The 55,928-nt window shown below is 67.3% G+C and carries 54 protein-coding genes and 1 pseudogene (1 of these 55 running past the window's edge); 35 read left to right on the forward strand and 20 right to left on the reverse strand.

Annotated elements, in window-relative coordinates; translation table 11 throughout:
• Positions 1–178, reverse strand: a pseudogene (locus JC881_RS23160) (phosphonoacetate hydrolase); the annotation flags it as partial.
• Between the two features lies 1 nt (position 179).
• Positions 180–908 carry a phosphonate utilization associated transcriptional regulator gene (locus JC881_RS23165; RefSeq protein ID WP_198788043.1) on the reverse strand — a complete coding sequence of 243 codons (729 nt, stop codon included), beginning with the start codon at positions 906–908 and terminating at the stop codon, positions 180–182.
• Positions 909–1,063: 155 nt separating this feature from the next.
• Between JC881_RS23165 and JC881_RS23170 the strand changes: the two genes are divergently transcribed.
• The 4 genes from JC881_RS23170 (at position 1,064) to JC881_RS23185 (ending at position 6,329) form a co-directional block, all read left to right on the forward strand.
• On the forward strand, positions 1,064–2,101 hold the full coding sequence (locus tag JC881_RS23170) for a putative 2-aminoethylphosphonate ABC transporter substrate-binding protein (protein WP_443083371.1): 1,038 nt from the start codon (positions 1,064–1,066) through the stop codon (positions 2,099–2,101).
• 179 nt (positions 2,102–2,280) lie between these two features.
• Positions 2,281–3,420 (forward strand): putative 2-aminoethylphosphonate ABC transporter ATP-binding protein, encoded by a 1,140-nt coding sequence (locus JC881_RS23175; protein WP_198788045.1) that lies wholly within the window; start codon positions 2,281–2,283, stop codon positions 3,418–3,420.
• Complete coding sequence (locus tag JC881_RS23180) at positions 3,417–5,150, forward strand: putative 2-aminoethylphosphonate ABC transporter permease subunit (protein ID WP_198788047.1); 1,734 nt, start codon at positions 3,417–3,419, stop codon at positions 5,148–5,150. Before JC881_RS23175 ends, JC881_RS23180 begins: the two co-directional genes overlap by 4 nt.
• Before the next feature lie 48 nt (positions 5,151–5,198).
• Entirely contained in the window at positions 5,199–6,329 is a 1,131-nt protein-coding gene (locus tag JC881_RS23185; RefSeq protein ID WP_198788048.1) for a 2-aminoethylphosphonate--pyruvate transaminase, read from the forward strand.
• 37 nt (positions 6,330–6,366) lie between these two features.
• Here JC881_RS23185 and JC881_RS23190 read toward each other — a convergent pair whose 3' ends face one another.
• A complete protein-coding gene (locus tag JC881_RS23190) occupies positions 6,367–7,665 on the reverse strand; it encodes an SUMF1/EgtB/PvdO family nonheme iron enzyme (RefSeq protein ID WP_198788050.1) in 1,299 nt (432 codons plus the stop codon).
• A gap of 164 nt (positions 7,666–7,829) precedes the next feature.
• Between JC881_RS23190 and JC881_RS23195 the strand changes: the two genes are divergently transcribed.
• Both JC881_RS23195 and JC881_RS23200 read left to right on the forward strand, forming a co-directional pair.
• Positions 7,830–8,480 (forward strand): TRAP transporter small permease subunit, encoded by a 651-nt coding sequence (locus JC881_RS23195; protein WP_198788051.1) that lies wholly within the window; start codon positions 7,830–7,832, stop codon positions 8,478–8,480.
• A 25-nt stretch (positions 8,481–8,505) separates the two neighbouring features.
• Positions 8,506–10,356, forward strand: coding sequence for a TRAP transporter large permease (locus JC881_RS23200; protein ID WP_198788052.1), 1,851 nt, complete (start codon positions 8,506–8,508; stop codon positions 10,354–10,356).
• Positions 10,357–10,471: 115 nt separating this feature from the next.
• On the opposite strand, the gene JC881_RS23205 is transcribed toward JC881_RS23200, so the two are convergent.
• From JC881_RS23205 to xseB, 4 genes are all read right to left on the reverse strand, one after another.
• On the reverse strand, positions 10,472–11,554 hold the full coding sequence (locus JC881_RS23205) for a TRAP transporter substrate-binding protein (protein ID WP_198788053.1): 1,083 nt from the start codon (positions 11,552–11,554) through the stop codon (positions 10,472–10,474).
• A gap of 113 nt (positions 11,555–11,667) precedes the next feature.
• Complete coding sequence (gene dxs, locus JC881_RS23210) at positions 11,668–13,524, reverse strand: 1-deoxy-D-xylulose-5-phosphate synthase (protein WP_198788054.1); 1,857 nt, start codon at positions 13,522–13,524, stop codon at positions 11,668–11,670.
• Positions 13,525–13,542: 18 nt separating this feature from the next.
• Positions 13,543–14,457 carry a polyprenyl synthetase family protein gene (locus JC881_RS23215; protein WP_198788055.1) on the reverse strand — a complete coding sequence of 305 codons (915 nt, stop codon included), beginning with the start codon at positions 14,455–14,457 and terminating at the stop codon, positions 13,543–13,545.
• Complete coding sequence (gene xseB / locus JC881_RS23220) at positions 14,454–14,720, reverse strand: exodeoxyribonuclease VII small subunit (protein WP_093434602.1); 267 nt, start codon at positions 14,718–14,720, stop codon at positions 14,454–14,456. Before xseB ends, JC881_RS23215 begins: the two co-directional genes overlap by 4 nt.
• A gap of 179 nt (positions 14,721–14,899) precedes the next feature.
• Between xseB and JC881_RS23225 the strand changes: the two genes are divergently transcribed.
• The 12 genes from JC881_RS23225 to JC881_RS23280 all read left to right on the forward strand — a co-directional run bounded on the left by JC881_RS23225 (position 14,900) and on the right by JC881_RS23280 (position 26,698).
• Positions 14,900–16,045 carry an aromatic ring-hydroxylating oxygenase subunit alpha gene (locus JC881_RS23225; RefSeq protein ID WP_198788057.1) on the forward strand — a complete coding sequence of 382 codons (1,146 nt, stop codon included), beginning with the start codon at positions 14,900–14,902 and terminating at the stop codon, positions 16,043–16,045.
• A 58-nt stretch (positions 16,046–16,103) separates the two neighbouring features.
• Positions 16,104–17,036 (forward strand): DMT family transporter, encoded by a 933-nt coding sequence (locus JC881_RS23230; protein ID WP_233101989.1) that lies wholly within the window; start codon positions 16,104–16,106, stop codon positions 17,034–17,036.
• A 29-nt stretch (positions 17,037–17,065) separates the two neighbouring features.
• Complete coding sequence (locus tag JC881_RS23235; RefSeq protein WP_198788059.1) at positions 17,066–17,974, forward strand: sulfurtransferase; 909 nt, start codon at positions 17,066–17,068, stop codon at positions 17,972–17,974.
• Positions 17,971–18,564, forward strand: a complete 594-nt coding sequence (locus JC881_RS23240) for a DUF2796 domain-containing protein (RefSeq protein WP_198788061.1) — start codon at positions 17,971–17,973, stop codon at positions 18,562–18,564. The genes JC881_RS23235 and JC881_RS23240 overlap by 4 nt, the downstream gene beginning before the upstream one ends.
• 4 nt (positions 18,565–18,568) lie before the next feature.
• The gene (locus JC881_RS23245) at positions 18,569–19,315 is read left to right on the forward strand and encodes an ABC transporter ATP-binding protein (protein ID WP_198788062.1); all 747 of its coding nucleotides are present in this window, start codon (positions 18,569–18,571) and stop codon (positions 19,313–19,315) included.
• Positions 19,312–20,574, forward strand: a complete 1,263-nt coding sequence (locus tag JC881_RS23250) for an ABC transporter permease (RefSeq protein ID WP_198788064.1) — start codon at positions 19,312–19,314, stop codon at positions 20,572–20,574. The genes JC881_RS23245 and JC881_RS23250 overlap by 4 nt, the downstream gene beginning before the upstream one ends.
• Before the next feature lie 3 nt (positions 20,575–20,577).
• Positions 20,578–21,225: a DUF3299 domain-containing protein gene (locus JC881_RS23255; protein ID WP_198788065.1), complete on the forward strand. Its 648-nt coding sequence runs from the start codon at positions 20,578–20,580 to the stop codon at positions 21,223–21,225.
• Between the two features lie 170 nt (positions 21,226–21,395).
• A complete protein-coding gene (locus JC881_RS23260; protein ID WP_198788067.1) occupies positions 21,396–22,583 on the forward strand; it encodes a hypothetical protein in 1,188 nt (395 codons plus the stop codon).
• A gap of 16 nt (positions 22,584–22,599) precedes the next feature.
• Positions 22,600–23,268, forward strand: a complete 669-nt coding sequence (locus tag JC881_RS23265; RefSeq protein WP_198788069.1) for a hypothetical protein — start codon at positions 22,600–22,602, stop codon at positions 23,266–23,268.
• On the forward strand, positions 23,265–23,786 hold the full coding sequence (locus JC881_RS23270) for a CHAP domain-containing protein (RefSeq protein WP_198788070.1): 522 nt from the start codon (positions 23,265–23,267) through the stop codon (positions 23,784–23,786). The genes JC881_RS23265 and JC881_RS23270 overlap by 4 nt, the downstream gene beginning before the upstream one ends.
• A gap of 156 nt (positions 23,787–23,942) precedes the next feature.
• The gene (locus JC881_RS23275) at positions 23,943–26,018 is read left to right on the forward strand and encodes a DUF3300 domain-containing protein (protein ID WP_198788071.1); all 2,076 of its coding nucleotides are present in this window, start codon (positions 23,943–23,945) and stop codon (positions 26,016–26,018) included.
• 329 nt (positions 26,019–26,347) lie between these two features.
• Complete coding sequence (locus JC881_RS23280) at positions 26,348–26,698, forward strand: hypothetical protein (RefSeq protein WP_198788073.1); 351 nt, start codon at positions 26,348–26,350, stop codon at positions 26,696–26,698.
• Positions 26,699–26,896: 198 nt separating this feature from the next.
• Here JC881_RS23280 and tuf read toward each other — a convergent pair whose 3' ends face one another.
• Positions 26,897–28,090 carry an elongation factor Tu gene (tuf, locus tag JC881_RS23285; protein ID WP_198788219.1) on the reverse strand — a complete coding sequence of 398 codons (1,194 nt, stop codon included), beginning with the start codon at positions 28,088–28,090 and terminating at the stop codon, positions 26,897–26,899.
• Between the two features lie 708 nt (positions 28,091–28,798).
• Between tuf and JC881_RS23290 the strand changes: the two genes are divergently transcribed.
• The 7 genes from JC881_RS23290 (at position 28,799) to JC881_RS23320 (ending at position 33,449) form a co-directional block, all read left to right on the forward strand.
• Entirely contained in the window at positions 28,799–29,254 is a 456-nt protein-coding gene (locus tag JC881_RS23290) for an immunity 70 family protein (protein WP_233101990.1), read from the forward strand.
• A gap of 121 nt (positions 29,255–29,375) precedes the next feature.
• Positions 29,376–30,104 (forward strand): hypothetical protein, encoded by a 729-nt coding sequence (locus tag JC881_RS23295; protein WP_198788075.1) that lies wholly within the window; start codon positions 29,376–29,378, stop codon positions 30,102–30,104.
• A gap of 58 nt (positions 30,105–30,162) precedes the next feature.
• Positions 30,163–30,462: a hypothetical protein gene (locus JC881_RS23300; protein WP_198788077.1), complete on the forward strand. Its 300-nt coding sequence runs from the start codon at positions 30,163–30,165 to the stop codon at positions 30,460–30,462.
• A gap of 70 nt (positions 30,463–30,532) precedes the next feature.
• Positions 30,533–30,862, forward strand: a complete 330-nt coding sequence (locus tag JC881_RS23305; protein WP_198788078.1) for a hypothetical protein — start codon at positions 30,533–30,535, stop codon at positions 30,860–30,862.
• A 24-nt stretch (positions 30,863–30,886) separates the two neighbouring features.
• Positions 30,887–31,645, forward strand: a complete 759-nt coding sequence (locus JC881_RS23310) for a hypothetical protein (protein ID WP_198788080.1) — start codon at positions 30,887–30,889, stop codon at positions 31,643–31,645.
• Positions 31,646–31,743: 98 nt separating this feature from the next.
• Positions 31,744–32,169, forward strand: coding sequence for an SgcJ/EcaC family oxidoreductase (locus tag JC881_RS23315; RefSeq protein WP_233101991.1), 426 nt, complete (start codon positions 31,744–31,746; stop codon positions 32,167–32,169).
• 152 nt (positions 32,170–32,321) lie between these two features.
• Positions 32,322–33,449 carry a sensor histidine kinase gene (locus tag JC881_RS23320; protein WP_198788083.1) on the forward strand — a complete coding sequence of 376 codons (1,128 nt, stop codon included), beginning with the start codon at positions 32,322–32,324 and terminating at the stop codon, positions 33,447–33,449.
• 78 nt (positions 33,450–33,527) lie between these two features.
• Here the strand turns inward: JC881_RS23320 and JC881_RS23325 are convergent, their stop codons facing one another.
• Positions 33,528–34,673, reverse strand: coding sequence for an MFS transporter (locus JC881_RS23325; RefSeq protein WP_233101992.1), 1,146 nt, complete (start codon positions 34,671–34,673; stop codon positions 33,528–33,530).
• A 269-nt stretch (positions 34,674–34,942) separates the two neighbouring features.
• Complete coding sequence (locus JC881_RS23330) at positions 34,943–35,653, reverse strand: helix-turn-helix domain-containing protein (RefSeq protein ID WP_198788087.1); 711 nt, start codon at positions 35,651–35,653, stop codon at positions 34,943–34,945.
• A 204-nt stretch (positions 35,654–35,857) separates the two neighbouring features.
• Between JC881_RS23330 and JC881_RS23335 the strand changes: the two genes are divergently transcribed.
• The 8 genes from JC881_RS23335 to JC881_RS23370 are packed head-to-tail and all read left to right on the forward strand — an operon-like array spanning position 35,858 to position 45,627.
• Positions 35,858–37,018 carry an NAD(P)/FAD-dependent oxidoreductase gene (locus tag JC881_RS23335; RefSeq protein WP_198788088.1) on the forward strand — a complete coding sequence of 387 codons (1,161 nt, stop codon included), beginning with the start codon at positions 35,858–35,860 and terminating at the stop codon, positions 37,016–37,018.
• A gap of 36 nt (positions 37,019–37,054) precedes the next feature.
• Complete coding sequence (locus tag JC881_RS23340) at positions 37,055–38,506, forward strand: M81 family metallopeptidase (RefSeq protein WP_198788090.1); 1,452 nt, start codon at positions 37,055–37,057, stop codon at positions 38,504–38,506.
• A gap of 46 nt (positions 38,507–38,552) precedes the next feature.
• Entirely contained in the window at positions 38,553–40,133 is a 1,581-nt protein-coding gene (locus JC881_RS23345; RefSeq protein WP_198788091.1) for an ABC transporter substrate-binding protein, read from the forward strand.
• 24 nt (positions 40,134–40,157) lie between these two features.
• A complete protein-coding gene (locus JC881_RS23350) occupies positions 40,158–41,093 on the forward strand; it encodes an ABC transporter permease (protein WP_198788093.1) in 936 nt (311 codons plus the stop codon).
• Positions 41,094–41,102: 9 nt separating this feature from the next.
• Positions 41,103–42,092 (forward strand): ABC transporter permease, encoded by a 990-nt coding sequence (locus tag JC881_RS23355; RefSeq protein WP_233101993.1) that lies wholly within the window; start codon positions 41,103–41,105, stop codon positions 42,090–42,092.
• 16 nt (positions 42,093–42,108) lie between these two features.
• Positions 42,109–43,146: an ABC transporter ATP-binding protein gene (locus JC881_RS23360; protein ID WP_198788094.1), complete on the forward strand. Its 1,038-nt coding sequence runs from the start codon at positions 42,109–42,111 to the stop codon at positions 43,144–43,146.
• Positions 43,143–44,138 carry an ABC transporter ATP-binding protein gene (locus tag JC881_RS23365; RefSeq protein WP_198788096.1) on the forward strand — a complete coding sequence of 332 codons (996 nt, stop codon included), beginning with the start codon at positions 43,143–43,145 and terminating at the stop codon, positions 44,136–44,138. Before JC881_RS23360 ends, JC881_RS23365 begins: the two co-directional genes overlap by 4 nt.
• Before the next feature lie 37 nt (positions 44,139–44,175).
• Positions 44,176–45,627: an N-acyl-D-amino-acid deacylase family protein gene (locus JC881_RS23370; RefSeq protein ID WP_198788098.1), complete on the forward strand. Its 1,452-nt coding sequence runs from the start codon at positions 44,176–44,178 to the stop codon at positions 45,625–45,627.
• A gap of 285 nt (positions 45,628–45,912) precedes the next feature.
• On the opposite strand, the gene JC881_RS23375 is transcribed toward JC881_RS23370, so the two are convergent.
• The 5 genes from JC881_RS23375 to JC881_RS23395 all read right to left on the reverse strand — a co-directional run bounded on the left by JC881_RS23375 (position 45,913) and on the right by JC881_RS23395 (position 50,050).
• On the reverse strand, positions 45,913–46,125 hold the full coding sequence (locus JC881_RS23375; protein ID WP_198788100.1) for a hypothetical protein: 213 nt from the start codon (positions 46,123–46,125) through the stop codon (positions 45,913–45,915).
• Positions 46,126–46,264: 139 nt separating this feature from the next.
• Entirely contained in the window at positions 46,265–47,161 is an 897-nt protein-coding gene (locus JC881_RS23380; RefSeq protein WP_198788102.1) for a ZIP family metal transporter, read from the reverse strand.
• A gap of 107 nt (positions 47,162–47,268) precedes the next feature.
• Positions 47,269–48,168, reverse strand: coding sequence for a dienelactone hydrolase family protein (locus tag JC881_RS23385; protein ID WP_198788104.1), 900 nt, complete (start codon positions 48,166–48,168; stop codon positions 47,269–47,271).
• A 100-nt stretch (positions 48,169–48,268) separates the two neighbouring features.
• Positions 48,269–49,048, reverse strand: coding sequence for an aspartate/glutamate racemase family protein (locus JC881_RS23390; protein ID WP_198788105.1), 780 nt, complete (start codon positions 49,046–49,048; stop codon positions 48,269–48,271).
• 111 nt (positions 49,049–49,159) lie between these two features.
• Positions 49,160–50,050 carry a transporter substrate-binding domain-containing protein gene (locus JC881_RS23395; protein WP_198788107.1) on the reverse strand — a complete coding sequence of 297 codons (891 nt, stop codon included), beginning with the start codon at positions 50,048–50,050 and terminating at the stop codon, positions 49,160–49,162.
• 204 nt (positions 50,051–50,254) lie between these two features.
• Between JC881_RS23395 and JC881_RS23400 the strand changes: the two genes are divergently transcribed.
• Positions 50,255–51,466 (forward strand): D-amino acid dehydrogenase, encoded by a 1,212-nt coding sequence (locus JC881_RS23400; RefSeq protein ID WP_198788109.1) that lies wholly within the window; start codon positions 50,255–50,257, stop codon positions 51,464–51,466.
• Between the two features lie 10 nt (positions 51,467–51,476).
• On the opposite strand, the gene JC881_RS23405 is transcribed toward JC881_RS23400, so the two are convergent.
• From JC881_RS23405 to pdxR, 3 genes are all read right to left on the reverse strand, one after another.
• Positions 51,477–51,797 carry a DMT family transporter gene (locus JC881_RS23405; RefSeq protein ID WP_093434648.1) on the reverse strand — a complete coding sequence of 107 codons (321 nt, stop codon included), beginning with the start codon at positions 51,795–51,797 and terminating at the stop codon, positions 51,477–51,479.
• 3 nt (positions 51,798–51,800) lie between these two features.
• On the reverse strand, positions 51,801–52,268 hold the full coding sequence (locus tag JC881_RS23410; RefSeq protein WP_198788111.1) for a carboxymuconolactone decarboxylase family protein: 468 nt from the start codon (positions 52,266–52,268) through the stop codon (positions 51,801–51,803).
• Between the two features lie 107 nt (positions 52,269–52,375).
• Entirely contained in the window at positions 52,376–53,800 is a 1,425-nt protein-coding gene (pdxR, locus tag JC881_RS23415) for a MocR-like pyridoxine biosynthesis transcription factor PdxR (protein ID WP_198788113.1), read from the reverse strand.
• Between the two features lie 100 nt (positions 53,801–53,900).
• Here pdxR and JC881_RS23420 point away from each other — a divergent pair, with 100 nt between their 5' ends.
• On the forward strand, positions 53,901–54,512 hold the full coding sequence (locus JC881_RS23420) for an FMN-dependent NADH-azoreductase (protein WP_233101994.1): 612 nt from the start codon (positions 53,901–53,903) through the stop codon (positions 54,510–54,512).
• A gap of 6 nt (positions 54,513–54,518) precedes the next feature.
• Here JC881_RS23420 and JC881_RS23425 read toward each other — a convergent pair whose 3' ends face one another.
• Together JC881_RS23425 and JC881_RS23430 are read right to left on the reverse strand one after the other, a co-directional pair.
• Entirely contained in the window at positions 54,519–55,421 is a 903-nt protein-coding gene (locus JC881_RS23425) for a LysR family transcriptional regulator (protein WP_198788117.1), read from the reverse strand.
• 16 nt (positions 55,422–55,437) lie between these two features.
• Positions 55,438–55,928, reverse strand: partial view of a M20/M25/M40 family metallo-hydrolase gene (locus JC881_RS23430; protein ID WP_198788118.1) — the final stretch only. It continues 793 nt past the right edge of the window; 491 of the gene's 1,284 nt are visible here — the last part of the coding sequence; its start codon lies beyond the right edge, outside the window; the stop codon is at positions 55,438–55,440.

Below are 55,928 nucleotides of genomic sequence, written 5' to 3' on the forward strand. Positions count from 1 at the left end.
CGCAATCGCCCAGCAGGTTGGCGCCCGACTTGATCATGCGATCGAAGTACGGGGCGACGCCGGCCGCGATGGCCGCGTCGAGGTAGGCTGGCTCGCTGCCGTCCACGCACACGACCACGACGGGGCGTGCCATCCAGCGATAGCTTCGGGCATTGACTTCGAGTGTCTCCGGTGTCATTTCAGACTTCCTTCTGGGGTGGGTTGTTCGATGCGGGGGCCGCGTCGGAATCGGCGCGGCCGAAGGCCTTGTGCATGCGCGCGCGGCTGCCCGCGACGTGCTCGCGCAGCGCGCGTCCTGCCGTCTCGGGGTCGCCGCTCGCGATGGCGTCGACGATGTGGCTGTGCTCGTCGGCCGAGACCCTGAGGCCCCCGCCGCTGTCGAGCGCGCGCATTCTGAAGAGGTGCAGCTCCTTCACGAGGCGCTTGTAGGTTTCGGTGAGCTTCCTGCTGCCGGCGGTGTCCAGCAGGATCTCGTGGAACTGCAGGTTGAGTTGCGCGTACTGCTCCACGTCCTGTGCCTGGCCGGCCGAGCGCATCGCATCGACCATGGCGCGCAGCCGCTCGATCGCGTCGGGTGCGATGGCCAGCGCCACGCGGCGGCCGATGATTTCCTCGAGCGCCTCGCGCAGCTCGTAGATCTCGTCGGCTTCCTCGAACGCGATCTCGCGCACGAAGACGCCGCGGTTCTTTTCGTTGCGCACGAGGCCGGCCTCTTCGAGGGCGCGCAGCGCCTCGCGGATCGGGCCTCGGCTGGTGTTGAAGCGCTGCGAGAGCTCGCTCTCGTTGATGCGGCTGCCCACTGGGAGCTCGCCGGTCATGATCAAACGCTCGATTTCTTCCTGCATCAGCATCGGCAGCGAGCTGGACTGGAGAAACGCGAGGGCGGCGGAGTGATTGCTGGTGACCATGGGGCGTATTTTCCCGAAGGATTGAAAATTGTCAACAATCTTTTATTGACAGTCATCAATCGTCAATCTACATTGCGTTCACCGACCTTGGCGCGCCATTGCCGGAGCCCGCCACTCACCCCTTCAGTGACAGCAAGCCCTCTCAGGAGAAACAGATGACGATGAAACAAAGCACGCGCCGTCTCACGGCGGCCCTGTGTGTCGCGGCCCTCGGCCTCGTGGCCGGTACGGCGTGGGCGCAGAAGACCCCGCTGCTGGTCTACACGGCGCTGGAGACCGACGCCATGAAGCTCTACAAGGACGCCTTCGAGAAGGCCAACCCCGACATCGAGGTGAAGTGGGTGCGCGACTCCACCGGCATCGTCACCGCCAAGCTGCTGGCCGAAAAAGCCAATCCGCAGGCCGACGTGGTGGCCGGCCTGGCCGCCAGCAGCCTCGCGCTGCTGCAGCAGGAAGGCATGCTCCTTCCCTATGAGCCCAAGGGCTTCAAGGACCTGAACCCCGCCTACTCCGATGCCGCACGCCCACCGGCGTGGGTCGGCATGGACGTGTGGGCCGCGACCATCTGCTTCAACCGCATCGAAGCCCAGAAGCTCGGCCTGCCGAAGCCCGAAACCTGGAAGGACCTGGCCAAGCCCGTCTACAAGGGCACCATCTCGATGCCGCACCCGGCCTCCAGCGGCACCGGCTACCTGGACGTGTCGTCGTGGCTGCAGAACATGGGCGATGCCGAAGGCTGGAAGTACATGGACGCGCTGCACCAGAACATCGCGCAGTACGTGCACTCGGGCTCCAAGCCCTGCAAGCAGGCGGGCGCGGGCGAGTTCCCGATCGGCATCTCGTTCGAGTTCCGCGCGCACCAGGTCAAGAAGTCGGGCGCGCCGGTCGACCTGATCTTTCCGAAGGAGGGCTTGGGCTGGGACATCGAGGCCACCAGCATCATGAAGACCAGCGCGAAGCTGCCGCAGGCCAAGCGCTTCGCCGACTGGATGGCCAGCAAGGAAGCCAACCAGATCACCTCCACCTGGTGGGCCGTGGTCGCCTACCCCGGTGTGGCCTCCAAGCTCGAAGGCATTCCCGAGAACTACGAAAAGCTGCTGGCCAAGAACGACATCAACTGGGCTGCGAAGAACCGCGAACGCATCCTGGCCGAGTGGAGCAAGCGCTACGAAGGCAAGGCCGAACCGAAATAAGGCTCGCCCCCAGGCTGCGCGCACTTCGTGTCGCTTCGCCAACCCCCTACCGGGGGCGACACCAGCGGCCCGGCAAAGCCGGTTCCGCGGTGTCTCGCGAAGAAGCCCGATCCGGCCGCCGTCCTTCTTCAACCCGCGACGCCGATCCTTGCGGCGCCCGCCAACGACGAGTGCGAAAAATGGACATGACCGACACCCGATTCATTGCCAGCCCGGTACCGACGAACGCTCCCGCAGCGCTGGAGATCGTCGGCGTGCGCAAGGACTTCGAGACCTTCAGCGCGCTGCGCGACGTGCACCTGCGCGTGAACCCGGGCGAGATGCTGTGCTTTCTCGGCCCCTCGGGCTGCGGCAAGACCACGCTCCTGCGCATCATCGCGGGACTGGAGACGCAGACCGCCGGACAGATCCTGCAGAACGGCAAGGACGTCTCTTGGCTCTCGCCGGACAAGCGCGACTACGGCATCGTGTTCCAGTCGTATGCGCTCTTTCCCAACCTCTCGATCGCCGAGAACATCGGCTACGGCCTGGTCAACAGCCGCGCGAAAAGGGGCGAGATCAAGGCGCGCGTCGAAGAACTCTTGAAGCTCGTCGGCCTGCCGACCTCGGGCAACAAGTACCCGAGCCAGCTCTCCGGCGGCCAGCAGCAGCGCGTGGCCCTGGCCCGCGCGCTCGCCACGCGCCCCGGCCTCCTCCTGCTCGACGAGCCGCTCTCGGCGCTCGACGCGCTGGAGCGCATTCGCCTGCGCGGCGAGATCCGCCGGCTGCAAAAGCAGGTCGGCATCACCACCATCATGGTCACGCACGACCAGGAAGAAGCGCTCTCGATGGCCGACCGCATCGTGGTCATGAACCACGGCGTGATCGAGCAGGTGGGCACGCCCATGGAGGTCTACGAGCAGCCGGCCACGCCCTTCGTGGCGGACTTCGTGGGCAAGGTCAACGTGCTGCGTTCGGTGGCGCTGGGCAACCACCGCTTCCAGGTCGGCGACATGGAGCTCGAATGCGATGCCTGCGATGGTGCCTTCGAGCCCGGCGAGGCCGTCAACCTTTATCTCCGGCCCGAAGACCGCGCGGTCGAGCACCTGGGCGACGACACGCCCAACCGGCTGCAGGCGAAGGTGACGAAGGTCGAGTTTCTCGGTGGCCTCTGCATCGCCGAGGTGACCGCCGATGCGCTGCACGGGCAGGTGCTGGGCCTGCACTTCTCGCTCAACCAACTGCACGACCTGGACATCCGCGAAGGCAACACCATCGACATCGCGCTGCGCGCCAACCGCATCCGCGCCTTCTCCGCCGCACGCACGCCCAAGCCATGAACACGCTGGCCCACCCCACCGCCATGAAGGCGTCGTTCGGCGCGCGGCCCGCGATGCGCTGGAGCCGCGACGAGACCATCGCGCGCTGCATCCTGTTCGTCGTGATGGCGATGCTGTTCGTGTTTCTCGTCGCGCCGCTTTTCACCATCCTCGCGCACGCGGTGCAGGACAAGGACGGCCGCTTCGTCGGCCTGGCGCACTTCATCACCTACTTCCAGACGCCGAGCCTGCTGCGCGCGGCCTGGAACTCGATCTGGGTGTCGGCGGCGGTGGTGACGATCTCGGTGCCCACGGCGTTCGTCTTCGCCTATGCGCTCACGCGCAGCCGCATGCCGGTGGCGCTGAAGGCCGTGTTCCGGCTCATCGCGCTCATTCCGCTGCTCGCGCCCTCGCTGCTGTCGGCCATCTCGTTCGTGCAGTGGTTCGGCAACCAGGGCGCGCTCAAGTTTCTCCTGGGCGGCATGTCGATCTACGGCGCGCCGGGGATCATCATGGCCGAGGTCTACAACACCTTTCCGCATGCGCTGATGATCCTGGTCACCGCGCTGTCGCTGGCCGACGGCCGGCTGTACGAGGCGGCCACCGCGCTGCGCACGCGGCCGCTGCGCCAGTTCATGACCATCACGCTGCCCTCGTGCAAGTACGGCCTCATCAGCGCGGCCACGGTGGTCTTCACCTACGTGGTGAGCGACTTCGGCGCGCCCAAGGTGATCGGCGGCAACTTCAACGTGCTGTCGGTCGATGTGTTCAAGCAGGTGGTGGGGCAGCACAACTTCTCCATCGGCGCGGTGGTGGGCATGCTGCTCCTCTTGCCCTCGATCGTCTCGTTCGTGATCGACTACGTGGTGCGGCGCAAGCTGAAGGCGCAGCTCACCGCGCGCTCGGTGCCCTACAGCCCCAAGCGCCGCAAGGTGGCCGATGCACTGCTCACGCTTTTTTGCACCGTGGTGTGCGGCCTCTTGCTGGCCACCATCGGCATGGCGATCTACACCTCGCTGATTTCGCTCTGGCCCTACGACCTGTCGCTCACGCTCAAGCACTACCACTTCGTGCTGGTGGAAAGCGACATGGCCGCGGCCTACGGCAACAGCCTGCTGGTGGCGATGGTCACTGCCGTGGCCGGTTCGCTGATCGTCTTCGTGGGCGCCTACCTGATCGAGAAGACGCGCAACCTGGGCCTCATGCGCAAGGGCATGCACCTGATGGCCGTGCTCTCGATGGCGGTGCCGGGCCTGGTGCTCGGCCTGGGCTACGTGATGTTCTTCAACCATCCGGCCAACCCGCTGAATTTTCTCTACCAGACGATGGCGATCCTGGTCATCTCGATGGTGGTGCACTACTACACCTCCAGCCACCTCACGGCGGTGACGGCGCTCAAGCAGATCGACAACGAGTTCGAGGCCGTGTCGGCCTCGCTCAAGGTGCCGTTCTTCAAGACCTTCCTGCGCGTGACGGTGCCGGTGTGCCTGCCGGCCATCCTGGACATCGGGCGCTACTTCTTCGTGGTGTCGATGGCGAGCCTGTCGTGCGCCATCTTTCTCTACACGCCCGAGACCGTCCTCGCGTCGGTCGCGATCATGCACCTGGACGACGCCGGCGACATCGGCCCCGCCGCGGCGCTCGCGAGCCTGATCGTGGTCACCTCGACGCTCGTGTGCATCGCCTATTCGCTGCTCACGCGCGTGCTGCTCGCGCGCACGCAGGCCTGGCGCAACCTGGGCCGCGGCTGACGCAGCCTCGCTTTTCTTTCCTCATTTCCTTCCCCGCCTGGAGACACCATGAGTCAAGCCCCCCACCCCATCCTGCTCACACCCGGCCCCCTCACCACCTCGGACCGCACGCGCCAGGCGATGCTGCGCGACTGGGGATCGTGGGACGCCGACTTCAACCAGATCACCGCGCGCATCCGCAAGAACGTGCTGGACATCGTGCACGGCACGGGCACGCACGAATGCGTTCCGCTGCAGGGCAGCGGCACCTTCTCGGTGGAAGCGGCCATCGGCACCCTCGTTCCGCGCAGCGGCCATGTGCTGGTGCCGAGCAACGGCGCGTACTGCCAGCGCCTGGCGAAAATCTGCAAGGTGCTGGGCCGCAAGCTCACCACCATCGACTACACCGAAGACAAGCAGGTGTCGCCCGCCGACGTCGACCGCGCGCTGGCCGCCGACCCGGGCATCACGCACGTGGCACTGGTGCATTGCGAAACCGGCGCGGGCGTGCTCAACCCGCTGCACGAGATCGCACTGGTCGTCGCGAAGCACGGCCGGGGATTGATCATCGACGCGATGAGTTCCTTCGGCGCGCTGGAGATCGATGCGCGCAAGACGCCCTTCGACGCGGTCGTCGCGGCTTCGGGCAAGTGCCTCGAAGGCGTGCCGGGCATGGGCTTCGTCGTCGTCAAGCGCAGCACGCTCGAGAAGTGCGAAGGCAACTGCCACTCGCTGAGCATGGACCTGTACGACCAGTGGGTCTACATGGAGAAGACCACGCAGTGGCGCTTCACGCCGCCCACGCACGTGGTCGCCGCGCTCGACACGGCCATCGCGCAGTACATCGAGGAAGGGGGCCTGGCCGCGCGCGGCGGGCGCTATGCGCGCAACTGCAAGGCGCTCATCGACGGGCTGGCCACGCTGGGCTTTCGCAGCTTTCTCGATCCGGCGATCCAGGCGCCGATCATCGTCACCTTCCATGCGCCCGACGATGCGAACTACGACTTCAAGACCTTCTACCAGGAGGTGAAGAAGCGCGGCTACATCCTCTACCCGGGCAAGCTCACGCAGGTCGAGACCTTCCGCGTGGGCTGCATGGGGCACTTCGGCGATGCGGGCATTCCGGGCGCGGTCGCGGCCATTGCGGACACGCTCAAGGCCATGGGCATCCGGCAGGTGTCGGCAACCGCCACGGCCTGAACCGCCTGAACCGCCTGCGCGGCGGACGCAGACCGCCCTACAGCGCGCAGGTCCTGAAACCGAAGAAACCGTCGTCGCGCTCGGGCAGCGCGAAGCCCCGGCGGCGCGGCGAGCGAAGCCGCGCACGCGTGGCGAACGACGCGCCGCGCAGCACGCGCGCCCGGCCGAAGGCGGCCACCGGATCGAACTCGCCGCCCGCGCTCCACGGGTCGGCGCGGAACCCGGGCCAGGGCTGCAGCGTGCCCGCGGTCCACTCGTGCACGTCGGCCCAGCGAAAGCCGCGCCGCGCGGCGGTGTGGGCCGCGATTTCCCACTCGACCTCGGTCGCGATGCGGCGTCCGGCCCAGCGCGCCCAGGCGTCGGCCTCCCACCAGCTCAGGTGCACGGCGCTGTGGTGGCCCGCCGCGCGCACGGTGACGCCGAAGCGTTGCTGCAGCACCGAGCCGCCGGTGCCGTTGCGCGCCACGCCGATCTGCTCGACATGGCGCGGCCCGCGCCGCCCCTCGACCTGCGCGGCCAGCCAGCGCCAGCCGTCGGCGTGCCACAGCGCCTCACGGTCGTAGCCGCCGTCGTCGACGAATTCGATGTACTGGTTCCAGGTGACGGGTTGCGCATCGATCTCGAACTCGGGCACGTCTACCTGGTGCGCAGCGCGCTCCTGCGCGAAGGCGAAGCCGCGCTCGGCGAGGCCCAGCTCCCAGCGCGTGGCAGGCACCAGGAGCGGCTCGCGCGTGACGGCGATGGGCGCCTGCTCGATGCCCAGCGGCAGCCCGAGCGTCTGCGCCATCACCACGAACTGCTCGCCGCGCAGGTCTTCGTGGAACAGCGCGAGGCGATAGAAGTACAGGCCCGCATCGGTCTCTGCCGCGTGCTCGAGCAATTCCAGCGTGCTCTCCAGCGTCTCGAGCAGGTAGGCCTTGGTCTGGCCGAGGTAAGGAAGGTCGGCCGACCAGCGGCGGCCGGGCGAACTCTGCGCCGGGTTCCACCAGTCGTCGGCACTCGGCTCGATGGCAGCCAGGCGCGTGGGCCGCACCGGGCAGTCGATGCCGAAGGCGCGCTGCGTGTTGCGCCCGATCCACCACTCGGCGAACCAGCCGATGTGCCCGGCCAGCCACACGGGGGGCACCACGCCTTCGTCTTCGGGAACGGGCGGCACGGCGAGGGCTTCGGAGCCCAGCGCTTCTTCGTAGAGGGTCAGCAGGTGCAGCGTGTGGTTGCGCGCGTCGATCAGGGCCAGCGAGAGCAGGTCGCGGCCAGCGCGGCACATGTCGGGCGAATCGATGGAGTGCGGCGCCGCCCCGGCGGCAGACGAGGTGTGTCTCGGTGTCTGGGCCATGGCGGCATTATGACCAGCCGCAGCCCCTGGGTAGGCCCTCAAGGAACTTTTCCACTACACCGATAGAATTCGCACCGCCTCACGCACCCGACCCGCTGGCATACAAGGCCAGAGCGTCGGGTGCGGTCGTATCTGGGGGCATCCAATACAAAAATGGAGATGTAATGCAAGGCTTGCTCAAGCTGTCCCGGGCCATCGACTGGCTCAATGCCCAGGTGGGCAAATACGCCATCTGGCTCATCCTGGCCGCCACGGTGATCAGCGCCCTCAACGCGATCGTGCGCAAGGTCTTCAACACCAGTTCCAACGCCTTCCTCGAAGTGCAGTGGTACCTCTTCGCGTGGTCGTTCCTGATCGCCGCGGGCTACACGCTGCTGCACCGCGAGCACGTGCGCATCGACGTGCTCAACAGCCGCCTGTCCAAGAGGAAGCAGGTGTGGATCGACATCATCGGCTTCTCATGTTTCCTCACGCCGCTGTGCATCGCGGTGCTCTATCTGTCGATGCCCGTGGTGATGCAGATGTACCGGTCCGGCGAGATGTCGGGCAACTCGGGCGGCCTCATTCGCTGGCCCGTGTGGGCGGCGCTGCCGTTCGGCTTCACGCTGCTGCTGCTGCAGGGCTGGTCGGAGCTGATCAAGCGCATCGCCTTCCTGCGCGGCGAGGGCCCCGACCCGATGGGCCGGCTGACCGACAAGACGGCCGAGGCCGAACTCATCGAGGCGCTGCGCCTGCAGGCCGAGGCAGACGCCGCCAAGGCCGCCGCTGCCGCAGCAGCCACGGGCACGGGCGCCGCGCCCAAGCCGCAACACTGAACCGCCAGGCGCCAGAAAAAACACCATGGAATTCATCGTTGCCAATTTCGCCCCGATCATGTTCGCGGGGCTCATCTGCTTCCTGCTGCTGGGTTTCCCGGTGGCCTTCAGCCTCGGGGCCTGCGGCCTGTTCTTCGGTTTCGTGGGCATCGAGCTGGGCGTGTTCCAGTCGTCGGTGATGGCGTGGCTGCCCCAGCGGCTGATCGGCATCATGGCCAACGACACGCTGCTGGCCGTGCCCTTCTTCACGCTCATGGGCCTCATCCTGGAGCGAAGCGGCATGGCCGAGGACCTGCTGGACACGGTCGGCCAGGTCTTCGGTCCGATGCGCGGCGGCCTCGCGCTGGCGGTGATCTTCGTCGGCGCGCTGCTGGCCGCCACCACCGGCGTGGTCGCGGCCTCGGTCATCTCGATGGGCCTGATCTCGTTGCCGATCATGCTGCGCTACGGCTACGACCGGCGCCTGTCCAGCGGCGTGATCGCGGCCTCGGGCACGCTGGCCCAGATCATTCCGCCCTCGCTGGTGCTGATCATCATGGCCGACCAGCTGGGCAAGAGCGTGGGCGACATGTACAAGGGCGCGTTCCTGCCCGGCTTCATGCTGATGGGCCTGTACGTGCTGTACGTGGTGTTCCTCGCGATCTTCAAGCCCACGCAGGTGCCCGCGCTGCCGGCCGAGGCACGCACCTTCCGCGAACCGAACGGCAGCGGCGGCTACACCTCGCTGGTGGGCATCACGGCGCTGTCGGCGGTGGTGGCGGTGATCCTCGCGCGCAACATGGAAGCGGTGCACACCTGGTTCCAGGGCCATGAAGTGACCTCCGTGGCAACCGACGAGAAGGTCGTGGTCGCCATGTGCGGCGGCGTGTTCGTGGCGCTGGTGATCGCGCTCATCAACAAGGGCCTGAAGCTCAACCTGCTGTCGCGCCTGGCCGAGCGGGTCACCTTCGTGCTGATCCCGCCGCTGCTGCTCATCTTCCTGGTGCTGGGCACCATCTTCCTGGGCGTGGCCACGCCCACCGAAGGCGGCGCGATGGGCGCCATGGGCGCGCTCATCATGGCCTGGGTCCGCCGTCGCATGAGCTTCTCGCTGTTGAAGCAAGCGCTCGGCTCGACCACGCGGCTCTCCAGCTTCGTGATGTTCATCCTGATCGGCGCCACGGTGTTCAGCCTGGTGTTCCAGGCCGCGGACGGCCCGATCTGGGTGGAGCACCTGCTGACGTCGCTGCCGGGCGGCCCGGTGGGCTTCCTCATAGCGGTGAACGTGCTGGTGTTCTTCCTGGCGTTCTTCCTGGATTACTTCGAGTTGTCGTTCATCGTGGTGCCGCTTCTCGCGCCGGTGGCGCACAAGATGGGCATCGACCTCATCTGGTTCGGCGTGCTGCTGGCGGTGAACATGCAGACCTCGTTCATGCACCCGCCCTTCGGCTTCGCGCTCTTCTTCCTGCGCTCGGTCGCGCCCGAGAAGCAGTACGTGGACCGCGTGACGCAGAAGGTCATGGAGCCCGTGACGACGATGCAGATCTACAAGGGCGCGATCCCGTTCGTGCTGATCCAGCTGACCATGGTGGCCATCCTCATCGCGTTCCCGCAGATCGTGACGGGCGCCCTGGACAAGGAAGTGAAGGTCAACCTGGACGACATCGGCGCGCAGATGCGCGACAGCCTGAAGTCCGACGAGGGCGCGACGCCGACCGACCCCTACGGCGGCCCCGAGGAGGCCGCGCCGGGCGCCGAGCCCAAGACCGAACCTGCCTCGCCGGGGGCCGCGCCAAGTGCCGCCCCCGCTGCGCCGGAACCCTCGGCGGAAAGCACCGAGAGCGATCCGATGAAGGCGATGCAGGACGCGCTCAAGGCGCAGAACCCCAAGCCCTGAGCGACAAACTCACCCGCCTCTTCTCCAAGAGGCGGCCCATGAAAAAAGGCCGGCCCGCGAAAGCGGCCGGCCTTTTTGCTGCGCGCCGCCGGCGAACCGGCGGCAGCGCGAGGCGTCAGATCTTGATCGAGTTCATGTACTGGTTGAACGGGTACTCCGAGAAGCGGTTCCACAGGATCTGGTCGCGCTGGAAGGCGCGCATGTCCTGATGGATCTTCTTGAAGTCGGGCGACTTGGCTTCGTGCTCGGCGAACACTTCCATCGAGGCCTTGAAGCCCGCATCCATCACGGCCTTGGGGAACGGCTTGAGCTGCGTCTTGGCGGCCACGAGGCGCTTGATCGCGAGCGGGTTGAAGGCGTCGTACTTGGCGATCATGTCGCGCGCGGCGACCTTGGTGGCCGCATCCAGGATGGCCTTGTTCTCGTCCGACAGCTTGGCGTAGGCCTTGTTGTTGATGAAGAACTCCAGGTCGGCGCCGCCTTCCCACCAGCCGGGGTAGTAGTAGTACGGGGCGACCTTGTTGAAGCCCAGCTTCTCGTCGTCGTACGGGCCGACGAATTCGGCGGCGTCCAGCGTGCCCTTCTCCAGGGCCTGGTACACATCGCCCGCGGGCATGTTCTGCGACACCACGCCCAGCTTGGCCATGGCCTCGCCGAACACGCCGCCGCCCATGCGCATCTTCAGGCCCTTCAGGTCCTCGACGGTCTTGATTTCCTTGCGGTACCAGCCGCCCATCTGCGTGCCGGTGTTGCCGGCGCTGGCGGTGCGGAAGTTGTATTGCGCGAAGAAGGCGTCCAGGAGCTTGCGGCCGTTGCCGTAGTCTTTCCACGAATCGGTCTGGCGTGCGGTCAGGCCGAAGGGCACGGCGCAGCTGAACGCGAAGATCGGGTCCTTGCCGGTGAAGTAGTAGGCGGCGGTCTGCGCCATCTCGAGCGTGTCGCCCTGCAGCGCATCGACCACGCCGAACGCGGGCATCAACTCGCCGGCGGGGTGGGCCGAGATTTCGAACTTGCCGCCGGACAGCGCCTTGACGGTCTTGGAGAGCATTTCAGCGCTTCCGAAAATCGTGTCGAGCGAACGGGGGAAGCTCGAGGCGAGGCGCCAGCGCACGGCCGTCTGCGCGTGCACGGCGGGCGCGATGCCGGCGGCCAGAACGCCGGCGATGCCGGCGTTTTTGATGAGGGAACGACGATCCATTGATTCACTCCGGGTTCTTTTGAAAAAACGAAACGCGGCTTGTGACCGCGTTGGGGACTTTTGTATAAGTCTTCTTGATTGTAAAAACCGGCTTACAGGCGCCCGGCGGGGGTTTACCCTGCGACGGTGCCGAAGCGTTGCGCGATCGACGCAGTAATGCCTGCTGCATCCAGGCCGATCGATGCCAGCAGCTTGGCCGGATCGCCGTGTTCGATGAAGCGGTCGGGCAGGCCCAGCTGCAACACCGGCTTCTGGACGTTCGCGGCCTGCAATGCTTCCAGCACCGCGCTGCCCGCGCCGCCCATGGTGGCGCCCTCTTCGAGCGTGACGATGGCATCGTGCGTGCCCGCCACCTGCAGCAGCAGTTCGACATCGAGCGGCTTGGCCCAGCGCATGTTGACCACCGTCGCGTCGAGCGAGTCGGCGGCGGTGAGCGCGGGATACAGCAGCGAGCCGAACGCGAGGATCGCGATGCGCTTGCCTTCGCGACGCACCTCGCCCTTGCCCAGCGGCAGCGCGTCGAGCGTGAGGTGCGGCGCAACGCCGGCGCCCGCGCCGCGCGGGTAGCGCACGGCCACAGGATGGTTCTGTTCGTAGGCGCTCGTGAGCAGCTGGCGCAGCTCGCGCTCGTCCGCGGGGCAGGCGATGCTCATGTTGGGAATGCAGCGCAGGAACGGGATGTCGTAGGCGCCCGCATGCGTGGCGCCATCGGCGCCGACGAGGCCCGCGCGGTCGAGCGCGAACACCACCGGCAGGTTCTGGATCGCCACGTCGTGGATCAGCTGGTCGTAGGCGCGCTGCAGGAAGGTCGAGTAGATCGCGACCACGGGTTTCAGGCCCTCGCACGCGAGGCCCGCCGCGAAGGTGACCGCGTGCTGCTCGGCGATGCCGACGTCGTAATAGCGATCAGGGAAACGCTGCTCGAACTCCACGAGCCCCGAGCCTTCGCGCATCGCGGGCGTGATGCCCACGAGACGGCCGTCGTGCGCGGCCGTGTCGCACAGCCACTGGCCGAACACCTGCGTGAAGGTCTGCTTGGCCACCGCGGCGGACTTGACGAGGCCCACCTGCGGATCGAACTTGCCCGGCCCGTGGTAGGCCACCGGATCGGCCTCGGCCAGCTTGTAGCCCTGCCCCTTCTTCGTGACCACGTGCAGGAACTGCGGGCCGCTCAGGTGCTTCAGGTTCTCCAGCGTCGGCACCAGCGAATCGAGGTCGTGGCCGTCGATCGGGCCGACGTAGTTGAAGCCGAACTGCTCGAACAAGGTGGCCGGCACCACCATGCCCTTGGCGTGCTGCTCGAAGCGCTTGGCCAGCTCGAAGAGCGGCGGCGCGGCGCGCAGCACGCTCTTGCCGACGTTCTTGGCGGCGGCGTAGAAATTGCCGCTCATCAGCTGCGCAAGGTAGCGGTTGAGCGCGCCGACGGGCGGGCTGATCGACATGTCGTTGTCGTTCAGGATCACCAGCAGCTTGCAGTCGCACACGCCCGCGTTGTTGAGCGCCTCGAAGGCCATGCCGGCCGTCAATGCGCCGTCGCCGATGATGGCCACGGTGTAGCGGTCTTCGCCCTTCTGCTTGGCGGCCATCGCCATGCCGAGCGCGGCCGAGATGCTGGTGGACGAGTGCGCGGTGCCGAAGGTGTCGTACTCGCTCTCGCTTCGCTGCGGAAAGCCCGAGATGCCGCCGATTTGCCGCAGCGTGGGCATGCGCTCGCGCCGGCCGGTGAGGATCTTGTGCGGATAGGTCTGGTGGCCCACGTCCCACACCAGCCGGTCGTGCGGCGTGTTGAACACGTGATGCAACGCGACCGTGAGCTCGACCGTGCCGAGGTTGGAACTCAGGTGGCCGCCGGTGCGCGAGACGTTGTCGAGCACGCAGGCGCGCACCTCGTCGGACAGCTGACGCAGCTGTGCGCGGTCGTACTGGCGGATCGGCGAGGGGTCGTGGAGTGTGGGAAGCAGCGGAGCCATGTGGGGTTTGTTCTTTTCTCAGCGGTCGCGGTCGACCACCATGTGGGCGAGAGCGCGCAAGGCGGCGGTGTCGGCCAGGCCGCTGCGCGCCAGGGCGGCGAGCGCATCGGACAGCAACTGGCGCGCCTGCGTGCGCGCGCCATCGAGGCCGAGCAGCGACACGTAGGTGGGCTTGTCGGCGGCAGCGTCCTTGCCGGCGGTCTTGCCGAGGGTTTGCGAATCGGCGGTGACGTCCAGGATGTCGTCCACCACCTGGAACGCGAGGCCGATGGCCGCGCCGTACTCGCACAGCGCCTTCAGTGCCGCGGACGAAACGTTGCCGCAGGCGGCGCCCATCTCGACGCTGCCCTGCAGCAGCGCGCCGGTCTTCAGGCGGTGCATTTCGCGCAGTTGCGCTTCGTTCAGTGCGATGCCGACGCTGGCCAGATCGATCGCCTGCCCGCCCGCCATGCCCTGGCTGCCCGCGGCGCGCGCGAGCAGGCGGCACAGCGTGGCCTGCGTGGCCGCGGGAATCTCGTCGCCCTCTGGCGTGAGCAGCTCGAAGGCCAGCGCCTGCAGCGCGTCGCCCGCGAGCAGCGCGTCGGCCTCGCCGAACTTCACATGCACCGTGGGCTTGCCGCGGCGCAGCACGTCGTTGTCCATGCAGGGCAGGTCGTCGTGCACGAGCGAATAGGCGTGGATCAGTTCAGTGGCGCAGGCCGCGCGCAGCGCCGCGGCTTCATTGCCGCCGACCGCTTCGCTCGCCGCGAGCACCAGCAAGGGCCGCAGCCGCTTGCCGCCGTCGAGCACCGCATAGCGCATCGCATCGCCCAGGAGCACCGGCGAATCGACGCCGACCCAGCGCGAGAGCGCCGCCTCGACGCGCGCCAGGTGCGGCTCGCTCCAGCCGGCGAGCCGGGCGGCATTCCATTCGGTCATGGCGGCCGCGCTCATTCCGCCGTCCAGACCTTCAGGCTGCCCGCGTCGAGCACCTTGATCTGGTCTTCGACCGCCTGCAGCTTGTCGCGGCAGAAGGCGAGCAATGCGGCGCCGCGCTGGTAGCTGCCCAGCAGTTGGTCCAGGGGCAACTGGCCCGATTCGAGCTCTGCAACCAGTTGCTCCAGTTCCTGAAGCCCGGCTTCGTAACTGGCGGGCAACGGCCCCGTATCGGGCGTGGCCGCCGGGCTGGATGAGGAAGGGGAAGGCACCTTGGGCATGCAACGGAACGTGGGTGAAACAGGGCATTTTAGGACGGGGGGACAAATGGGGGCCCGCAGGTACAATGCGAACTCTTCTTGTTGGCAAACCAACACACCTCTCGGGCCGTTGCACCTTCAGACGGCGCCTTCCGTTATTTCCTTTTTTTCTCCCTGTGGGGAGCTTGGTCAGGTCCTCCATGTCTGATTTAAGTCTTCAACTGCAGCAGGCCGCGAGCCAACTTCCAGTTTCCGCGTATTTCGACGAGGCCCTGTACGCCCGCGAAATGCAAAACCTTTTCTCGCGAGGGCCCCGCTACGTCGGCCATCGCCTCGCCGTGCCCGAAATGGGCAACTTCCACACCCTGCCGCAGGAGCACCAGGGCCGCGCGCTGGTTCACACGCCCAAGGGCGTGGAGCTGATCTCCAACGTGTGCCGCCACCGCCAGGCGCTGATCCTGCAGGGCCGCGGCCAGCTGGACAACCAGGCCGGCGGCAACATCGTCTGCCCGCTGCACCGCTGGACCTATGCCGCGAGCGACGCGCGCACCACCGGCACGCTGATCGGCGCCCCGCATTTCGACCAGGACCCGTGCCTGAACCTGCACAACTACCCGCTCACCGAGTGGAACGGCCTGCTGTTCGAGAAGAACTCGGATGGCACCGGCCGCGACGTGGCCGCCGACATGCGCGGCCTCGGCCCGCAGGCGGACCTCGACTTCTCGGGCTACGCGCTGGACCGCGTCGAGCTGCACGAGTGCAACTACAACTGGAAGACCTTCATCGAGGTCTATCTGGAGGACTACCACGTCGGCCCGTTCCACCCGGGCCTGGGGAGCTTCGTCACCTGCGACGACCTGCGCTGGGAGTTCAACCAGAACTATTCGGTGCAGACCGTGGGCGTGGCCAACCGCCTGGGCCGCGCGGGCAGCCCGGTCTACCAGAAGTGGCAGGAGCAGTTGCTCAAGTACCGCGACGGCAAGCCGCCCAAGTACGGCGCGATCTGGCTGACCTACTACCCGCACGTGATGGTCGAGTGGTATCCGCACGTGCTCACCGTCTCCACGCTGCACCCGGTGAGCCCGACCAAGACGCTCAACATGGTCGAGTTCTTCTATCCCGAGGAAATCGTCGCCTTCGAGCGCGAGTTCGTCGAAGCCCAGCAGGCCGCCTACATGGAAACCTGCGTGGAAGACGACGAGATCGCCGAGCGCATGGACGCCGGCCGCCGCGCGCTGATGCTGCGCGGCGACAACGAGACCGGCCCCTACCAGAGCCCGATGGAAGACGGCATGCAGCAGTTCCACGAGTGGTACAAGGCCGCGATGCAGCAGCAACCCGCGTGACGCCGGTCTCGCCCCGGGGCCTCCGGGGCATTCTTTTCCCTTACATGAAGTAGAGACGATGCAAGCGCTCTGGATGGTGCTCGGCGCCTTTTTGTTTGCCACGATGAGCGTCGTGGTGAAGATCGCGTCCCAGTGGTTCAACAGCGGCGAGATGGTGCTGGGACGCGGCCTCATCGGCATCGTCTTTCTCTGGCTGCTCGCGCGCAGGATGCGCATCTCGCTCGCCACCAAGTACCCCGGCATGCACGCCTGGCGCAGCACCATCGGCGTGATCTCGCTGGGCGCTTGGTTCTATGCCATCGCCCACATGCCGCTGGCCACCGCCGTCACGCTCAACTACATGAGCAGCGTGTGGGTCGCGGCCTTCCTCATCGGCGGCGCGCTGCTCGCGTGGGTGCCGGTGCCCGGGCGCGACGGCCGCGTGGCGCGCCCGCCGCTGCAGGGCGCGCTCGCGATGACCGTGCTCGCGGGCTTCATCGGCGTGGTGCTCATGCTCAAGCCCACGGTCAGCGGCAACGAAGGTTTTGCGGGCATGCTGGGCCTGCTGTCGGGTCTCACGGCCGCCTTCGCCTACATGCAGGTGGTGGCGCTTTCGCGCATCGGCGAGCCCGAGCTGCGCACGGTGTTCTATTTCGCGGTCGGCTCGGCCGTGGCGGGCGCCTTCGCGACCGCCGCCACCGGGTTCTCGGGCAGCAGTTCGTGGACCTGGCAGCATGCGCTGTGGCTGCTGCCGATCGGCCTCCTGGCCGCCCTCGGACAACTCTGCATGACCCGCGCCTACGCCACCGCCAAGACCGAGGCCGGTACGCTCGTGGTGGCCAACCTGCAGTACTCGGGCATCATCTTTGCTGCGTTCTACAGCGTGGTGGTGTTCGACGACCGCATCGACGCCGCCGGCTGGGGCGGCATGGCGCTCATCGTGGTGAGCGGCATCGCGGCCACCGTGCTGCGCCAGCGGGCGGTGCCCAAGGCGCCGGCCGAAGAACACTGAAGCATCTCACCCCCCAAGGAGAACACGCCATGTACACCACCCTCGTCAGCGTCGAACAACTCCAGCAACTGCACAACAGCGAGACGCCCCACATGGTGTTCGACTGCAGCTTCGAACTCATGAAACCCGAGGCCGGCCCGCAGCTCTACGCGGCGGCCCACATTCCCGGCGCGCTGTACGCCAACCTGGACACCGACCTGAGCGCCAGACACGGCGTGCCCGGCGCCCACGGCGACGTGGTGGTGGCGCAGGAAGACGGCGTGCCCGCCTCGGGCGGCCGCCATCCGCTGCCCAGCCGAGAGAAGTTCGCGGCGTGGCTCTCGGGCATCGGCTTCTCCAACGACATGCAGGCCGTGGTGTACGACCGCAACGGCGCCAACTACTGCGGGCGCCTGTGGTGGATGCTCAAGTGGATGGGCCACGATGCGGTCGCCGTGCTCGACGGCGGCCTGCAGGCCTGGCAGGCCGCGGGCGGCGAGGTGTCCGACCGCGAGGAGCCCGCGCGCTTCCAGTCGAATTTCGTACAGGGCGAGCCGTTGGCCAGGCTTGTCACTACCGACACCGTGTTGCATCGGCTCGGCCAAGCTGACCAGCAGCTGATCGACGCACGGGCAGGTGCACGGTATCGCGGCGAGGTGGAACCTCTGGACCCGATTGCCGGTCACATCCCCGGGGCCCTGAACCGGCCCTTCGCCGACAACCTCGGCCCCGACGGCAAGTTCAAGCCGGCATCGCAATTGCGTGCCGAGTTCGAAGCGCTGCTCGCGGGACGCGACGCGGCGACGGTCGTCCACCAATGCGGCAGCGGCGTGAGCGCGGTGCCCAACCTGCTTGCGATGCAGATCGCCGGGCTCGGGACGACCGCGCTCTATGCCGGCAGCTGGAGCGAATGGAGCAACACGCCGGGGCTGCCGACCCGGCAAGGCGCAGAACCATGAAACACCACATCCGACTCCGACGCATCTCCGGTCTCGCACTCCCCTCCTTATTCGCCGCAGCACTGTTCGCTGCAGCCCCCTTCGTTTCCGCGCAAGCCCAGCAGCAGCACGCCCACGTGCACGGCCAGATGAAGCTGGACGTGGCCATCGACGGCCCCACCGTGGTGATCGACATGGAATCGCCCCTGGACAACATCGTCGGCTTCGAACGCGCCCCGAAGACCGATGCCGAGAAAGCCACCGTCGAAGCCGCCGTCGCCCAGCTGCGCGCGGCCGACAAGCTCTTTGCCATCGACCCTGCGGCCAACTGCAAGCTCGGCCCGGTCGACCTGCGCTCCGGCGCGCTGGGCCTGGGCAACCCCGACCCGAGCGAGCCCGTGGGCCACGCGGACCTGGACGCCACCTTCTCCTTCAACTGCACCAACGCGGCCGCCGCGAAGTTCATCGACCTGAACCTGTTCAGCGTGTTCAAGGGCCTGCGCCAGATCGATTCGCAAATCGCCTCGGCGCAAGGCCAGTTCAAGCGCCAGCTCAAGCGCCCCACCGGCGCACAGGCGGCCCAGCCCGCACGCCTTGGCTGGGGCAAGTGAAACCGTGAGCACCGCTTCGCAGGCCGATGCGACGCCCTTGCGCGTCGTGCTCGCGGCCGAGTCCCTGCGCTTCGCATGGCCCGGCGTGAAGGCGCCTTGCATCGACATCGAGGCCTTCCGCATCAGCGCCGGCGAATCGGTGTTCCTGCACGGCCCGAGCGGCTGCGGCAAGAGCACGCTGCTGTCGCTGCTGGCCGGCGTGCTGGTGGCCGACGAAGGCCGCGTCATGCTGCTGGGGCACGACTGGTCGCAGCTCTCGGGCGCCGCGCGCGACCGCAGCCGCGTGGCCCACGTGGGCTACATCTTCCAGCAGTTCAACCTTCTGCCTTACCTGAGCGTGCTGGACAACGTGCTCCTGCCCTGCCGCTTCTCGGCCCGGCGCGAGGCGCAGGCCGCGCGCAACGGCAGTTCGCGTGACGAGGCCGAGCACCTGCTCGACCAGATGGGCCTCGACCGCAACCTCTGGAAGCGCCAGGCGCTGCAGCTCTCGGTGGGCCAGCAGCAGCGCGTGGCCGCGGCGCGCGCGCTCATCGGCCAGCCCGAGGTGGTGATCGCCGACGAGCCCACTTCCGCGCTCGACGAAGACCGGCGCGAGGCCTTTCTCGACGTGCTGCTGACGGCCTGCGCCGTGAACCGCAGCGCGCTCGTGTTCGTGAGCCATGACCAGCGCATCGCGCAGCGCTTTGCGCGGCATGTGCTGCTGCCCGAGATCAATCGCGCGGCATCGAACGCGATGGCGGTGGACGCATGAACGCACTTTTCTCGATCGCCTGGCGCAGCGCCTGGAACCGCCGCTTCACGCTCGCGCTCACGGTCTTCTCGATCGCGCTCTCGACCTTCCTCCTGCTCGGCGTCGAACGCATCCGCACCGAGCTGCGCGAGAACTTCGCCTCGTCCGTCTCGGGCACCGACCTCATCGTCGGCGCGCGCACCGGCTCCACGCAGCTCTTGCTGTACTCGGTGTTCCGCATCGGCGCGGCCACCAACAACATCTCGTGGAAGAGCGTGCAGGCATTGGCCGCGCACCAGGGCGTCGACTGGGTCGTGCCGCTGTCGCTGGGCGATTCGCACCGCGGCTTCGCGGTGCTGGCCACGTCGCCCGAGTACTTCGCGCACTTTCGCTATGGCGACAAGCAACTGCTGAAGCTGCGCGAGGGCAAGCCCTTCAGCGAACTGTTCGATGCAGTGGTGGGCGCCGAAGTGGCCGACAAGCTGGGCTACCACGTGGGCCAGAAGATCACGCTCGCGCACGGCAGCGGCGAGCTCAATGTGGCCGAGCATGCCGACAAGCCCTTCACCGTGGTCGGCGTGCTCGCGCGCACCGGCACGCCGGTGGACCGCACGGTGCACATCGGCCTCGCGGCCATGGAAGCCATCCACCTCGAATGGGTGGGCGGCGCGCCGATGCCGGGCGTGAAGATTCCCGCCGATCAGGTGCGCAAGTTCGACCTCACGCCCAAGAACGTGACGGCCGCGCTCGTGGGCCTGAAGAACCGCGCCGCGGTGTTCGGCGTGCAGCGCTGGATTTCCACCTACAACGGCGAGCCGCTGATGGCCATCCTCCCCGGCGTGGCGCTGGACGAGTTGTGGAGCGTGATCGGCATCGGCGAGAACGCGCTCCTGCTGATGTCGGCGCTGGTCGCGCTCGTGAGCCTCGCGGGCCTGGTGTCCGTGGTGATGGCCGGCCTGAACGAACGCCGCCGCGAACTGGCCGTGCTGCGCGCCGTGGGCGCCGGCTTGCGCCATGTGCTGGCGCTGCTCGCGCTCGAAGGCGCGATGGTCACCGTGCTGGGCGTGGCCCTGGGCGTGGTCATGGCAGTGCTGGGCATCGCCCTCCTCTCGCCGTGGCTGCAGTCGCAGTTCGGGCTGACACTGAGCCTCTCGGAACCTACACTCAACGAATGGCTGCTGATGGCGAGCCTGCTGGTGGCGGGTTGGCTGGCCAGCCTTTTGCCCGGCATTCGCGCCTACCGACTTTCGTTGGCCGACGGCCTCTCACCGAGGATTTGAACCATGCGCATCGCAAAGAAGACTTTCCCGACCGACGCTTTCACTCGCCTATCCTTGCTGCTGGCCGGTGCCGGCCTCGCAGCGCTGACGTGGGCCGCCGAGCCCGCCCCCAAGGACACCACCGCATCGAACCCGCTCGGCGGCAAGGCCGCTGCACCTGTTGCACCCGCCGTGGCCAAGGGCACGCCCGGCCAGCCGCGCCAGATCACCTGGGAAGAACTGGTGCCCAAGGACTGGGACCCGGCCAAGGACTTCAAGGGCATGGACCTGAGCGCGCTGGACGACGGGGACCCGCGCGCCAACGAGATGCTCATGAAGATGCAGGAGGTGTCGAACAACGCACCGACCAACCCCGCGATGAACGGCGCCGAGATCAAGATCCCCGGCTTCATCGTGCCGCTCGAAGAGGCCAAGGGCGAAGTCACCGAGTTCCTGCTGGTGCCCTACTTCGGCGCCTGCATCCACACGCCGCCGCCGCCGGCCAACCAAATCCTGCACGTCATTCCGCAGAAGGGCGCCAAGTTCCGCGCGATGGACACCGTGTGGGTCACCGGCAAACTGCAAACGCAGCGCAACGATTCGATGATGGGCGTGAGCGGCTACCACGTGAGCGCCAGCAGCGTCACCAAGTACTCGGGCGGCGCGAAGTAACGCTCTCCTGTAGGCCGTAGGGCCTCATCCACGCCGCCGGCACAGGCCGGATGGCTTAGCCGCCGGCCGTGCCTACAACGCACGGCGGCGCTGCATCCCGCGTTCGATGGATGCGCGGCGGGCCCGCCGCGCCTAGATTGGCCAGCGTCGTCCCAGATGGAGAAGGCGCCATGCGGGTCCTGCCGGTCTTTCCTGTCCTCGTGCTTGTGCCGCTGCTCGCCGTGAGCCTGGGCGATTCGCTCGCGCAGCCCGCCCCGCGCATGGCGCGCAGCGACCGCGCCGCCACCGCCATTCCGCTGGAGCGCAGCCCCGACCGCGCACCGCCCGCCGCGCAATGGTCCGCAGCCCAGCGTCAACCCCAACGCCATCAGCCCGCGGCCTCGGCGCTGCGCCCGCCACCCGACACCGGCATCGTCCGCCAGGTCGAGATCGTGCCGCGCCAGCAGACGGTCAACCAGTACCTGGAGCGCCGCGGCGTGGTGGCCGACCGGCCCACCGTCGAGGCCTTCCGCGCGATGAACCCGCAGGTCACCGCCACCAACCGCATCCCGGCGCAGACGCGCGTCTCGGCCTTCGTGCCCGAGGCCGCCGCCACACGGCCCGCGACGACGTTGCAGCCCCGCGCGCGCGTCGACATGGCGCAGGCCGCGCGCTACACGGCGGCCGTCGAAGTCGACCGCACGAGCCTCATCCAGGCCAAGGCGCTGCAGCTGCCGTCGAGCGCCTACCGCCGGCCCGTGGACATCGACCAGCACCGCAACCTGCTCGCGAGCGTCGACAGCACCGCGCGGCTGGTCGCGCAGCGTGCGCCCGCGTTGCCCTCGCGCGAGCTCGCGCTCTCGCGCTACTACCTGCGCAATGCCAACGGCGTGGCGCAGCAGATCAACGCGCAGGCCGCCACGCGCCCCATCGGCGAGCCCGAGCTGCAAAAACTCGCGGACGCCTCCCGCCCGGTGCAGGCCATGCAGGCGCGCATGGTCAATGGTGAGAAGCCGCTGGAGTTCCGCCAGGTCACGGTGAAGGTGCGCGGCGAAGACGGCAAGGACCTGCGCGAACCCCTGCGCGTGTACGTGCTGCCCGCGGGCCTGGTGGACCAGCCCGACGACCCGGAGCTGATCCTCGAACTGCTCACGCTGCTGAGCTTCGAGCGCCCGACCTCGCCCTCCACCGGCGAGGTGCAGCGCGGCGAGATGCGGCTGTGGGTCGGGCCCGATTTCAAGTACCGCGAGATGGCCGACCTCGTCATGGCCCGCGGCCTCACGCGCTTCATGCCGGTCCACGGGCACCTGCTCGATACGGCCAGCCCCGACCTGCTGTTCATGGCGCCCGCGAGCATCACGGTGCCGCCCGCGCGTTGATCCGCGCTTGATCACCATGGCCACCGAAGCACGCCCCGCCGGACCGTTCGACAGCCTCGTGGCCATCGTCGCTTCGGCGGCCGCGTCGGTGGTCGCCACGCTTGCGCTGTTCAACTCCTTCCTCTCGGAGCTCGTGCCGCCCATCGAGGGCGCGCAGCTGTCCATCGGCATGGTGTCGTTCGGCACCACCATCGTGCTGCTGGCGCTGAGCCTGTTGATCCGCAAGCGGCTCTCGTCGGCCAACCAACGCTGGCTCGCGGTGCTCGCGCTGGTGTTGCTGGCCGCGGCGTTCTGGGCTTTCTTCACCTACCGCGACGTGGTGCGCACCTATGTCTACGCGTACCCCGCCGAGCGCCCTGCGAGCGAGCAGACGCGCCATATCCGCGGCGAGCTGCACGAGATGGGCGCAAAGCGCAGCAAGGGCATGCGCATCGCCGAGGCCGTGAAGATGTTCGGCGGCCCGCAGCTCGTGGAGAGCCGCGAGCTGCTGTGGGAAGAAAGCGCGCAGCACGCCATGACCGGGCGCCTGGAGCGCTGGTACATGTTTCTCTCGATGCTGCTGACGACCGCGCTCTACGTCGTCGCGATCACCGTGTGGCGCGCGCTGCCGGGCAAGCCGCGCGCCGCACCCGCGAAGAAACCTGCGGCTGCAACGCCGCCATCACCTCCGGAGGAACAGCCATGAAGGAACTCATCGACCAGATGCTCGAGATCGCGCGCACCGAAGTCGGCACGCGCGAAGCGGCCGTCAACAACACCGGCGCGCGCATCGTCGAATACCAGGGCGCCACCTGGCTCGCACCGGGCGCGTGGCCGTGGTGCGCGGCCTACACCGCGTGGGTCATGCGCGAGTGGCTGGAGAACGAAGCCGTGCGCGAGGCGCTGCACCTGGATTCGTTCTCGCTCGCCGACAAGTGGCGCTGCCGCGATGCCAGCGCCTTCGGCTGGGAGAAATGGGCGCGCCAGCGCAAGCTCCAGGTGCTCGACGAAACGCAGAAGGCGCGCGCCGGCGATTTCGTGGTGTTCGACTTCTCGCACATCGGCATCGTCACCGACGACCAGCCGCTCGCCAGCCGCAAGCTCTCCACCATCGAGGGCAACACCAACGGCAAGGGCGAGCGCGACAGCGTGACCGGCGATGGCGTGTGGGTGAAGGAACGCGTGCCGAGCCTTGCGAAGAGCTACATCCGCATCTTCAACTGATCTGCCAATCGCACCCCTTGTGGGCCACGCCCGACACGGGCAACAGCGCGCGGACGACACAGACGGTTGCATCACCGGCGCAGGGTAGGTCATCGCAGACCGTCAGGGACCGTTGAGAGAGTCAGGCGTGACGTCGGCGCCTTGATGGAACTCCAGATGAACCTCCAACGTCCCTCCCACCCCCTGCCCCATCCGCTGCCCAGATTGCTTGCGGTCTCGCTGTGCATCGGCGCCCTCGCCCTCGCAGGCTGCGACAAGGCCGCAACGCCGAGCCCCGCCGCGGACCCTGCCATCTCGATACCAGCGCCCACGGTGCCGCAAGCACCCGCCGCCGCGCCCGCAGCACCGGTGCCCGTCGCGTACACGCCGCCCTCGGCCGAGCAGCTCTACCAGCTGGTCGCGCCCATCGCGCTCTACCCCGACAAGCTGGTCGCGCAGATCCTCGCCGGCGCCACCTACCCCGAGCAGGTCACCGCCGCGCACGATTGGCTCGACCAGAACAAGACGCTCAAGGCCGGCCCACTCGCCGATGCGGCCAACCAGCAGCCGTGGGACCCGAGCGTGAAGTCGCTCACCGCGTTTCGCCCCGTGCTCGACCAGCTCGCGGGCAACATCGCGTGGACCGAATCGCTCGGCAAGGCCTACTACAACGACCCGGCCGACGTGATGAACGCGATCCAGGTCATGCGCCAGCGCGCATCGGCCGCGGGCCGCCTGAAGAACAACAACAGGCTGCGCGTCGCGAGCGCCGCCGCGCCGCGCGACTACGTGCCCGCGCCGGACATGCAGCCCGTGTACGGCGGCCCCGCCATTATCGATCCGCCGCAGCAGCTGATCACCATCGAGCCCGTGCAGCCCGACGTGGTGTATGTGCCCAGCTATGACCCGCAGGTGATCTACGGCGAGCCCCTGCCCGTGTACCCCGGCTATGCCTACGCACCACCGCCCGTGGAGGTCGCGCCCGGCTACAGCCGCGGGCAGATTGCAGCGGCCGGTGCGCTCGCGTTCGGCACGGGTGTGATCGTGGGTGCCGCGCTGGAGCGCCACGGCTGGGGCTGGAATTCATGGAACATGAACTGGGGCGCGCCGCGCGACCGCAGGCAGGGCCGCGGGCCCGACCGCGACCGCGTGGCACAGCCGGCCTTCGCGCGACCGGCGGTGGTCTACAACAACAGCACCTACATCTCGCGCTCGACCACGGTGGTCAACAACAACGTGCGCAACGTCTACAACAACGACCGTGGCGAGCGCAACGGCGCGCCGCGTGGCATGCCGCCCGGCGCGCCGCCGCCCAACTTTGCGCAACAGCAGCAAGCGCAGTTCGCGCAGCAGCAGCAGCAGCAGCAGCAACAGCAGGCGCGACAGCAGCAGGCCTTGGCGCAACAACAGCAGCAGTCGCAGCAGCAAGCCCAGCAACGGGCGCAGCAACAGGCTCAACAACAACAGGCGCAGCAGTTGCAAGCCCAGCAAGCCCAACAGCAACAGCAAGCTCGGCAGACGCAACAGCAGCAACGCCAGCAGGACCAGGTAGGGCGCCAGCAAGCGCAGCAGGCACAGCAACAGGCCCAGCAGCAAGCGCGCGCCGCCAACCAGCCACCGCAGCAACAACAAGCCCGTCTCCAGCAGCAACAACAGCAGGAGCAACTGCGGCGCCAGCAGATGGAACAGCAACAGCAGGCACGCACCGCGAGCCAGCAGGCCCAGCAACAGCAGCAGCGCGCGCTGCAGGACCGGCAGCGCCAGCAGCAGCAATCGCAACAGACCCAACAGGCGCAGCAAGCCCAGCAGGACCAGTCACGGCGCCAGCAGATGCAGCAGCAACAGCAGGCGCAACAACAGGCCCGCGCGGCCCAGCAGCAACAGGCCCAACAGCAGCAGATACAGCGGCAGCAGGCGCAGCAACAACAACGCCAGCAGCAGGCCCAGAACGAGGGCCGGCAGCAGCAGGAGCAGGCGCGCCGCCAGCAACAGCAACAGATGCAGCAACAGGCACAGGCCGCACGCGCGCAGCAGCAACAGGCGATGCAACAACAGCAGCAGCAACGCCAGCAGCAGATGCAGCAACAGCAGCAGGCCCATCAAGCGCAACAGGCTCAGATGCGCCAACAGCAACAGGCACAACAGGCGCAGGCGCGACAGCAGCAACAGCAACAGGCCCAGCAGCAAGCCGCTGCGGCCGCGGCCCGTCGTCAGCCGGGCGGCCGCCCCGGCGATCCGCGCCAGCAGCCTTGAGCGTGCTGCGCGCGACGGAATCGACATTGCTGCGGACAGCGTTGCTGTCGCAAGCTTGACTGGCGTCGCCGAGAACGCGTACATTGCCTTCGCCTCGTGATGAGCGAGGCCGGGATTGGCGTCCCGACGACATCTGCGACGAAAGCCGCAGTTACCGCAACAGGTCTGCGGCTTTTTCGTTCCTGCTTCCTTTTTTAGGCGGCTCGAGCGGGAGGGCTCACGCCCTGCCGGTTTTCGCAAGATGTCCCGGTACGCCAACCCGTTCGAGCTGCCGCCCCCGATTGGCGTCGGGTGCGTCGGTTTTTGCAAATCGACATCTTGGGAGGCCCATGGCCACAACTACAAATGCGAGCACCGACGCTGGCTGCTCTTGCGCGTCTTCTTCTTTTTCCGTCGCCCAGTTCAAACCCTTCGAATGGGTCCAGATCGAAGGGCTCGACATTGACCGTCAACGCCGCGCCTCGTTTCTGAACGATGCACGCGACGTGGTGCAAGGCACGCAGACGCTGGCCCAACTGCTCAGCTGGGATGAAGACCGGCGCGACGCCGCGTCATCCGATGCAGGCCCGCCCCCGCTGCTGGACGCCTGCCAGCGCGAGGCGCTGCAGCGGCTGCTTGCGGTATCGCTGGGGCTGCTGCACGCGCGGATCGAAGCGCAGTGCGATGCGCTGACACCGTAGTTCATTCATCCGGATTCACTTTCACACGCCAACGGCCGTCAGGTTCGGCCCGAGGATGCGCCGGTGAACACGCCGACGATGGTGCCCTCGGGCCATGGATATTGGCGAGCCGGCAGGACGTCCCGTACTGCGTCTGGTCAAAAAAAAGCCCCTGCCGCCTGACAAACAGACGGCAGGGGCAAGGGCTGCATCAGCCTTTCAGCCGAACACCTCGGTCACGATGCCGGCGCCGACGGTCTTGCCGCCTTCGCGCATGGCGAACCGCATGCCGTTCTCGATGGCCACAGGCTTCTTCAGCTCGAAGCTGATCTGCGCCTGCGCGCCCGGCTCGACCATGCCGGTCTCGGTGTCGACGCGAATGACGCCCGTCACGTCGGTCGTGCCGAAGAAGAACTGCGGCTGGTAGCCGGAGCCGAACGGGGTATGGCGACCACCTTCGTCCTTGCTGAGCACGAAGATCTGTGCACGCCCCGTCCGGTACGGCTTCAGCGCACCGGGCTTCACGACCACCTGGCCTCGCACGACATCGTCGCGCTTGACCCCGCGCAGCAGCAGGCCGACGTTCATGCCGGCACGTCCCTCGGCGACGTCCTTGTGAAAGGACTGCACGCCGGTGACGACCACCTTCTCGTCGCCGACCGAGCTGAGCCCGACGATCTCCAGGTTGTCGCCGACACGGATCACGCCGCGCTCGACACGGCCACTGATCACGGTGCCGCGGCCCGTGATGGTGTGCACGCCTTCGACGGGCATCATGAACGGCGCGTCGTAATCGCGCACCGGATCGGGAATGCGCGAATCCAATGCGTTCACGAGCTCGACGATGCATTGCACGTCGGGCCCTTCGAGGTCGCCGCGTTCGGCGGCGGCCAGGGCCTTCAGCGCGCTGCCGAAAACGAAGCGGGCATCGTGGTATCCGTGCGCCGCCAGCAGCGCGCCGATTTCCATTTCGATCAGCTCTTCGATCTCCGCGCGATCGCTGTCGGCCACGAGGTCCATCTTGTTCACGAACACCACCATATGGCCGACGTTCACCTGGCGCGCCAGCAGCACATGCTCGATGGTCTGCCGCGCGGCGCCTTCGGTGCCGTCCACCAGCAGGATCGCGCCGTCCATCTGCGAGGCGCCGGTGATCATGTTCTTGATGTAGTCGGCATGCCCCGGGCAATCGATGTGCGCGTAGTGACGGCCGTCCGATTCGTACTCGACGTGCGAGGTATTGATCGTGATGCCGCGCTCGCGCTCTTCCTTCGCGTTGTCGATCTGCCCATAGGACAGCGCACGGCCGCCAATGCGCGCGGCCTGCACGAAGGTCAGTGCAGCCGTCAGCGTCGTCTTGCCATGGTCGACATGACCGATGGTTCCGACATTCACATGAACTTTGTTCATCATGGTTTTCTCCAGTTTGAGAGTGAAAAACCGGCTCGGTCCGCTGGCCAGGCGAAAGAGTCGGCGGGTTGTCGGCGCGCGCGCGCCAAACTCGCGGTGCCCGCCATGCGGGCAAAAAAAAAGCCTGCGGGGTGGACCACCCGACAGGCTTTTTTTCTTGCCTGAAGGATGGACCTCCAGGCGCACAAGGGCCTGGAGGCTCTACACGAACCACTCCACGGAAGCGACGCACAACACCGCGCTGGAAGCGCGCGCGGCAAAAACAAGTTCTCGTTCGGGGCTCATGTCCAAATCTCCGGTTGAGCAGGCAGAAAACAAAAAACCCGGTGGCTTGAGGCCTACCGGGTCTTGTGGAACTCAGGAGGCCGAGCCTCCGGGTGCAAAGGCTCTATGAAAACAATTCGGCGCCAAAAGAGCGCAGCGAAGTCGCCGCGGCTGTGCGGGTCGTCGATGCGTCTTGCGTGGTCTGGAATTGCTTCATGGGGCTCGTGCGGCTGGCCGCAGCGTGATGGTTGATCTTTGGGGGTCGGAGGCTAACACCGCTCCAACGATCCGACAACAGGAGCGTTGCACGCGAGCACCACCAGGTGTGCCCCGCGCTTCGTCGCAAATGTCGGCAAGCCGCGTTCGTGACGCCGTGGCACAGATCGCTTCAGAACGCGGCCAGGAGCGGCCATCCAGCTTCAAGGCAGAATCCGCCCGATAGCAGTCATGCAAGGCGACGCATCGGGCGCCGCCAGTTCACGAGGAGCACTGATGGCAGTGGGAGTGACGGTAGGGTCAATCACGAACGAACTCGGTGCGCCGTCGTTCGTTCACTCGTTCTTCTCGACCATCAGCGCGCACTGCGAACCCGACGGTTGGGGTAGCCAGTTCCCACATCTGATGAACGCGTTTTACCAAGGACGTCTGCCTCATGAGAACGCCTTGCTCGCGCTCGGTGAGCTGCGTTTGGCAAAAGCCACGCTGAGCAAGCTGCCTCCCTCGGCTGTGGTGTGGGACATCGAGAACCGCCCGGCCAAGCCTCCGTGGGGAGACAACATCGCATCGCACATCACGAGCCTGGGCAACTACTTCGTGACAAGCGCCGGACGCGACGTGTTCGATGTGCTCGAACAAGCGCTTGCGGCTTCTGCCCAAGAGCGGCGGGATGCCGCTCTCCAGTGACAGTTCTCCGCCGGCTGGATGCGAACTTTCCTCGCGCATGCGGAGGCTCTTCAAAGTTTTGCAATGAACCCTTCTCGAACGGTTGCTGGATTCGTGAGTGCCCGATATTGCGGGAGCCAACATGAGCGTTAAGCCCCTCTCCTTTGCCTGTTGCGCTTGCCTCGCCGCGTTGATTTTTGCCCGCAGCGCCCATGCGGAACCCACGCAAGCATTCATCGAGAAGCCGGTAGGTGCGGGTCTCGTGAAGATGCCGGTGCTACCGAATTTCGCCAAGGCGTGCGATGAGAGTCAACAGTTGGCCGAGCGTGCTGCCGCGTTGACGCCAAAGACATCGGAATTCATCACATGTTTCGTGCCGGCAAGCAAATGGCGCGACTTCCAGGCCGGCAGGGCAACCGACCTCTACCCCTTGATAGGCGTGGCGGTCGCTCGCCCTCCGGCGTCTGGCGTCACCCCGGACGAGTTCAAGAAGATCGTGGAAGCTGCCCGAAAGCAACTCGGAGACTTGTTGGCGAATGGAGGCGCCGCAAAGCGCCTTGCTGAACAAGATGCCGCGCTTGCCCGAGGCGGGCATGACTTTCAGCGCCGCAACTTCAAGCAAGCCTACGGCGGACTCTTCCCCACTCCGCAGGACATCCCGAACTTTGCGTATCTCACAGCGCGCACTGCCGACCTTGCCGAAAACGGCGTCGCATCGCAAGTCAAGGAAGTGGTGGCAACGGGCGTGGTTTTGCACGGCGGTCGATTGATCAGTTTGTCCGTGGTGGACGGCGCCTCGCCCGACGCGGAACTCTCCCCCGTACAGAACATCACGCGCGAATGGATTCGCGCTTTCGCCAGCCTGAATTGATCGTACTTTTACACAGCCAAACACGAAGAAGCGAATGATCCACAAAGCGCATCCATCCATGAAGTTCATTCATTGGTCCGCGGCACTCGCGTTGTTGACGCTAGCCGGCTGTTTCGCCTCCAACCCCGTCGAGGTCCGCATCACCCCGACCGCCTATCGCGTCGGCGAGATCGAATCCGAACTCGCCACACCCGTCGTGGATGAAGTGATGCGGATCAAGCCGGACAAGGTTCTGATCGTGGCTTGCAGGGTGACGAAGCCGCCCAAGATCATGCAGTTCGAACGTGAGTTGCGCGCTCGCCATCAAGAAGTGAAGCTCACGATGACACTGGTCGACGAAGGATGCCCGTCTGCCTGACGGACAACGATCAGGTGCACTTGCGATGACCGGTGCCGGCAAGCACAACATGCAGTCGAAGGAGGCGTGAGTGGACGAAGTTGTTCGCGGCATAGAGGCCATCTGGAAAATCCAGAGCCTGCGGCCCTGGCTCCTGGCCGGCATCGCAATGGCATTGGCGATCGGCGGCCTGGTGGCCGCAATGCATTCGTGGGCGCGCCGCAAGGGCGTGGACGATGCAATCGAGCGGCGGGCACATCCAGCCCTGCGCTTTGCGATATCGCTGCTGCTCGGATTGGGGTGCGCCGCCGTACTGGCACGCAACGATGTGCAGTGGCCGGTCCCTGTGGCGGGCATTGCGCTCTCCATCTTCTTCATGGCGTTCTTCGGAATCCAGGTCTTGCGCGGTGCGCGAGAGTAGAAGCGATCGAACGGAGATAGCGAAATGCATGGCACTCTTCATCGCTGCTGCATCGCATTGATCGCCGGCTGCATGGTGGCGGGAAGCGCCTTGGGTGCAAGCAAGGCAAGAAGGGGCGACACGCTCACCGCACCATGCAAAGAGCTTCCCATCGGAAAGAGCCTTGCCGTGCAATACCACCCGACGGACGGTTCGACATACCTCGTCGCCCAGGTGTGGGTGTCGGTTGCAGACGCAGAGCGCGGACTGCGCGCTTCGGCAAAGAAGCGGATGTACGGTGGTCCCTATGCCGTCGGCAATGTCCTGATCCCGCAGCGCGGTCAGTTCTCGATGGAGGACCAGATCGCGATCAAGGAGCGCGGCGCCACGCGTCGTGGTGACGGCTTCGGGGCGTCGGCTTATCGCGAACTGATGCAGCGCCCGCTCGATCCGGGGGAGCGCCAGTACATGCTGGCGCCCGATACGACAACGAATGCGGGCGATGGCACTCTGGCGTACTGGCAAACCGCCTCGTACACGGTGAACGGCAAGCCGGCGACGATCTCATCGAACTTCGTCGTGTCCTTGCGAGCCCTTGGCCCATCGAAGACGGAACTCAGCGTGTACCAGCCCCGTGTGAAGATTTTCGTCGGCCGGAGAATCACGATGAATGCCCACACCTTCACGCCCTACGTCGACTGCCGCGAACAGTCCGACGACCGAACGGTTCCCGAGGATCTCGACGTGGTGATGCAGTGGGCACGCGATGCCATCCATGCAGCGCCGCCCCTTGGTGCAAATTGAGAGGCTTCGTTGAAGCGCCCGGCATCGAGCCCTACGCGGCCGGGGGCTTTCTGCCCATGATCTCCATGCAACGGCTTGCAAGAACCCATATGACACCGATGAAGCAACCCGAAGACGCGCCCCTCGCATTCCAGACCGCCTGGAACAGCCACGACATGGCCGCCCTCGGCGCGCTGTTCCATGAGGACGCGACGTTCGTGAACAGGTTCGGCCACTATGTTCGCGGCGCCGAGAAGATCGTCGAACTGCACACGCCCATCCACGCCACCATCTACAGCGACTCCACGCTCCAGAACGAGTTGATCGACATGGCCGAGATCGGCGACGGCGTGGCGGTCACGCATTTCTGGAGCCGCCTCACCGCTGGTGCGGCGCACCCGGCGGGCCCGCACGCCGTCGACACGCTGATCCTTGCCGTGCTGACGCGGCAGGCCGGCGAGTGGCGGATCAAGGCGCTGGAGAACGTCACGCTGACGAACCCTCGCACAGGGGAAATCGTGTTGAGGGACGACCGGCGCTCCTGATCGCGCGGCGGCGCTTCTTCGACCTGCCCGTTCCGATATTGAACCCGGGCACCGAAGGACGCCTTTGGCAACGGGCTCGGTACATCTCGTCGCGATGACCCCGTGGCGTACGATGGGTCGCGGTCCACCCCGGACATGCAAGGACCATTTCCATGCGCCTGGCGGACTTCATCGACGCGAACGTCGAACCCATTCTTTCGTCCGCCGAGGCATTTGCCGCGACCATGCTGCCCGCCTCCTCGCACCTCGATGCGGAGGCCCTGCGCGATCACATGCCCATGATCCTGGCCGCGGTGGCGAAGGACCTGCGCTCGGCCCAGACAAGCCACGAGCAACTGGCCAAATCGCTCGGCCAGCAGCCGCACATCCACGGCGCGCCTGAAACCGCCGCGCAGACCCACGCGCTGCTGCGGGCCAAGGCCGGCTTCGACATTGCCCAGCTCGTGGCCGAGTACCGGGCGCTGCGGGCTTCCGTGCTGAGCCTGTGGTTCGAGAGCGGCAAGATGGGCGACGCACAGACGCAGGACGACCTGATCCGCTTCAACGAGGCCATCGACCAGGCGGTCGCGGAGTCGGTGACCTACTTCACCGCCGAGATGGACCGGTGGCGCCACGTCTTCCTCGGCGTGCTCGGACACGATCTGCGCGGCCCGCTCAACGCCATCCTTCTCACGGCCGAGGTGCTTTCGAAGATGACCACCGAGGCGCCATTGGAGCGGCACACGGTGCGCCTGATCCAGAGCGGCAAGCGCATGAAGACGCTGCTGGACGACCTGCTCGACTTCAGCCGCGCCTCGCTCGGCCTGGGCTTGAGCCTGCACCTCACGCCGGTCGATCTTGCGAGCGTCTGCGCCGAAGAGGTCGAACTGCTTCGCGCCGCCCTGCCCAACGCCGAGATCAGTTTCCGCTCGGCGGGAGAAACCGCCGGCAGCTTCGACGGATCGCGCGTGCGCGAGGTCCTGGGCAACCTGGTCAGCAACGCCGCGCGCTACGGCACGCAAAAGGCGGTGATCGACGTGGCGCTGGTCGGCGACGAACGCGACGTGCGGCTTTCGGTGACGAACACCGGGGAGCCGATCCCCGAGGAACAGGTCCAGGCGCTGTTCGAGCCGTTGCGAAGAGGTCGCCCGTCGGACGAACTTGCCGAGTCCGCCAACCTCGGGCTCGGGCTGTTCATCGTGAGGGAGATCGCCAAGGCGCACGGCGGAGAAATCACGGTGACCTCCGCGGGCGGCACCACGGTCTTCACGCTGATGCTGCCGCGCTCGGCGGCCCAGTAACCGCAGCGGCCGGGCACAACGAACGCCGGGCAATGGAAGGAACGCGGACACGTTCCCCGAGCGCGGGAGACCACGGCGCTATTCGCTGCGGTCCAGCCGCAGCGACGGCAGCAGGCACAGCGCCACGCAGGTCGCACCGGCACCCACGAGAAATGCCGCGGTGATGCCGAACCACTGGATCGCGAACCCGACCACGGGCCCGGTCACGCCCATCGCGATATCGGCGAAGGCGATGAAGTTGCCCACCGCGCGGCCGCGCTGCTCTGGCGGCACGGACTGCGTCGCGAGCACGCCCATCGCGGGGAACACGAGCGAGAAGCCCAGGCCCGTGAGCGTCGCGCCCAGGAGGGCCATGCCCGGCGCATGCGCGCCCCAGACGAGCAGTTGCCCGATGGCCTCGAAGATCAAGGAGCCGATGGCCACGCGCGTGGCACCGAAGCGGTCCGGCAGGCCCGAGCCGACCAGCCGCACGAGCACGTAGGCCGCGCCGAAACCGATGAGCGCCGTGCCCGCATGCGGCCAGCCGTGCGCGGCGTAGTCGAGCGTGAGGAACGCGGCCATCGCGGCATAAGGCACGGTGGCCAGCGCGAGCACGAGGCCCGGCCGCCAGATCAACCCGAGCACGCGGTGAAACGCCACGCGCTGCCCGCCAGAGCCAGGTACCGCGGGCAGACGCAGCGCGATGAGCCAGGCGAGCATCGGCGTGAGCACCGTCAACGCGCCGACGCCGACGAAGCCATAGGCCGCCTGCACGGCCAGCCCGAGCGATGCGCCGAGCCCGAGCGCGGCGTAGATCGCAATGCCCGTCCAGGACATGACCTTGCCGGTGCGCGCGGGGCCCACGCGCGCGATGCCCCAGCTCATCAAGCCGGTGAGGAACAGGCTCTCGCCCAGGCCGGCAATGAGTCGGCCGAGCACCAGCACGGCGAGCTTTGCAGAAGGGTCGATGGACAGCACGCTCGCCAGGCCATAGGCCAGCCCCGAGCACGCGGTGAGCGGAAGCCCGAGCAGCACGGCGGCGCGCGGCCCGCGCTGGTCGCACAGCGTGCCGGCCCGATGGCGTGTGAGCAATGTGGCGAGCGATTGCAGGCCGATGGTCCAGCCCACGGCGGCCGCGCCGAAGCCCAGGTGGTCGCGCACATGGAGCGCGAGCGCCGCCAGGGGAACGCTGATTGCAAGGAATCCGAGGAAGACCGCCAGCACCACGGGCGCAAGCCCCGTCAAAGCTGAGGGGGTCCCGAACGGGCGAACGGATGCAGGGGAAAAAATTGATGTCATGCCAAGGCGCGTCTTTATGGATCGAGATATTCCCTACTGGGATCCTCTCGACAAAGGACGCGTTGGATGACGGTAACGCTTACGACAGTGCCGTGGAGGCGCTGCGGCGGCGACTATAACTTCGTCGCTTCGATGCGGTCAATAACCTTTGTGCGGGCCGGTTGTTCGTTCGCTCGTGACGCGTTGCGCCTCGCGAGGATCGGCGAGTCGCCTTGTCAGCCCTTGCCGCCGCGTCCAGATTTTTTCGCCGCCGCCTTGCGCACCGGCTTGAACACAGGCGCCTCACGCGCCGACTTCATGTGCCCGCTCTCCCCCGAAGTCACCCCGACGATCTTCGCGAGCTGCCGGCTCACGCTCACGTACGCATGGCCGATGCTGCTGTCGTAGTACAGCGAATCGCCGCGCGCCAGGTGCACCACTTCGCCCGTGTCGAAGTGCACATCGATCTCGCCCGAGAGCACATAGGCGAACTCTTCGCCCGGATGCCGCGCGAAGTCTTCCGGGCCGTTGATGCGGCGCGCGTGCACCGTGCCGACGACGGGGCTCATCTGCTTGCCGGCGGCCGAGGTGCCGAGGAACTCGTAGGCGAACGAGAGGCCGCGGTAGACCACGCCCTTGCCCGCGCGCGTGACCACCGGCCCATCGAACTGCGCGGGCTTGATGCCGGCGCCCGCGAACATCGCGTTCATGTCCATCTCGAGCGCGCGGCCCAGCGCGGCGAAGTTCTCGTAACCCAGCGCGAGCTGGCCGCGCTCGGCGCGCGAGATGGTGGTGATCGACACGCCCGATCGTTCGGCCAGCTGCGCCAGCGTCCAGCCGAAGCGCTTGCGCGCGGTGCGCAGGCGGTGACCGAAAGTGGTGCGGTCCAGCGTGGGCGCCTCGTCTTTTTGCTTCGTCCCCGGCTTGGTCGCTGTGTGTGGATTCACGCTTGGCTTTCTCTTTGTGGTGCATGGCGATTCTGCCAGCGGGGCCGCCCGCCATCCATGCCAACCCGGATGACGCAGGCGCGGAAGTTGCGTATACGCAAATTGCATTGACGCAAATTTCCCCGATGCGGTGCACCATGGTTTCCCCTTGGTGCGCTGTAAATAATTTGCGTATCCGCAAATTTCTTCCTACACTTTTCGGCAATGACCTTCAGTACAACAGCGCCCACGGTGGCCGACTACCTCGTGATCGGCGGCGGCATTGCCGGGGCTTCGGTGGCCCACTGGCTCGCCCCGCATGCCCGCGTGATCCTGCTCGAACGCGAAGCCCAGCCGGGCTACCACTCGACCGGCCGCTCGGCCGCGCTCTTCATGGAGAGCTACGGCACGCCGCAGGTGCGCGCCCTCACCATGGCGAGCCGCGCGTTTCTCCAACACCCGCCCGAAGGCTTCTCCGAACATCCGCTGCTCACGCCGCGCGGTGCGCTGATGGTCGGCGGCTCGGCGCAGCTCGCGGAACTCGACGCGCATTGGGACGTGCTGCGCGCCATGGACACAGGTGCCAAACGCCTGAGCAGCGAGGAAGCCCTCGCGATGGTGCCCGCCCTGCGCCCCGAGCAAGTGGCCGGCGCCGTGTACGAGCCCGATGCGGCCGACATGGACGTGCACGCCATCCACCAGGGGTACCTGCGCGGCATGCGCCGTGCCGGCGGCAAGCTCGTGTGCGATGCGGGCGTCACGTCCATGGAGCGCATCGGCGACGTGTGGCGCGTCGTGGCCGGCGGCAACGTCTACGAAGCGCCGGTTGTGCTCAACGCCGCGGGCGCCTGGGTCGACACGGTCGCCAAGCTCGCGGGCGTGCGGCCGCTGGGCATCGAGCCGCGCCGCCGCTCGGCGTTCATCTTCGCGCCGCCCGAGGGCCAGAGCGTCGCGCACTGGCCCATGGTCTTCAATGCCGACGAGGGCTGGTACATCAAGCCCGACGCCGGCATGCTGCTCGGCTCGCCGGCCAATGCCGACCCGGTCGATCCGCAGGACGTGCAGCCCGAGGAGATGGACATCGCCATCGCGATCCACCGCATCGAGGAGGCGACCACGCTCGCCATCCGACGACCCACGCGCACCTGGGCGGGCCTGCGCTCCTTCGTGGCCGATGGCGATCTCGTGGGCGGCTTCGAGCCCGATGCGCCCGGCTTCTTCTGGGTCGCGGCGCAGGGCGGTTACGGCATCCAGACCTCGGCCGCCATGGGCGAAGCCTGCGCGGCGCTCGCACGCGGACTGCCGCTGCCCGAGCGCATCGCGGGCTTCGGGCTCACGGCCGAGATGCTCGGACCGCAGCGGCTGCGCGCCACGGCCGCCGCCTGACAAGAACACCCCACAACCCTCACAGAGTCCATCCCCATGCGTGTCTTCAGTGCCTCCCTCGCCACCGAAACCAACACCTTCGGTCCGATGCCCACCGGCCTCTCCTCCTTCAAGGACCGCGGCCACTTCCCCGCCGGCAAGCACCCCGATGCGATGACGCTGTTCTCGGGCCCGCTGTGGGCCGCGCGCATGCGCGGTGCGGACAGGGGCTGGCAGCTGTTCGAAGGCATGGTGGCCGGCGCGCAGCCCAGCGGCACGACCACGCGCCACGCCTACGAAACCCTGCGCGACGAGTTGCTCGACGACCTGCGCGCCGTGCTGCCGGTGGACATGGTGCTGCTCGGCCTGCACGGCGCGATGGTGGCCGACGGCTACGACGACTGCGAAGGCGACCTGCTGGCGCGCGTGCGGCAGATCGTCGGGCCGAAGGTGGTGATCGGCGCCGAGCTCGATCCGCACAACCACCTCACGCCCGAGATGGTCGCCAACTCGGACCTGATGATCTCCTTCAAGGAGTACCCGCACACCGACGTTCTGGAGCGCGGGCTGGAGCTGGTGGACATCTGCGCCGCGATGGTCGAAGGCAAGGTCAAGCCCACGGCCGCGGTCGTCGACTGCGACATGATTGTCACGGTGCACACCTCGCGCGAACCTGCGCTCGGCTTCGTCAAGCGCATGCAATCGCTCGAAGGCAAGGACGGCGTGCTCTCGGTTTCGCTCACGCACGGCTTCTCGTGGGGCGACGTGCCGGAGATGGGCACCAAGGTGCTGGTCTACACCGATGGCGACCAGGCCAAGGCCGATGCGCTCGCGCGGCAACTCGCCGACGAAGTCATCGCGATGCGCGACGGCCTCACCGTGAACTACCCGAGCATCGACGCCTCGCTCGACGAAGCGCTGGCCTTCGACGGCGGCCCCGTGGTGTTGTCCGATGGCGCCGACAACCCCGGCGGCGGCGCGGCGAGCGATTCGACCTTCATCCTGCGCCGCATGGTCGAGCGCGGCATCGCCAATGCGGCGCTCGGCCCGCTGTGGGACCCGATCGCGGTGCGCATCGCCTTCGATGCGGGCGTGGGCGCGAAGCTGGCGATGCGCATCGGCGGCAAGATCAGCCCGCTCTCGGGCGATCCGCTCGATGTGGAATGCACCGTGAAGGCACTCAAGCACGACCTGGTGATGACGGGTCTCGCGGGCACGCCCACACCGATGGGCGACTGCGCGCTCATCGAGACCAACGGCATCCAGATCGTGCTGATCACGCTGCGCAACCAGGCGATGGGCACCGACCTGTTCACGCAGTTGGGCTGCGACCTGGCCGCGAAAAAGATCATCGTCGTGAAGTCGTCGCAGCACTTCTATGCGTCGTACTCGAAGGTCGCGAAGCACGTGATCTACGCGGGCGCGCCGGGCGCCGTGACGCTGGACCTCAACACCCTGCCCTACAAAAAAGCACGCCTGCCCAAGTGGCCCATCGGCGTCGCCGCCTGATTTCCTTTTCTCTTCCTTTTTCTTTCGCCCCACCGGAGTACCGACGATGAAACGACGAACGCTTGCCGCCTTTGCCGCCCTGGCGCTTTGCGCCGTGAGCCTCCCGGCCCTCGCCCAGACACCCGCGCCCAAGACGCTCAAGGTGGTGGCGCATGCGGACCTGAAGATCCTCGACCCGACCTTCACCACCGCCTACATCTCGCGCAACTTCGGCTACATGGTCTACGACACGCTGTTCGCGCAGGATTCGAGCGGCAAGCCGCAGCCGCAGATGGTCGAGAAGTACACGTCGTCCAAAGACGGCAAGCAGTGGAGCTTCACGCTGCGCCCGGGCCTGAAGTTCTCCGACGGCAGCGCCGTGACCTCGGCCGACGCGGTCGCCTCGCTGCAGCGCTGGGCCGCGCGCGACAGCCTGGGCCGCGCGATGACCGCGAGCGGCGGCGAGTGGAAGCAGGTCGATGCGCGCACCTTCACGCTCACGCTCACCGAGCCCTTCGGCATGGTGCTCGACGCGCTGGCCAAGCCCTCGGGCTTTCCGCCGGTGGTGCTGCCCGAGCGCCTGGCCAAGCTGCCGGCCACCGCGCCGCTCACCGAGGTGCTGGGCTCGGGCCCCTTCATCTTCAAGCGCGACGAATGGGTGCCGGGCAACAAGGCGGTGTTCGTGCGCAACCCCAACTACGTGGCGCGCAGCGAGCCGCCCAACGGCCTCGCGGGCAGCAAGAAGAGCAACTTCGATCGCGTCGAGTGGCTGTACCTGCCTGATTCGAACAGCGCCATCGCGGCGCTCAAGCGCGGCGAGGTCGACCTGGTCGAGCAACTGCAGCCCGACTACATCGCGCCGCTGCGCACCGACAGCACGGTGAAGATCGGCTCGGGCGGTGCGTACCAGGGCTTCCTGGTGATGAACCAGTTGCACCCGCCCTTCAACAACCCGAAGGTGCGCCAGGCGCTGCTGCAGGCAGTGAACCAGGAGCGCTTCGTCGCGGCCATGGGCTATCCGCTGGACATGCGGATGGCCTACTGCCCGACCTTCTTCATCTGCGGCAGCCCCAACGAAACCTCGGCTGGCGCCGAGCCCTACCGCAAGGCCGACGTGGCCAAGGCCAAGAAGATGCTGGCCGATGCGGGCTACAAGGGCGAGAAGGTGGTGCTGCTGGTGCCGAGCGACGTGCCCTACCTGAACGCCGAGGCGCTGATGGCCGCGCAGACGATGAAGAGCATCGGCATCAACGTCGATGCGCAGAACCTGGACTGGGCCTCCATCGGCGCGCGCCGCGCCAAGCGCGATGCGCCCGAGGCCGGCGGCTGGAACATGTACGTGACGGTGGCGGGCGAGTTCGATGCCAACTCGCCAATCAGCAATGCCTACCTGGGCGCGGCCTGCGGCAACACGCTGCCGGGCTGGCCCTGCGACAAGCAGCTGGACGACCTGCGCACCGCGTGGCTGAAGGAGACCGTGCCCGCCAAGCGCCGCGAGCTGCTCGATGCCTTCCAGGCCCGCGCCTACGAGGCAGTGCCGTACATCAACGCGGGCCAGTACTCGGCCGCCTTCGCCGCGCGTGCCAACCTCAAGGGGCTGGACAAGCTCTGGGCCGGCATGCCGATGTTCTGGGCGCTGGACCGCTAACGGCTTCGCGACGCGCGCACTGCCATGGGCTACATCGTTCGACGCTTTCTCTCGACGCTTCCCGTCATGGCGGTGGTGGCCGTGGTGGTGTTCCTCCTGATCCACCTGTCGCCGGGCGATCCGGCCGCGCTCATCGCCGGCGACCTCGCGAGCGTGGAAGACATCGAGAAGCTGCGCGCCGCGCTCGGGCTGAACCTGCCACTGTGGCAGCAGTTCGCGGTGTGGCTGGGCAAGCTCTTCACCGGCGATCTGGGCACCTCGATCTTCACGCAGGTGCCGGTGTCGCAACTGCTGGGGCAGCGGCTGGAGCCCACGGTGTCGATCGCCGCGCTCACCATGCTCATCACGCTGGTGGTCGCGGTGCCGCTGGGCACGCTCGCGGCCTACCGCGCGGGCAGCTGGGTCGACCGGCTGGTGATGGTGTTCGCGGTGCTCGCGTTCTCGGTGCCGGTGTTCCTCGTGGGCTATCTGCTGATCTACGCGTTCGCGATCCAGCTGCCGTGGTTTCCGGTGCAGGGCTATGTGCGCTTTGCCGACGGGCCGGGCGAATGGCTGCGCTCGCTGGTGCTGCCGTGCGTGAACCTGGCGCTGGTGTACATCGCGCTCGTGACGCGCATGACGCGCGCCACGGTGCTCGAGGTGCTGCACGAGGACTACATCCGCACCGCGCGTGCCAAGGGCCTGGGCGTGCTGCCGGTGCTGGGGCATGCGCTGCGCAATGCGGCCATTCCGATCGCGACGACCATCGGCGTGGGCATTGCGCTCTTGATCGGCGGCGTGGTGGTCACCGAGACGGTGTTCGCCATTCCGGGCGTAGGGCGCCTGGTGATCGATTCAGTGCAGCGCCACGACTACCCGGTGATCCAGAGCGTGCTGCTGCTGTCGGCGGGTGTGTACGTGCTGATCAACCTGCTGATCGATTTGAGCTACCGCCTCTTCGATCCGCGCATCCAGTACTGAGCCTTCGCCATGTCCATCGCCCCGCCTTTGATGAAGCACAAACCCGGTCAAGCTGACAGAGCCGTTCACGCTGACAGAGCCGTTCACGCTGAGCTTGTCGAAGCGCCGCGCAAGGCTTCGACAGGCTCAGCCCGAACGGCTCTGCCACTCGACGAAGCCCCCTTCGTCCCGCCGCGCTGGCGCTGGGTGCGCAAGCACCCGACGCTGATCATCGGCGCGCTGCTGCTGATCGCCGTGGCCGCGCTCTCCATCGCCGCGCCCTGGATTGCCACGCACGACCCGCAGGACATCGACCCGCTCGCGCGCATGCAGGTGCCATCGGCCGAGCACTGGTTCGGCACCGATGCGCTGGGCCGCGACGTGTTCAGCCGCGCGGTGTGGGGCGGGCAGGTGTCGATGATCGTCGGCGCCTCGGTCGCGGTGCTGGCGACGGTGTTCGGCGTGTTGATCGGCCTGTTCGCCGGCTTCGTTCGCTGGGCCGACGGGCCGGTGATGCGGGTGATGGACGGGCTCATGGCCATTCCCGGCATCCTGCTGGCCATCGCGCTCATGGCGGTAACGCGCGCGAGCCTCACGACGGTGATCGTGGCCATCACCGTGCCCGAGATTCCGCGCGTGGTGCGGCTGGTGCGCTCGCTGGCGCTCACGCTGCGGGAGCAGCTGTACGTGGAGGCCGCGCATGCCGTGGGCACGCGGCTGCCGGTCATCCTGTTTCGCCACGTGCTGCCCAACATGGTGGCGCCGCTGATAGTGCAATCCACCTTCGTCGCGGCCGCCGCGGTGCTCACCGAAGCCGCCCTCTCCTTCCTCGGCGTGGGCGTGCCCGCGCAGACGCCCAGCTGGGGCAACATGATGGCCGAGGGCCGCAACTTCGTGGCGGTGGCGTTCCACATCATCCTGTACCCGGGGCTGCTGCTGGCGGCGACGGTGCTGGCGATCAACCTGCTGGGCGACGGCTTGCGCGATGCGCTCGATCCGCGTCTCGCGCGGCAACTGTGAGCAAGCCATGAAGCCCATGTCTCACATGTCCCACGTCGCCCTCGCCCCCGGCGAGCCCCTGCTCGAAGTCGACAACCTGCGCACGCACTTCCACACGTTGAACGGCGTGGTGCGCTCGGTCGATGGCGTCTCGTACACGGTGCGCGCGGGCCGCACGCTCGGCGTGGTGGGCGAGTCGGGCTGCGGCAAGAGCGTGACCGCGCTCTCGATCCTGCGGCTCGTGCCCACGCCGCCCGGGCGCCACATGGGCGCCGTGCGCCTGCGCGGCACCGACCTCATGCAGCTGAGCGAGCGCGAGATGCGGCAGATCCGCGGCAACCGCATCTCGATGATCTTCCAGGAGCCGATGACCTCGCTGAACCCGGTGCTCACCGTGGGCCGCCAGATCGCAGAGACGGTGCAGCTGCACCAGAAGGCCAGCCGCGCCGAGGCGATGCAGCGCGCGGTCGAGATGCTGCGCGTGGTGCAGATCCCCGAGCCCGAGCGGCGCGTGAACGAGTACCCGCACCAGCTCTCAGGCGGCATGCGGCAGCGCGTGATGATCGCGCTGGCCCTCGCGTGCAACCCCGAGGTGCTGATCGCGGACGAGCCGACGACGGCGCTGGACGTGACGATCCAGGCGCAGATCCTCGACCTCATCCGCCGGCTGCAGAAGGAGCTGGGCATGGGCGTGGTGATGATCACGCACGACCTGGGCGTGGTGGCCGAGAGCTGCGACCGCGTGGTGGTGATGTATGCCGGCAAGAAGGTCGAGGAGGCCGACGTGATCGACCTGTTCGACCGGCCGCTGCACCCCTACACCCGCGCGCTGATGGCCTCGATGCCCGCGATGAACACGGCGAGCGCGCGGCTCACCGAGATTCCGGGGCTGGTGCCGGCCGCGCACGAACTGGGACGCGGCTGCGCGTTCGCCGCGCGCTGCAGCCATGCGCGCGAGCGCTGCCGCGCCGAGACGCCGCAGCTCACGCAGCAAGGCGGCGACCATGTGGTGGCGTGCTTTGCCGTCGAAGAACAATGGATCGATGCAACTGACGCCGCCGAGGTGACCGCATGACGACGACCGCAGCCCCGCTGCTCCAGGTGCGCAACCTGCGCAAGCACTACATTTCGCCCAAGCGGTGGCTCCGGCCCGCGAAGCCGCCGATCCAGGCGGTCGATGGGGTTTCGTTCTCGGTCGCGCGCGGCGAAACGCTGTCGCTGGTCGGCGAGTCGGGCTGCGGCAAGACGACGACCGCCAAGTCGGTGATGCGATTGGTCGAGCCGACGTCGGGTTCGGTGTCGCTCGATGGCGAGGAGCTGCTGACGCTCTCGGCCAACGAGATGCGCCTGCGCCGCCGCGAGCTGCAGATCATCTTCCAGGACCCGTATGCCTCGCTGAACCCGCGCCTCACGGCCGGCGACATCGTGGCCGAGCCGCTGCGCAACTTCGGCATGGGCGCGGCGGCCGAGCGGCGCGAGCGCGTGCAGTGGCTCTTCTCGCGCGTGGGCCTCAGGCCTGAGGCCGCGAAGAAATTTCCGCACGAGTTCTCGGGCGGGCAGCGGCAGCGCCTGGGCATCGCGCGCGCACTGGCGCTGAACCCGAAGCTCATCGTCTGCGACGAGCCTGTGTCCGCGCTCGACGTGTCGGTGCAGGCGCAGGTGGTCAACCTCTTGATGGACCTGCAGGCGGAGTTCGGCATCGCGTACCTCTTCGTCGCGCACGACCTCGCGGTGGTGCGGCACATCAGCCACCGTGTGGCGGTGATGTACCTCGGGCACATCGTGGAGATCGCGGACCGGGACACGCTCTTTTCCGCGCCGCTGCATCCGTACACCGAGATCCTGCTGTCCGCCGTGCCCGTGCCGAACCCGCGCACGCCCGCGCGCCGCATGCTGCTGCAGGGCGATCCGCCGAGCCCGGCGAATCCGCCCTCGGGCTGCCGCTTCCACACGCGCTGTCCGATGGCGCAGGCTGTGTGCAAGGAGAAGGTGCCCGAGTTGAGCGAGCGCCCGTCATCTTCGAATGGTGGCAGCAGCACGCACCTGGTCGCCTGTCACTTCCGTTGAATTGCCACGGATTTCCGCTGAAGAAAGAACCTCACCGATGACCGACAAGACACCCCACTACGACCTGCTGATCCGCGGCGGCACCGTGATCGACGGCACCAAGGCGCCGCGCTTCGATGCCGACGTGGGCATCACCGGCGGCCGTATCGCCGCCATCGGAAAGCTCGCGGGCCACACGGCCGACCGGACGCTGGACGCCACGGGCCGCATCGTCGCGCCGGGCTTCATCGACTCGCACACGCACGACGACCAGGCCGTGCTCTCGCAGGCGCAGATGCCCTTCAAGGTGTCGCAGGGCGTGACCACGGTGGTGGCGGGCAACTGCGGCATCAGCGCCGCGCCGCTGCGCGTGGACATGGACCTGCCGATGCCGCTGAGCCTGCTCGACACGCCGGCCGAGGGCCGCTTCACCACCTTCGCGGCCTACCTCGATGCGCTGCGCGCCACGCCGTCGTCGGTGAACGTGGCAGCGATGGTGGGGCACTCGACGCTGCGCGCGGTGGTCATGTCGGACCTGGACCGCCCCGCGAACGACGCCGAGATCGCCGCGATGCAGGCGCTGGTCGAAGAGGCGATGCAGGCAGGCGCCATCGGCCTGTCGACCGGCACCTTCTATCCGCCGGCCGTGAAGGCGACGACCGAAGAGATCATCGAAGTCGGCCGCCCGCTCACATCGCGCAAGGCGCTCTACGTGACCCACATGCGCGACGAGAGCGACCGCGTGATGGAATCGCTGGAGGAGACCTTCCACATCGGCCGCGCGCTCGACATTCCGGTGGTGGTGTCGCACCACAAGGTGCAGAACGCGCAGAACTTCGGCAAGACGAAGGTGACGCTGCCTTTCATCAAGGAGGCGATGCAGCACCAGTGCATCGGCCTGGACTGCTACCCGTACACCGCGGGCTCCACCATGATCCGCACCGACCGCGGGATGATGGACGGCCGCGTGCTCATCGCCTCGAGCGTGCCGCACCCCGAGTGCGCGGGCCGCGACCTGAAGGACATCGCGGCCGAATGGGGCGTCTCGGGCGAAGAGGCGGCACAGCGCCTGCAGCCGGGCAGCGCGATCTATTTCATGATGGACGAGGACGACGTGCAGCGCATCCTCGCGTTCGACGACACCATGATCGGCTCGGACGGCATCCCGCTCGGCGAGAAGCCGCATCCGCGCCTGTGGGGCACCTTCCCGCGCGTGCTCGGGCACTACAGCCGCGACGTGGGTTTGTTTCCGCTGGAGACGGCGGTGTGGAAGATGACGGGTCTCACCGCGCGCAACTTCGGCCTGCACGAGCGCGGCACGCTCAAGCCGGGCCACCATGCGGACGTGGTGATCTTCAACGCGGCCACGGTGCGCGACACCGCGAACTACGAAACACCGACGCAGCCGGCCGAAGGCATCGATGCGGTGATCGTGAATGGCGCCCTCACCTGGCAGCACGGCGTGCACAGCGGTGCGCGCAACGGGCAGGTGATCGTGCGTCAGTCCTGAAGGGGGAAATTTTCAGGGCGCGTACACAGGCCACCGGGTACTCCCCTCCGCGAATGTCCCCCGGCCTGCGGCCTCCTCCTTGATTTCGCTGCGGGGAGCATCCGATGCCCTGCGTACCTGGACGTGCTGCTGGTGTTTCGCTGATCAACGGCCGCTGCGCATAGCGAGCACGCCGACGGGGTGCCTTGCGCAGCGAAATCAAGAAGGAGGGGCGAAGCCCCGGGGGACATTCGCGGAGCAAGGTGCCCCGTCGGTGTGATCGCCGCCCCGAAAGCAGCCGATATCTCAGTCGGGGGCGTTCATCACGCGATCGAACTCTTCGTCCGCGGGAACGTTGTCCGCATCCAGCTCGCTGGCATCGGTGAGATCGATGCCGGTTTCTTCCGAGAGGTCGTCGGTGACGTCGCTGTCGGTTTCCTCGAAATCGTCGGCTGGCGTGTTGTCGTCATCGTCTTCGGATGGCGAGGCGGCGCGCGCGGTGGCGTCGACGTGATTCATGATCGGCTCCTCGGCAGATGAATGCTGTACGGCCCCCTATGGTGCGCCTGTTTCGGCCGTTCCGGTTCATCCGCGCGGAGGCGTCGGTGTCGGAAAGTTTCCCGACTTGCCCTCTCCCCGACGATGCGGGCCTGCGTCGTCAGTCCTTGTGGACGTGGCCGGTTTCGCCATGGCCCGCGTCGTGGCCATGGTCATGTCCGTGCTCGCCGTGCGCGAGCCGGCTCACCAGCGTGACCAGCACGATGCCCGCGACCAGCCACAGCACCTGCGCGGCGGTCTGGCGGGCGGGCAAACGTTTTTGCAATTGTGGAATCAGGTCGGCCAGCGCGACGTAGACGAAGCTGCTGCCGGCCAGCACCAGGAAGTACGGCAGCCAGCTGTGCAGCTGGTCGACCAGCCACCAGCCGGCGATGCCGCCCAGCATGGTCATGGTGCCGGCGAGCGACACCTTCACGAGCGCCACGCGCTGGTTGGCCGAACTCTGGCGCAGCACCACGAGGTCGCCGATGTGGTGCGGCACTTCGTGCGCGAGCACCGCCAGCGCCGCCACGAGGCCCAGGCGAATGTCGGCGACGAACGCGGAAGCGATGAGGATGCCGTCGCCGAAGCAGTGCACGCTGTCGCCGGTGAGAACGGCCCAGCTGCCGCCGCCCTTGGGGGCATGGTCGTGATGGTTGTGCCCGTGATCGTGGCCATGGTCGTGGCCCTTGTGCGCATCCGCCCCTTCGGGGGTGTTGCCATGGTGGTGCTCGTGCCCGTGGTGCCAGAGCTCCGCCTTGTCGAGCAGGAAGAAGAACACGAGGCCGAACAACAGCACCGCGAACAGCAGCGCCGGCTCGATGCGGCTCTCGAAGGCCTCGGGCAAGAGGTGCATGAAGGCGGTGGCCAGCAGCGCACCGGCCGCCAGGCTCAACAGGTGCTGCGGATTCACCCCGCCCGAGCCGCTGCGCACGCCCACGCGCAGCAGCAGGGCCGCCAGCCAGACGCTTCCGATGCCGGCGACCAGGGTCGCGGCGATGATGACTATCAAATTCATAGCTGCTTGCGCAAGAGGAGCGGTCGTGAGGACCGCATACCGTTCATAAAAAGGAAAAGGCCGTCACACAGGACGGCCTTCGGCGGGGTGGCTACAAAGCGCCGTCGTCAGGCGACGCCATTGGCTTTGAACCAGGCGGTGGCGCGCTGCCATCCGTCGTCTGCTGCGCTCTTCACGTAGCTCGGGCGGTAATCGGCATGGAACGCGTGGCCTGCTTCGGGGTACACGACGAAGCTCGATGCCTTGGCCGCAGGAGTCCCATTGGCCAGAGCAGCTTTCATCTTATCAACCGTGTCAAGGGGGATGCCCTGGTCTTTTCCGCCATAGAGGCCGAGCACCGGCGCCTGCAGGCTGGCGGCGATGTCGATGGGGTGCTTGGGCGTCAGGTCGCTGGCCTGCCCGACCAGCCGGCCGTACCAGGCCACGCCGGCCTTGACCTTGCCGGTCGCGGCGTAAAGCCACACGATGCGCCCGCCCCAGCAGAAGCCCGTGATGCCGGCCTTGCCGGTGTCGCCGCCGTTGGCCTTGGCATAGGCCAGCGCGCCGTCCAGGTCGGCGATGACCTGCGCATCGGGCACCTTGCTGACGATGTCGGCCTGCAGCTTCGGAATGTCGGTGTAGCCGCGCGGATCGCCCTGGCGCGCATAGAGCTCGGGCGCGATGGCAAGGTAGCCCAGCTTGGCGAAGCGGCGGCAGGTGTCGGCGATGTATTCGTGCACGCCGAAGATTTCCTGGATCACCAGGATCACCGGCAGGCCGGTCTTGCCGGCCGGTGCCGCCGCATAGGCGGGCACCTCGAAGCCGTTGACGGTGTACTTGATCGGGCCGGCCTTCAGGCCCTCGGCCGAGGTGCTGATGGCGGTCTGCGCCATCACCGGCATCACGGCGGCTGCGTAGCCGACGCCGATGGCCGCCTTCAGGGCGGTGCGGCGCGTGGCGCCCTGCTCGGTGCTGTCGCCGGGGCGAAGCGAATCGAAGTCGGAACGGCTGTCGTCGAGTGGGGACATCGGAGGGGCTCCAGTTGAATCGTCGGACAAAGGGCGTCGCGCGAAAAAACGCACGCCGCAATGTAGGCGAAATCGGCCGGGCGCCTCTATGACCGGAAATTCAGTGGGGTCGGGGCGATGCGCCGTACGCCCCATGCGCCCCATACGCCCCATAGGCCCGATTGGCCAATGCGGCCGCCAGCACCTGCGCCGGATCGACCAGCCTCAGCCCGGCCACCGCAGCCGAGCCCTGCAGCCCCAGCGGCACCTCGGTGCAGCCCATGATGATGGTGACGGGCCCATGCCGCTCGGCCAGCCGCAGCGCGACCTCGGAGAAGCACTGCTCGGCCAGCGGCATGTTGCCGGCCTTCACCCCGTCGAAGATGCCGCGCATGATGGTCTGGCGCTCGTTGGCCAGCGGCACGTGGCAGGCCAGGCCCGCTTCGGCCAGCGCCTCTTCGTAGAGACGCACGCGGTAGGTGCCCTCGGTCGCCATCAGCGCCACATCTGTCGCGCCCTGCGCGGCCAGTTGCTGCGCGGTCTCGCGCGCCATGTGCAGCAGCTCGACCTGCGGAAAGCGCTCCTGCAGGTTCGCATGCCAGGCATGCGCGGTGTTGCAGGCGATGGCCACGGCGCGGCTGCCGAGCGCGGCCAGCCGGCCCAGCGCCTGCAGCATCGGCTCCAGCGGCTGGTGCGCGCCGCTCGCGTCCGAGGCCAGCGCGCCGGTGCGGTCGGGCACCGGCACCTGCGCGAGCCAGTGTTCGGGAAAGGACTGGTCGCGCACCGGCTCGCCGCGCGCCCGCATCTGTTGCGCACAGGCCTGCACGAAGAGCCGGACGAAGTCGGCGCCCGCCGCGGGGCCCATGCCCCCCAAGATGCCAACTACGTTTGTCGAGACCATGTCTTTCTCTGTTTCAGGAATACCGCGGAACCGGCTTTGCCGGGCCGCAGGTATTGCCCCCGGCAGGGGGTGGGCGAAGCGACACGAAGTGCGCGTAGCCTGGGGGCGAGCTCAGGTTGCTGGCTTGTCGCTGAAGGCCTTGAGGTTTTCCTTCAGCTGATCGCTCATCGGCAGGTTCAACGGCACGTTCTTCGGCGGAATCGGCTGCATGAACCACTTGGTGTAGAGCTTCTCGAACTCGCCGCTCTTCATCATGCTGGTGAAGGTGTCGTCCACCAGCTTCTTGAAGGCCGGGTCGTCCTTGGGCAGCATGCAGGCGTAGGGCTCGACCTGCAGCGACTCGCCCACCACTTCGTAGTCGGCCGGGTTCTTGGAGTTGGCGATCAGGCCGAACAGCAGGATGTCGTCCATCGCGAAGGCGACGGCGCGGTCGCTCTCCACCAGGAGGAACGCATCGGCGTGGTCCTTGCCGAGCACGATGTCCATACCGAGGTTCTTCTCGGTGTTGTACTTGCGCATGACCAGCGCGTTGGTGGTGCCGGTGGTGCTGGCCACGGTCTTCTTGGCGAGGTCGGCGTAGTCCTTGATCTTGGAGGACTTCTTCGTCAGGAGGCGCGTGCCGGTGTAGAAGTGATTGACCGCGAAGGCCACGTCCTTGCCGCGCGCGCTGTTGTTGGTGGTGGAGCCGCACTCCAGGTCGACGGTGCCGTTGGTGATCAGCGGAATGCGGTTCTGCGAGGTGACCGCCATCAGCGAGACCTGCAGGTTGGGCTTGTTCAGCTTCTTCTTGACCGCTTCGACCACGGCGTTGGAGAGCTCCACCGAAAACCCGATCGGCTTGTTGGGGCCGTCCAGGTAGCTGAAGGGCACCGACGATTCGCGGTAGGCGAGCGTGATCTTGCCGGACTCGGCAATCTTGGCGAGCGTGTCGGCGGCTTGCGCGCCGGTGGCGGTAAAGAGCACCGCGGCAGCCATGGATGCCATCAAGACGGAGAGTTTCATTCGAGCCTTCATTCGGTTGGATTGAACAGAGAAGCGCAGTGTAAGAAGGAGTGACACGTCGCGACAATTCCAAATAACCCCGGGGTCATGCCCAAAGGTTATGGGCGGGGGTTCTTTTGGCATTTCCGGCCGGCGCGGGGCGCCTCTACAGTCGCTGGCCCCCTCCTTTTTCTGTCTTCACTTCATTCCCGGAAAGTTGCCTTCATGCATGTGTGTGTGCTCGGTGCCGGCATCGTGGGCCTGGCCACCGCCTGGCAGCTCGAACGCCGGGGCCACCAGGTCACGGTGATCGATCGCGCGGCGCCCGGCGCGGGCGCGAGCGGCGGCAATGGCGCGCAGCTGAGCTACTCGTATGTGCAGCCGCTGGCCGATCCGTCGATCTGGCGGCAGTTGCCCAAGCTCCTGCTCTCGCCCAGTTCGCCGCTCAAGCTGCGGCCGCAGCTCGATCCGCTGCAATGGCGCTGGGGCATGGGATTTCTTGCGGCGTGCAATGCGCAAACCTCGCGCGACACCACCGCCAGGCTGCTGGCGCTGGCCGCATCGAGCCGCACCGAGTTCGAGGCGATGCAGGCGGACATCGCGCCCGACTGCGACTTCTCGGCCACCGGCAAGCTGGTGCTGTATGCGAGCGCGGCTTCGCTCGAGGGCGCGCGTGCGCAGCTCGAACTGCAGCGCACCATGGGCAGCGCGCAGCGCATCGTCGCGCCCGACGAGTGCATCGCCATCGAGCCCGCCCTTGCGGGCTATCGCGGCCAGATGGCCGGCGCGGTCTACACGCCCAGCGAGTGCGCGGCCGATTGCCTGAAGGTGTGCGCCGAGCTGATGCGCGCGCTGCAGGCGCGCGGCGTGCGCTTTCTGCTCGGCACCGACGTGCACGGCTTTGCGCGCAACGGCGCGCGGGTGGCCGCGGTGAATTCGAGCGAGGGCGACATCGAGGCCGATGCCTTCGTGATGGCGCTGGGCTCGGCCTCGCACAAGCTCGGCCGCGCGCTGGGCGCGTACCTGCCGGTGTATCCGCTCAAGGGCTACAGCATCACGGTGGAGGTCGATCTCTCGCCGGGCGCCGCGCCCCGCGTGAACGTGACCGACAGCGCCCGCAAGGTGGTGTTCGCGCGCATCGGCTCGCGCCTGCGCGTCGCAGGCATGGCCGAGCTGGTGGGGCACGACGCGAGCATTCCGGCGACGCGCATCGAAACGCTGGCGGCCGCCACGCGCGCGGTTTTCCCGCATGCGAGCCGGCTCGAAGCGCTGCACCCGTGGACCGGCATGCGCCCTGCCACGCCGAAGGGGCTGCCGATCATCGGGCGGCTGCCCAGCGCGCCGCCCAACATGCTGTTCAACACCGGCCACGGCGCGCTGGGTTTCACGCTGGCCTTCGGCTCGGCGCTGAAGATCGGCCAGGCCCTGCAGGCCTGAACCGACCTTCTCAGTTGCTGGAGACCAGCTTCAGCCCGATGACGCCCGCCAGGATGAGCGCGATGCACAAGAGGCGCATCGGCGCGGCCGAGTCGCCCATCACCAGCACGCCGACGATCGCGGTGCCGGCCGCGCCGATGCCGGTCCAGACCGCATAGCCCGTGCCCATCGGCAAGGTGCGCATCGAGAGCGACAGCAGCACCACGCTCGAGAGGCCCGCGCCGACCGTGAACAGCGCCGGCACCAGCCGCGTGAAGCCTTCGGACGATTTCATCGCGAAGGCGAACACGATCTCCAGAAGCCCGGCGACGCCGAGCAATGCCCAGGCCATGGCTCAGGCCTCGGCCGCGGCAGCCACCGTGGCCGCGGGCGTCGAGCGGAACGTGACGCCGAAGCGGTTGAAGGCGTTCATGAGGCCGATCGCGTAGGTGAGGTCGGCCAGTTCCTTGTCGCCGAACTCGGCGGAGGCGGCTTCGTAGTCGGTGTCCGGCACGCCCGTCTCGGCGACGCGCGTCACGGTCTCCGCCCAGGCGAGCGCCGCGCGTTCGCGTGCGCTGAACACCGCGCCCGCGTCGTGCCACACGGGCACCAGCACGAGCTTGTCGACCGCGAGGCCGGACTTGAGCAGGTCGCGCGAATGCATGTCGATGCAGTAGGCGCAGCCGTTGATCTGCGACACCCGCAGGTAGACGAGATCGACCAGTTGCTTGGGAAGGCCGCTTTTCTGGACGGCGACGTACACGCCGCCGAAGGTCTTGTAGACGTCGGGCGAGATCTTGGCGTAGTCGATGCGATGGCTCATGGGGAGTCCTTGTGTGTGCTGGTTGAGAAGGACTCTATCGTCGAAGATCTTGGTCCAGTCCAGAAGAGCCAAGAATGGCATTCGGTTCTAGGCCATGATTTCCCGGCTCACATCAAGGCCAGGATGCGCTTGCCCAGTTTCTCGGCGGTGGCCCGGGAGTCGATGTTCGTGAAGTTGACGAGCAATGCGGAGGGGCCCTTGCCGATCTGCTGCCACTCCGACAGCGCCTCGGCGAAGAGGCCGTCTTCCCGCATGCGCAGCATGAGCTTGCGGTCCGACTGGCGACCCGTGAGCCGCAGGATGAGGTGCATGCCGCCGGGCAGCGCATCGATCTTCACGTGCTTGCCGAGCACCTTCTCCAGACCCGCCTTGGTGGCCTCGCGACGCTCGGCGTAGAGCTTGCGCATGCGCTGGATGTGGCGCGCGAAGTGGCCCTCCTTGATGAAGGCCGTGACGATGGACTGCGTGAGCTCGGGGCTGCCGCCCGCGAAGGTCTGGATGATCTGCTCGAAGCGCTCGACCTGCGCCTGCGGTACCACCAGATAGGCCAGCCGCAGGCTCGGAAAGAGCACCTTGCTGAAGGTGCCCGCGTAGAGCACGCGCCCGTCGCGGTCCAGGCTCTTGAGCGCGGGCAGCGGACGGCTCACGTAGCGGTACTCGCCGTCGTAGTCGTCCTCCACGATCCATGCGTCGTTGCGCCCCGCCCAGTCCAGCAGTGCCAGGCGCCGCTGCAAGGAGAGCGACACGCCCAGCGGGCTCTGGTGCGCCGGCGTGACCACCGCCATGCGCGCGCGCGGCGCCGACCGGATGCCCTCGGCAATGACCATGCCGTCCGCATCCACCGGCACCGGAACGGTCGCGATGTGCATCTGCGCGAGCAGTTCGCGCGTGGGCGGATAGCCCGGGTCCTCGAGCCACACGCGGTCTCCCGCCTTGAGCAGCGCGAGGCCGACGAGCTCGATGGAGTGGCGGTATCCCGAAGTCACGAACACCTGCGACGCCGTGCAGTGGATGCCGCGCGACATCTGCAGGTAGGCGGCGATTTCCGCGCGCAGCATCGGCTGGCCGAAGACCGAGGGGTGCGTCATGTCGGACGGCTGCATGGCGCGCGCGCACCGCGCCCCGAGGCGGGCCCAGATCTTCCGGGGAAATTCGTCGAGCGCGGGCAAGCCCATCTGGAACGGAAGGATCGAGTACGGGCGAAAGCCGATCGAGGACGTCCCGCTGTCGATCACGGGCGGCGGGGTGGCCACGGGCGTGCGGGGTTTGAGGCCCGGCGTGACGATGGTGCCGGCCTGGCCGCGGGCCTGGATGTAGCCCTCGGCCGCCAGCAGCGAGTACGCGGTCTCGATGGTGCCCCTGGCCAGGCCCAGCTCCTTCGTCAGCGCGCGCGCCGACGGAATCCGGTCGCCCGGCTTGAGCAATCCGCCGGCGATGGCGCTGCGAAAGCGCTCGTAGATCTGGCGGTAGTAAGGCTCGGCCGCCGTGGGGTCCAGTGGCGAGATGGGAGTGGTCTTGCCGGGGTTCGTCATGCCGGATTATGGATCAGTCCCAATCTTCATTCATGGCTCTATGAGATAGGCCATGCGTTTCCTAGACTGCCTTCTTTCACAAGCATCCGAAGTGGTCACCATGAAGATCCTGCATGTCGTCTGCAGCCCCCGCGGGGAAGCCTCCGAGAGCTTCAGGCTCTCCCGAAAAATCGTCGCGCGCCTGATGGGCCGCGAGCCGGCCGCCACGGTGGTGAACCGGGTGATCGGCGGCAACGCCCTGCCCCACATCGACGCGAACTACGCGCTCGGCCAGCATTCGGCCACGGCCGAGATCGCGCAGGACGGGGCCGTGGCCCTGTCCGACGAACTGATCCGGGAGCTGGAAGATTCGGATGCCCTGGTCATCGGAACGCCGATGCACAACCTGGGCGTGCCTTCGGCGCTGAAGGCGTGGATCGATCACGTCGTTCGCGCGCGCCGCACCTTCAGCACGGGCCCGGGCGGCAAGGTCGGCACGTTGCGCGACCGGCCGGTGTTCATCGCCGTGGCGTCCGGCGGGAGTTTTTCTGGCGAGTACGCGCGGCAGCCGGATTTCCTCACGCCGTACCTCACAGTCATCCTGGCCCAGGTCGGCCTGAAGGACCTGCACTTCTTCTCCGTCCAGGGTACGGGGCTGGGGCCGGAGATCCTCGCGAAGTCGAGGATGCTCGCAGACGAGGCGCTTCAAGCGTATTTCTTGCCGCGCGCCTAGCGCCCGCTAAAGCGTTTCCTGGATCGCCTGCTGCATGCAGCGCGTGATGCCGCGCACCGCCACCGAATCGGGCCGGCCGGTGAAGCGCAGCGCGCGCACCGGCACCGGGATGTGCGGCTCGAGCGTGAGCACGTCGACCTTCTCGCGGTCCGCCGAGCGCGCCGTGCAGCCATCGACCAGCGCCACGCCCAGGCCGTGGTGCGCCATGGCCAGTGCCGCGTGGTAGGTCTGCACCGTCACCACCGCCTGCTGGAAGCCGACGCCGGCCTGCCGGCAGGCCTGGCTCAGGCTCGTGCCGACGGGGTCGCGGCTGTCCAGGCCGATCACCGGCCGGTCGACCAGGTCGTGCAGCGCCACCGAGCCGTTGCGCACCAGCGCGCGCGGCAGCATGCCCTTGGGCGCGATGCACACCATGCGGCTGTCGGCCAGCGTCTCCTGCGTGAGCGAGGGGTGCACCGCGGGGCTGAAAACGAAGCCCACGTCGGCCTCCTGCAAGAGCAGCGCCGACATGATCTGCGGCGAATGCAGCGACTCGACGGTGATCGCATAGCCCGGGTGTTTTTCGCGGAACGCCTTGAGCGCGTGCGGCAATATCTCGTAGCTCAGCGCGAGCACGCTCAGGATGCGCAGTTCGCCCGTGTCGCTGCCGGCCTTGAGGTTGGCGGCCAGCCGCTGCACCTCGTCCAGTTGCGCGAACAGGCGCTCGATGTGCGGATACAGCGTGAGCGCCTCGGTGGTCGGCGAGAGCCGCCCCTTGGCGCGCTGGAACAGCGGAAAGCCCAGCTGCAGCTCGGCATGCTGCAGCGTGCGGCTGACCGCAGGCTGCGTGATGTTGATGAGCCGCGCGGCCGCGCTCACGCTGCCCGTGAGCATGATCGCGTTGAAGACCTCGATGTGACGCAGCCGCATGAAGGGGCCGGCAGGGTCAGTTGCCGGTCTTGCCGCGTGCGATGTCCATCACCATGCGGGTGGCCAGGTACAGGCGCGGCTCGATGGAGTCGACCAGCACGTATTCGGCATCGGCCGAGTGCGCACCGAACCCCTGCAGGCCGAAGCGCTCCACGACGGGCGCCTTGGTCTTGAGCGAGGCGAAGGCGGCATCGGTGCCGCCGCCGGCGGCCTTGTCGTCGGCGCCGAGCGGGCGGCCCAGCTCGTCCTTGTAGATGCCCTGCGCATGCTTGGCGAACGCGATCGAGGCGGGGGTCGCTTCGAGCGGCGGACGGCGGCGCTCGAACTTCAGCTCGACCTTGGCCTCGGGAATCAGCTGCTTCTTCACGCGCTCGTTGACCTGCTGCTCGATGCGGTCGTAGTCGGCCACCCTGAGCACGCGCACGTCGGCGCCCGCGGTCGCCGAGGCCGGGATCACGTTGCGGTTGGTGCCCGACTTGGAAATGGTCCAGTTCATCTTCAGGCCCG

The sequence above is a fragment of the Variovorax sp. IB41 genome (genome assembly GCF_016405905.1).
Lineage (GTDB): Bacteria > Pseudomonadota > Gammaproteobacteria > Burkholderiales > Burkholderiaceae_C > Variovorax.

Bases quoted from the DNA above. Each gene is read 5' to 3' on its own strand.
- JC881_RS23165 (WP_198788043.1), bottom strand. From the start codon at position 908: ATGGTCACCAGCAATCACTCCGCCGCCCTCGCGTTTCTCCAGTCCAGC.
- JC881_RS23170 (WP_443083371.1), top strand. From the start codon at position 1,064: ATGACGATGAAACAAAGCACGCGCCGTCTCACGGCGGCCCTGTGTGTC.
- JC881_RS23175 (WP_198788045.1), top strand. From the start codon at position 2,281: ATGGACATGACCGACACCCGATTCATTGCCAGCCCGGTACCGACGAAC.
- JC881_RS23180 (WP_198788047.1), top strand. From the start codon at position 3,417: ATGAACACGCTGGCCCACCCCACCGCCATGAAGGCGTCGTTCGGCGCG.
- JC881_RS23185 (WP_198788048.1), top strand. From the start codon at position 5,199: ATGAGTCAAGCCCCCCACCCCATCCTGCTCACACCCGGCCCCCTCACC.
- JC881_RS23190 (WP_198788050.1), bottom strand. From the start codon at position 7,665: ATGGCCCAGACACCGAGACACACCTCGTCTGCCGCCGGGGCGGCGCCG.
- JC881_RS23195 (WP_198788051.1), top strand. From the start codon at position 7,830: ATGCAAGGCTTGCTCAAGCTGTCCCGGGCCATCGACTGGCTCAATGCC.
- JC881_RS23200 (WP_198788052.1), top strand. From the start codon at position 8,506: ATGGAATTCATCGTTGCCAATTTCGCCCCGATCATGTTCGCGGGGCTC.
- JC881_RS23205 (WP_198788053.1), bottom strand. From the start codon at position 11,554: ATGGATCGTCGTTCCCTCATCAAAAACGCCGGCATCGCCGGCGTTCTG.
- dxs (WP_198788054.1), bottom strand. From the start codon at position 13,524: ATGGCTCCGCTGCTTCCCACACTCCACGACCCCTCGCCGATCCGCCAG.
- JC881_RS23215 (WP_198788055.1), bottom strand. From the start codon at position 14,457: ATGAGCGCGGCCGCCATGACCGAATGGAATGCCGCCCGGCTCGCCGGC.
- xseB (WP_093434602.1), bottom strand. From the start codon at position 14,720: ATGCCCAAGGTGCCTTCCCCTTCCTCATCCAGCCCGGCGGCCACGCCC.
- JC881_RS23225 (WP_198788057.1), top strand. From the start codon at position 14,900: ATGTCTGATTTAAGTCTTCAACTGCAGCAGGCCGCGAGCCAACTTCCA.
- JC881_RS23230 (WP_233101989.1), top strand. From the start codon at position 16,104: ATGCAAGCGCTCTGGATGGTGCTCGGCGCCTTTTTGTTTGCCACGATG.
- JC881_RS23235 (WP_198788059.1), top strand. From the start codon at position 17,066: ATGTACACCACCCTCGTCAGCGTCGAACAACTCCAGCAACTGCACAAC.
- JC881_RS23240 (WP_198788061.1), top strand. From the start codon at position 17,971: ATGAAACACCACATCCGACTCCGACGCATCTCCGGTCTCGCACTCCCC.
- JC881_RS23250 (WP_198788064.1), top strand. From the start codon at position 19,312: ATGAACGCACTTTTCTCGATCGCCTGGCGCAGCGCCTGGAACCGCCGC.
- JC881_RS23255 (WP_198788065.1), top strand. From the start codon at position 20,578: ATGCGCATCGCAAAGAAGACTTTCCCGACCGACGCTTTCACTCGCCTA.
- JC881_RS23260 (WP_198788067.1), top strand. From the start codon at position 21,396: ATGCGGGTCCTGCCGGTCTTTCCTGTCCTCGTGCTTGTGCCGCTGCTC.
- JC881_RS23265 (WP_198788069.1), top strand. From the start codon at position 22,600: ATGGCCACCGAAGCACGCCCCGCCGGACCGTTCGACAGCCTCGTGGCC.
- JC881_RS23270 (WP_198788070.1), top strand. From the start codon at position 23,265: ATGAAGGAACTCATCGACCAGATGCTCGAGATCGCGCGCACCGAAGTC.
- JC881_RS23275 (WP_198788071.1), top strand. From the start codon at position 23,943: ATGAACCTCCAACGTCCCTCCCACCCCCTGCCCCATCCGCTGCCCAGA.
- JC881_RS23280 (WP_198788073.1), top strand. From the start codon at position 26,348: ATGGCCACAACTACAAATGCGAGCACCGACGCTGGCTGCTCTTGCGCG.
- tuf (WP_198788219.1), bottom strand. From the start codon at position 28,090: ATGATGAACAAAGTTCATGTGAATGTCGGAACCATCGGTCATGTCGAC.
- JC881_RS23290 (WP_233101990.1), top strand. From the start codon at position 28,799: ATGCAAGGCGACGCATCGGGCGCCGCCAGTTCACGAGGAGCACTGATG.
- JC881_RS23295 (WP_198788075.1), top strand. From the start codon at position 29,376: ATGAGCGTTAAGCCCCTCTCCTTTGCCTGTTGCGCTTGCCTCGCCGCG.
- JC881_RS23300 (WP_198788077.1), top strand. From the start codon at position 30,163: ATGAAGTTCATTCATTGGTCCGCGGCACTCGCGTTGTTGACGCTAGCC.
- JC881_RS23310 (WP_198788080.1), top strand. From the start codon at position 30,887: ATGCATGGCACTCTTCATCGCTGCTGCATCGCATTGATCGCCGGCTGC.
- JC881_RS23315 (WP_233101991.1), top strand. From the start codon at position 31,744: ATGAAGCAACCCGAAGACGCGCCCCTCGCATTCCAGACCGCCTGGAAC.
- JC881_RS23320 (WP_198788083.1), top strand. From the start codon at position 32,322: ATGCGCCTGGCGGACTTCATCGACGCGAACGTCGAACCCATTCTTTCG.
- JC881_RS23335 (WP_198788088.1), top strand. From the start codon at position 35,858: ATGACCTTCAGTACAACAGCGCCCACGGTGGCCGACTACCTCGTGATC.
- JC881_RS23340 (WP_198788090.1), top strand. From the start codon at position 37,055: ATGCGTGTCTTCAGTGCCTCCCTCGCCACCGAAACCAACACCTTCGGT.
- JC881_RS23345 (WP_198788091.1), top strand. From the start codon at position 38,553: ATGAAACGACGAACGCTTGCCGCCTTTGCCGCCCTGGCGCTTTGCGCC.
- JC881_RS23350 (WP_198788093.1), top strand. From the start codon at position 40,158: ATGGGCTACATCGTTCGACGCTTTCTCTCGACGCTTCCCGTCATGGCG.
- JC881_RS23355 (WP_233101993.1), top strand. From the start codon at position 41,103: ATGTCCATCGCCCCGCCTTTGATGAAGCACAAACCCGGTCAAGCTGAC.
- JC881_RS23360 (WP_198788094.1), top strand. From the start codon at position 42,109: ATGTCTCACATGTCCCACGTCGCCCTCGCCCCCGGCGAGCCCCTGCTC.
- JC881_RS23365 (WP_198788096.1), top strand. From the start codon at position 43,143: ATGACGACGACCGCAGCCCCGCTGCTCCAGGTGCGCAACCTGCGCAAG.
- JC881_RS23370 (WP_198788098.1), top strand. From the start codon at position 44,176: ATGACCGACAAGACACCCCACTACGACCTGCTGATCCGCGGCGGCACC.
- JC881_RS23375 (WP_198788100.1), bottom strand. From the start codon at position 46,125: ATGAATCACGTCGACGCCACCGCGCGCGCCGCCTCGCCATCCGAAGAC.
- JC881_RS23380 (WP_198788102.1), bottom strand. From the start codon at position 47,161: ATGAATTTGATAGTCATCATCGCCGCGACCCTGGTCGCCGGCATCGGA.
- JC881_RS23385 (WP_198788104.1), bottom strand. From the start codon at position 48,168: ATGTCCCCACTCGACGACAGCCGTTCCGACTTCGATTCGCTTCGCCCC.
- JC881_RS23390 (WP_198788105.1), bottom strand. From the start codon at position 49,048: ATGGTCTCGACAAACGTAGTTGGCATCTTGGGGGGCATGGGCCCCGCG.
- JC881_RS23395 (WP_198788107.1), bottom strand. From the start codon at position 50,050: ATGAAACTCTCCGTCTTGATGGCATCCATGGCTGCCGCGGTGCTCTTT.
- JC881_RS23400 (WP_198788109.1), top strand. From the start codon at position 50,255: ATGCATGTGTGTGTGCTCGGTGCCGGCATCGTGGGCCTGGCCACCGCC.
- JC881_RS23405 (WP_093434648.1), bottom strand. From the start codon at position 51,797: ATGGCCTGGGCATTGCTCGGCGTCGCCGGGCTTCTGGAGATCGTGTTC.
- JC881_RS23410 (WP_198788111.1), bottom strand. From the start codon at position 52,268: ATGAGCCATCGCATCGACTACGCCAAGATCTCGCCCGACGTCTACAAG.
- pdxR (WP_198788113.1), bottom strand. From the start codon at position 53,800: ATGACGAACCCCGGCAAGACCACTCCCATCTCGCCACTGGACCCCACG.
- JC881_RS23420 (WP_233101994.1), top strand. From the start codon at position 53,901: ATGAAGATCCTGCATGTCGTCTGCAGCCCCCGCGGGGAAGCCTCCGAG.
- JC881_RS23425 (WP_198788117.1), bottom strand. From the start codon at position 55,421: ATGCGGCTGCGTCACATCGAGGTCTTCAACGCGATCATGCTCACGGGC.